The 55,058-nt window shown below is 71.2% G+C and carries 58 protein-coding genes and 1 tRNA gene (2 of these 59 running past the window's edge); 33 read left to right on the top strand and 26 right to left on the bottom strand.

What is annotated here, in order from left to right; translation table 11 throughout:
- Together ACWIFB_RS06440 and ACWIFB_RS06435 are read right to left on the bottom strand one after the other, a co-directional pair.
- Positions 1-747, bottom strand: the start of a protein-coding gene (locus ACWIFB_RS06440) for a helix-turn-helix domain-containing protein (RefSeq protein ID WP_454057681.1). It extends 879 nt beyond the left edge of the window; 747 of the gene's 1,626 nt are visible here — the first part of the coding sequence; it begins with the start codon at positions 745-747; its stop codon lies beyond the left edge, outside the window.
- An 81-nt stretch (positions 748-828) separates the two neighbouring features.
- Positions 829-1,776: a helix-turn-helix domain-containing protein gene (locus ACWIFB_RS06435; protein WP_454057680.1), complete on the bottom strand. Its 948-nt coding sequence runs from the start codon at positions 1,774-1,776 to the stop codon at positions 829-831.
- A gap of 167 nt (positions 1,777-1,943) precedes the next feature.
- Between ACWIFB_RS06435 and cysD the strand changes: the two genes are divergently transcribed.
- The 4 genes from cysD (at position 1,944) to ACWIFB_RS06415 (ending at position 7,043) form a co-directional block, all read left to right on the top strand.
- A complete protein-coding gene (cysD, locus tag ACWIFB_RS06430; protein WP_454057679.1) occupies positions 1,944-2,861 on the top strand; it encodes a sulfate adenylyltransferase subunit CysD in 918 nt (305 codons plus the stop codon).
- The gene (gene cysC, locus ACWIFB_RS06425; protein WP_454057678.1) at positions 2,861-4,789 is read left to right on the top strand and encodes an adenylyl-sulfate kinase; all 1,929 of its coding nucleotides are present in this window, start codon (positions 2,861-2,863) and stop codon (positions 4,787-4,789) included. Before cysD ends, cysC begins: the two co-directional genes overlap by 1 nt.
- Before the next feature lie 4 nt (positions 4,790-4,793).
- Entirely contained in the window at positions 4,794-5,705 is a 912-nt protein-coding gene (locus ACWIFB_RS06420; RefSeq protein ID WP_452098481.1) for a sulfite exporter TauE/SafE family protein, read from the top strand.
- Positions 5,706-5,774: 69 nt separating this feature from the next.
- A complete protein-coding gene (locus ACWIFB_RS06415; protein ID WP_454057677.1) occupies positions 5,775-7,043 on the top strand; it encodes a cation:proton antiporter in 1,269 nt (422 codons plus the stop codon).
- Between the two features lie 15 nt (positions 7,044-7,058).
- Here ACWIFB_RS06415 and ACWIFB_RS06410 read toward each other — a convergent pair whose 3' ends face one another.
- Positions 7,059-7,541 carry an RrF2 family transcriptional regulator gene (locus ACWIFB_RS06410; protein WP_230928370.1) on the bottom strand — a complete coding sequence of 161 codons (483 nt, stop codon included), beginning with the start codon at positions 7,539-7,541 and terminating at the stop codon, positions 7,059-7,061.
- Between the two features lie 72 nt (positions 7,542-7,613).
- Positions 7,614-8,591: a sulfite exporter TauE/SafE family protein gene (locus ACWIFB_RS06405; RefSeq protein WP_454057676.1), complete on the bottom strand. Its 978-nt coding sequence runs from the start codon at positions 8,589-8,591 to the stop codon at positions 7,614-7,616.
- 130 nt (positions 8,592-8,721) lie between these two features.
- Here ACWIFB_RS06405 and ACWIFB_RS06400 point away from each other — a divergent pair, with 130 nt between their 5' ends.
- Both ACWIFB_RS06400 and ACWIFB_RS06395 read left to right on the top strand, forming a co-directional pair.
- Positions 8,722-9,537, top strand: a complete 816-nt coding sequence (locus tag ACWIFB_RS06400) for a 3'(2'),5'-bisphosphate nucleotidase CysQ (protein WP_454057675.1) — start codon at positions 8,722-8,724, stop codon at positions 9,535-9,537.
- Positions 9,538-9,851: 314 nt separating this feature from the next.
- Complete coding sequence (locus tag ACWIFB_RS06395; protein ID WP_454057674.1) at positions 9,852-10,712, top strand: hypothetical protein; 861 nt, start codon at positions 9,852-9,854, stop codon at positions 10,710-10,712.
- An 88-nt stretch (positions 10,713-10,800) separates the two neighbouring features.
- Here ACWIFB_RS06395 and ACWIFB_RS06390 read toward each other — a convergent pair whose 3' ends face one another.
- Entirely contained in the window at positions 10,801-11,196 is a 396-nt protein-coding gene (locus ACWIFB_RS06390) for a hypothetical protein (RefSeq protein ID WP_230928366.1), read from the bottom strand.
- A 179-nt stretch (positions 11,197-11,375) separates the two neighbouring features.
- Here ACWIFB_RS06390 and ACWIFB_RS06385 point away from each other — a divergent pair, with 179 nt between their 5' ends.
- The 5 genes from ACWIFB_RS06385 (at position 11,376) to rfbD (ending at position 16,619) form a co-directional block, all read left to right on the top strand.
- Positions 11,376-12,452 carry a YihY/virulence factor BrkB family protein gene (locus ACWIFB_RS06385; protein WP_454057673.1) on the top strand — a complete coding sequence of 359 codons (1,077 nt, stop codon included), beginning with the start codon at positions 11,376-11,378 and terminating at the stop codon, positions 12,450-12,452.
- Between the two features lie 187 nt (positions 12,453-12,639).
- Entirely contained in the window at positions 12,640-13,686 is a 1,047-nt protein-coding gene (locus ACWIFB_RS06380; protein WP_452098488.1) for a YihY/virulence factor BrkB family protein, read from the top strand.
- A gap of 10 nt (positions 13,687-13,696) precedes the next feature.
- Positions 13,697-14,743, top strand: a complete 1,047-nt coding sequence (gene rfbB / locus ACWIFB_RS06375; protein WP_452098489.1) for a dTDP-glucose 4,6-dehydratase — start codon at positions 13,697-13,699, stop codon at positions 14,741-14,743.
- Entirely contained in the window at positions 14,740-15,621 is an 882-nt protein-coding gene (rfbA, locus tag ACWIFB_RS06370) for a glucose-1-phosphate thymidylyltransferase RfbA (RefSeq protein WP_452098490.1), read from the top strand. The genes rfbB and rfbA overlap by 4 nt, the downstream gene beginning before the upstream one ends.
- Before the next feature lie 77 nt (positions 15,622-15,698).
- A complete protein-coding gene (gene rfbD, locus ACWIFB_RS06365) occupies positions 15,699-16,619 on the top strand; it encodes a dTDP-4-dehydrorhamnose reductase (RefSeq protein ID WP_454057704.1) in 921 nt (306 codons plus the stop codon).
- A 102-nt stretch (positions 16,620-16,721) separates the two neighbouring features.
- Here rfbD and ACWIFB_RS06360 read toward each other — a convergent pair whose 3' ends face one another.
- Positions 16,722-17,540 (bottom strand): oxygenase MpaB family protein, encoded by an 819-nt coding sequence (locus ACWIFB_RS06360; protein ID WP_454057672.1) that lies wholly within the window; start codon positions 17,538-17,540, stop codon positions 16,722-16,724.
- A gap of 255 nt (positions 17,541-17,795) precedes the next feature.
- Between ACWIFB_RS06360 and ACWIFB_RS06355 the strand changes: the two genes are divergently transcribed.
- The 5 genes from ACWIFB_RS06355 (at position 17,796) to ACWIFB_RS06335 (ending at position 21,027) form a co-directional block, all read left to right on the top strand.
- Complete coding sequence (locus ACWIFB_RS06355) at positions 17,796-18,602, top strand: SDR family oxidoreductase (protein ID WP_454057671.1); 807 nt, start codon at positions 17,796-17,798, stop codon at positions 18,600-18,602.
- A 1-nt stretch (position 18,603) separates the two neighbouring features.
- The gene (locus ACWIFB_RS06350; RefSeq protein ID WP_454057670.1) at positions 18,604-19,155 is read left to right on the top strand and encodes an LpqN/LpqT family lipoprotein; all 552 of its coding nucleotides are present in this window, start codon (positions 18,604-18,606) and stop codon (positions 19,153-19,155) included.
- A gap of 56 nt (positions 19,156-19,211) precedes the next feature.
- Positions 19,212-19,868, top strand: a complete 657-nt coding sequence (locus ACWIFB_RS06345) for a dTDP-4-dehydrorhamnose 3,5-epimerase family protein (protein ID WP_454057669.1) — start codon at positions 19,212-19,214, stop codon at positions 19,866-19,868.
- A 162-nt stretch (positions 19,869-20,030) separates the two neighbouring features.
- A complete protein-coding gene (locus ACWIFB_RS06340; RefSeq protein WP_230928357.1) occupies positions 20,031-20,168 on the top strand; it encodes a hypothetical protein in 138 nt (45 codons plus the stop codon).
- An 82-nt stretch (positions 20,169-20,250) separates the two neighbouring features.
- The gene (locus tag ACWIFB_RS06335; RefSeq protein WP_454057668.1) at positions 20,251-21,027 is read left to right on the top strand and encodes an enoyl-CoA hydratase; all 777 of its coding nucleotides are present in this window, start codon (positions 20,251-20,253) and stop codon (positions 21,025-21,027) included.
- A gap of 77 nt (positions 21,028-21,104) precedes the next feature.
- Here the strand turns inward: ACWIFB_RS06335 and ACWIFB_RS06330 are convergent, their stop codons facing one another.
- Positions 21,105-21,266 carry a hypothetical protein gene (locus tag ACWIFB_RS06330; protein ID WP_230928355.1) on the bottom strand — a complete coding sequence of 54 codons (162 nt, stop codon included), beginning with the start codon at positions 21,264-21,266 and terminating at the stop codon, positions 21,105-21,107.
- A gap of 39 nt (positions 21,267-21,305) precedes the next feature.
- Between ACWIFB_RS06330 and ACWIFB_RS06325 the strand changes: the two genes are divergently transcribed.
- On the top strand, positions 21,306-21,668 hold the full coding sequence (locus ACWIFB_RS06325) for a DUF4229 domain-containing protein (RefSeq protein ID WP_452098496.1): 363 nt from the start codon (positions 21,306-21,308) through the stop codon (positions 21,666-21,668).
- A 179-nt stretch (positions 21,669-21,847) separates the two neighbouring features.
- Here ACWIFB_RS06325 and ACWIFB_RS06320 read toward each other — a convergent pair whose 3' ends face one another.
- Complete coding sequence (locus tag ACWIFB_RS06320; RefSeq protein ID WP_454057667.1) at positions 21,848-22,654, bottom strand: hypothetical protein; 807 nt, start codon at positions 22,652-22,654, stop codon at positions 21,848-21,850.
- Between the two features lie 324 nt (positions 22,655-22,978).
- Between ACWIFB_RS06320 and ACWIFB_RS06315 the strand changes: the two genes are divergently transcribed.
- The 4 genes from ACWIFB_RS06315 to ACWIFB_RS06300 all read left to right on the top strand — a co-directional run bounded on the left by ACWIFB_RS06315 (position 22,979) and on the right by ACWIFB_RS06300 (position 26,771).
- Positions 22,979-24,085, top strand: coding sequence for a hypothetical protein (locus ACWIFB_RS06315; protein WP_454057666.1), 1,107 nt, complete (start codon positions 22,979-22,981; stop codon positions 24,083-24,085).
- Between the two features lie 164 nt (positions 24,086-24,249).
- The gene (locus ACWIFB_RS06310; RefSeq protein WP_454057665.1) at positions 24,250-25,026 is read left to right on the top strand and encodes a hypothetical protein; all 777 of its coding nucleotides are present in this window, start codon (positions 24,250-24,252) and stop codon (positions 25,024-25,026) included.
- Positions 25,027-25,358: 332 nt separating this feature from the next.
- Positions 25,359-26,423, top strand: a complete 1,065-nt coding sequence (locus ACWIFB_RS06305; RefSeq protein ID WP_454057664.1) for a hypothetical protein — start codon at positions 25,359-25,361, stop codon at positions 26,421-26,423.
- 153 nt (positions 26,424-26,576) lie between these two features.
- Positions 26,577-26,771, top strand: coding sequence for a hypothetical protein (locus tag ACWIFB_RS06300; protein ID WP_454057663.1), 195 nt, complete (start codon positions 26,577-26,579; stop codon positions 26,769-26,771).
- Positions 26,772-26,856: 85 nt separating this feature from the next.
- Here ACWIFB_RS06300 and ACWIFB_RS06295 read toward each other — a convergent pair whose 3' ends face one another.
- From ACWIFB_RS06295 to ACWIFB_RS06285, 3 genes are read right to left on the bottom strand one after another with little or no spacing between them, the layout of a single operon-like run.
- The gene (locus ACWIFB_RS06295; protein WP_454057662.1) at positions 26,857-27,783 is read right to left on the bottom strand and encodes a 1,4-dihydroxy-2-naphthoate polyprenyltransferase; all 927 of its coding nucleotides are present in this window, start codon (positions 27,781-27,783) and stop codon (positions 26,857-26,859) included.
- A complete protein-coding gene (gene menE, locus ACWIFB_RS06290; RefSeq protein WP_454057661.1) occupies positions 27,780-28,976 on the bottom strand; it encodes an o-succinylbenzoate--CoA ligase in 1,197 nt (398 codons plus the stop codon). The genes ACWIFB_RS06295 and menE overlap by 4 nt, the downstream gene beginning before the upstream one ends.
- Before the next feature lie 29 nt (positions 28,977-29,005).
- The gene (locus tag ACWIFB_RS06285; protein WP_454057660.1) at positions 29,006-30,016 is read right to left on the bottom strand and encodes a 1,4-dihydroxy-2-naphthoyl-CoA synthase; all 1,011 of its coding nucleotides are present in this window, start codon (positions 30,014-30,016) and stop codon (positions 29,006-29,008) included.
- A 23-nt stretch (positions 30,017-30,039) separates the two neighbouring features.
- Between ACWIFB_RS06285 and ACWIFB_RS06280 the strand changes: the two genes are divergently transcribed.
- Entirely contained in the window at positions 30,040-31,110 is a 1,071-nt protein-coding gene (locus tag ACWIFB_RS06280; RefSeq protein WP_454057659.1) for an o-succinylbenzoate synthase, read from the top strand.
- A gap of 59 nt (positions 31,111-31,169) precedes the next feature.
- Positions 31,170-31,970 (top strand): hypothetical protein, encoded by an 801-nt coding sequence (locus ACWIFB_RS06275; protein ID WP_454057658.1) that lies wholly within the window; start codon positions 31,170-31,172, stop codon positions 31,968-31,970.
- Positions 31,971-32,064: 94 nt separating this feature from the next.
- On the opposite strand, the gene ACWIFB_RS06270 is transcribed toward ACWIFB_RS06275, so the two are convergent.
- The 9 genes from ACWIFB_RS06270 to ACWIFB_RS06230 form a co-directional block, all read right to left on the bottom strand.
- The gene (locus ACWIFB_RS06270; RefSeq protein ID WP_454057657.1) at positions 32,065-33,678 is read right to left on the bottom strand and encodes an ABC transporter substrate-binding protein; all 1,614 of its coding nucleotides are present in this window, start codon (positions 33,676-33,678) and stop codon (positions 32,065-32,067) included.
- 131 nt (positions 33,679-33,809) lie between these two features.
- The gene (locus ACWIFB_RS06265) at positions 33,810-34,634 is read right to left on the bottom strand and encodes an SDR family oxidoreductase (protein ID WP_454057656.1); all 825 of its coding nucleotides are present in this window, start codon (positions 34,632-34,634) and stop codon (positions 33,810-33,812) included.
- A 53-nt stretch (positions 34,635-34,687) separates the two neighbouring features.
- Positions 34,688-35,845, bottom strand: a complete 1,158-nt coding sequence (locus tag ACWIFB_RS06260; RefSeq protein ID WP_454057655.1) for a sulfotransferase family protein — start codon at positions 35,843-35,845, stop codon at positions 34,688-34,690.
- 20 nt (positions 35,846-35,865) lie between these two features.
- Entirely contained in the window at positions 35,866-37,020 is a 1,155-nt protein-coding gene (locus ACWIFB_RS06255; protein ID WP_454057654.1) for a hypothetical protein, read from the bottom strand.
- A complete protein-coding gene (locus ACWIFB_RS06250; protein WP_454057703.1) occupies positions 37,017-37,826 on the bottom strand; it encodes a 3'(2'),5'-bisphosphate nucleotidase CysQ in 810 nt (269 codons plus the stop codon). The genes ACWIFB_RS06255 and ACWIFB_RS06250 overlap by 4 nt, the downstream gene beginning before the upstream one ends.
- A 165-nt stretch (positions 37,827-37,991) precedes the next feature.
- Positions 37,992-38,546, bottom strand: coding sequence for a TetR/AcrR family transcriptional regulator (locus ACWIFB_RS06245; protein ID WP_454057653.1), 555 nt, complete (start codon positions 38,544-38,546; stop codon positions 37,992-37,994).
- A gap of 34 nt (positions 38,547-38,580) precedes the next feature.
- On the bottom strand, positions 38,581-39,171 hold the full coding sequence (locus ACWIFB_RS06240; protein ID WP_454057652.1) for a flavin reductase family protein: 591 nt from the start codon (positions 39,169-39,171) through the stop codon (positions 38,581-38,583).
- 126 nt (positions 39,172-39,297) lie between these two features.
- The gene (locus ACWIFB_RS06235) at positions 39,298-39,915 is read right to left on the bottom strand and encodes a mycothiol transferase (protein ID WP_454057651.1); all 618 of its coding nucleotides are present in this window, start codon (positions 39,913-39,915) and stop codon (positions 39,298-39,300) included.
- A 36-nt stretch (positions 39,916-39,951) separates the two neighbouring features.
- The gene (locus tag ACWIFB_RS06230; RefSeq protein ID WP_454057650.1) at positions 39,952-40,563 is read right to left on the bottom strand and encodes a DinB family protein; all 612 of its coding nucleotides are present in this window, start codon (positions 40,561-40,563) and stop codon (positions 39,952-39,954) included.
- A 104-nt stretch (positions 40,564-40,667) separates the two neighbouring features.
- Here ACWIFB_RS06230 and ACWIFB_RS06225 point away from each other — a divergent pair, with 104 nt between their 5' ends.
- From ACWIFB_RS06225 to ACWIFB_RS06205, 5 genes are all read left to right on the top strand, one after another.
- On the top strand, positions 40,668-41,684 hold the full coding sequence (locus tag ACWIFB_RS06225; protein WP_454057649.1) for a helix-turn-helix transcriptional regulator: 1,017 nt from the start codon (positions 40,668-40,670) through the stop codon (positions 41,682-41,684).
- Positions 41,685-41,694: 10 nt separating this feature from the next.
- On the top strand, positions 41,695-43,476 hold the full coding sequence (gene menD, locus ACWIFB_RS06220; protein ID WP_454057648.1) for a 2-succinyl-5-enolpyruvyl-6-hydroxy-3-cyclohexene-1-carboxylic-acid synthase: 1,782 nt from the start codon (positions 41,695-41,697) through the stop codon (positions 43,474-43,476).
- 13 nt (positions 43,477-43,489) lie between these two features.
- On the top strand, positions 43,490-43,978 hold the full coding sequence (locus ACWIFB_RS06215) for a hypothetical protein (RefSeq protein ID WP_452098519.1): 489 nt from the start codon (positions 43,490-43,492) through the stop codon (positions 43,976-43,978).
- Between the two features lie 61 nt (positions 43,979-44,039).
- On the top strand, positions 44,040-45,290 hold the full coding sequence (locus tag ACWIFB_RS06210) for a glycosyltransferase family 4 protein (protein WP_454057647.1): 1,251 nt from the start codon (positions 44,040-44,042) through the stop codon (positions 45,288-45,290).
- A gap of 24 nt (positions 45,291-45,314) precedes the next feature.
- On the top strand, positions 45,315-46,004 hold the full coding sequence (locus tag ACWIFB_RS06205) for a demethylmenaquinone methyltransferase (RefSeq protein ID WP_452098521.1): 690 nt from the start codon (positions 45,315-45,317) through the stop codon (positions 46,002-46,004).
- Between the two features lie 58 nt (positions 46,005-46,062).
- On the opposite strand, the gene ACWIFB_RS06200 is transcribed toward ACWIFB_RS06205, so the two are convergent.
- Positions 46,063-47,370, bottom strand: coding sequence for a geranylgeranyl reductase family protein (locus ACWIFB_RS06200; RefSeq protein ID WP_452098734.1), 1,308 nt, complete (start codon positions 47,368-47,370; stop codon positions 46,063-46,065).
- Between the two features lie 136 nt (positions 47,371-47,506).
- Between ACWIFB_RS06200 and ACWIFB_RS06195 the strand changes: the two genes are divergently transcribed.
- Positions 47,507-48,556, top strand: coding sequence for a polyprenyl synthetase family protein (locus ACWIFB_RS06195; RefSeq protein ID WP_452098522.1), 1,050 nt, complete (start codon positions 47,507-47,509; stop codon positions 48,554-48,556).
- Between the two features lie 68 nt (positions 48,557-48,624).
- Here the strand turns inward: ACWIFB_RS06195 and ACWIFB_RS06190 are convergent, their stop codons facing one another.
- The 5 genes from ACWIFB_RS06190 to ACWIFB_RS06170 all read right to left on the bottom strand — a co-directional run bounded on the left by ACWIFB_RS06190 (position 48,625) and on the right by ACWIFB_RS06170 (position 52,361).
- The gene (locus ACWIFB_RS06190; RefSeq protein WP_454057646.1) at positions 48,625-49,797 is read right to left on the bottom strand and encodes a sulfate/molybdate ABC transporter ATP-binding protein; all 1,173 of its coding nucleotides are present in this window, start codon (positions 49,795-49,797) and stop codon (positions 48,625-48,627) included.
- Positions 49,790-50,575 (bottom strand): ABC transporter permease, encoded by a 786-nt coding sequence (locus ACWIFB_RS06185; RefSeq protein WP_454057702.1) that lies wholly within the window; start codon positions 50,573-50,575, stop codon positions 49,790-49,792. Before ACWIFB_RS06185 ends, ACWIFB_RS06190 begins: the two co-directional genes overlap by 8 nt.
- 35 nt (positions 50,576-50,610) lie before the next feature.
- On the bottom strand, positions 50,611-51,378 hold the full coding sequence (gene modA / locus ACWIFB_RS06180; RefSeq protein ID WP_454057645.1) for a molybdate ABC transporter substrate-binding protein: 768 nt from the start codon (positions 51,376-51,378) through the stop codon (positions 50,611-50,613).
- Positions 51,375-51,785 carry a TOBE domain-containing protein gene (locus ACWIFB_RS06175; RefSeq protein WP_452098525.1) on the bottom strand — a complete coding sequence of 137 codons (411 nt, stop codon included), beginning with the start codon at positions 51,783-51,785 and terminating at the stop codon, positions 51,375-51,377. The genes modA and ACWIFB_RS06175 overlap by 4 nt, the downstream gene beginning before the upstream one ends.
- A gap of 81 nt (positions 51,786-51,866) precedes the next feature.
- The gene (locus ACWIFB_RS06170; RefSeq protein ID WP_230928324.1) at positions 51,867-52,361 is read right to left on the bottom strand and encodes a YajQ family cyclic di-GMP-binding protein; all 495 of its coding nucleotides are present in this window, start codon (positions 52,359-52,361) and stop codon (positions 51,867-51,869) included.
- Between the two features lie 134 nt (positions 52,362-52,495).
- Between ACWIFB_RS06170 and ACWIFB_RS06165 the strand changes: the two genes are divergently transcribed.
- The 4 genes from ACWIFB_RS06165 to crtI form a co-directional block, all read left to right on the top strand.
- A tRNA-Tyr gene (locus ACWIFB_RS06165) sits at positions 52,496-52,577 on the top strand.
- Positions 52,578-52,775: 198 nt separating this feature from the next.
- Positions 52,776-53,789, top strand: coding sequence for a polyprenyl synthetase family protein (locus tag ACWIFB_RS06160; protein ID WP_454057644.1), 1,014 nt, complete (start codon positions 52,776-52,778; stop codon positions 53,787-53,789).
- A complete protein-coding gene (locus tag ACWIFB_RS06155) occupies positions 53,786-54,661 on the top strand; it encodes a phytoene/squalene synthase family protein (protein ID WP_452098527.1) in 876 nt (291 codons plus the stop codon). Before ACWIFB_RS06160 ends, ACWIFB_RS06155 begins: the two co-directional genes overlap by 4 nt.
- Positions 54,658-55,058: the beginning of a phytoene desaturase family protein gene (gene crtI / locus ACWIFB_RS06150; RefSeq protein ID WP_452098528.1), read on the top strand. 1,255 nt of this gene lie beyond the right edge of the window; the window shows 401 of its 1,656 coding nt (coding positions 1-401); its start codon is at positions 54,658-54,660; its stop codon lies beyond the right edge, outside the window. The genes ACWIFB_RS06155 and crtI overlap by 4 nt, the downstream gene beginning before the upstream one ends.

Raw genomic sequence — 55,058 nt, 5'->3', positions numbered from 1 at the left:
CGCCGTCTCGCCCCGCTCCACCATCCGCCGCAGCGCCGCGATGTCCTGGGCGGCCAACCGCTCGAGGCTGGAGTTGGAGGCCAGGACCACCTCGTCGCCGAAGGCGCACGTCGGAGAGTCGGAGGAGCGCGTGCGTTCGACGAAGCGTCGCCACAGCTCGCGGTCGTCGCCCCGCGCGGTATCCACGTAACGGGCCTCGATATCGGCGACGATCTTGCGCACGAACGGCGCGAACAGGCGCGAGGCGTCGGCGTTCATGCCGGACAGGTTCACCGCGCCGACCATCCGGCTGGTGAGCGGGTCGATGATGGGGTGACCGTAGCAACTGAAGTCGCGCAGGACCTCCGCGAAGTGCTGCTCGCCGTGGATGAACACGCCGCGGCGCGTCTCGAGGGCGGTGCCGATCCCGTTGTTGCCCACCGCGTCCTCGGTGAGGATCGCACCGTCGTCGACCCCGCGCTGGAGCAGCATCCTGGAGATCCGTGCGGCGTCCCGGACCGTGCGGATGACCTGGCCCCCACGATCGGCCAACAGGAGAGTGGCACCGGTGTCCCGGAGGGCGGAGTCCAGATCGTCCAGGATCGGGCCGGCGGCCTCGGCGAGACGGTTGGCGCGCGTGGCGTGCGGGTCGGGGCTACCCGGGCGCGCACTCTGCGGGGTGAGGCCGCACAGCTCGGACCGGCGCCAGGCCAGGGTGTGCTGGTCAGGGCCGGGGGCAGGCGAGAGCGGATCGGCGAGGGGGGTCAAAGGTCACCTCCGGTGAGCGCGCGGGTGTGATCCGCACCATACCGCCGAAACCGCGTGCAGGACGACGGCGCTGGTGATCTCTCAGGTTGGGGACGGGTGGCGCGCGGCGTGCGCCGGGTGGAGCAGATGGTCCGGCGGTCCGGCCGCCCGCGTCGGCCCGGGCCGGGCTGCGAGGCGGGCCGAGACCGCGTCCGCGCACTCGGTGACGGCCTCCACGGCGCGGAACACGGCGCGGCCGGTCATCCGACGGCCGGGAGCCACCGCCACGGACCCCACCGCGCGGCCGTCCGCCCGCAGTACGGGCGCGGCCACAGAGGCCACGGCCAGGTCGGTGGCGGCCGTGAGTTCGGAGTCGGTCACGTCGATCTCGGACAGTTCCACGAACAGCTCCGACACACGGTCGCGCACGAGTGCCCCGATGCCCGACGCCTCCAGCGAGTCCGCCATCCGCAGCAGTTCGCGGCGCGCCGGGGTGAGCCGCTCGATGGACCAGCCGCGGCGGGCGATCTGCGGCAGCACCAACTCGAGGCGGTCTCTGGCGGCCGCGGTCAGTTCCCCCGACCCCGCCAACCAGCGTCGCTGCTCGGCCAGGAGGAACCGAGAGGCGAGCTCGCGGGCGAAGGGTGCGCGGATCGGGACCACGTGTCCGACGGGCATCACCTCGCGGGAGGCGGTACGCATGCCCGCGCCCACGGAGTCCACGACCTGGGCCATCCCGTCCCGGGACTCGAAGACCACGGCGGCGATCCCGGTCGCGTCGGCCAGGGCCTCGAGCGGCTGGCGGGCGGCGCGGACCAGGTCGGCCCCGGCGGCCAGCTGTGCCCCCACCTGGCGCAGGCGCGGTCCCGCACGCCACCCGCCGTCTGTCTTCTCGGCCCACTCGTCGGCCTGCATCCCGGTGAGCACGGCGTGCAGGGTCGAGCGGCTGGCGCCGACCTCGCGTGCGATCTCCGCCAGTGACAGGGGTGGGCCGTCGGTGGCGAGTGCCTCGACCACGGCCAGTACCCGATGCGTGGGTTCGTGTCGCATAGTCGACACCCTATGTCGATTAACGGATGAACGGCCACCAATTGTGTTCACGGAGGTGGAAATCCGGCCCGTGCGACGCACGATGGAGCAGATACCAGGGACAGACAGATCTGTCTGCCCGCTGTCCGGTCGGCCCTCCCGCCCGGGCCCACGACATTGGAGGTCGCATGACGACGAGGTCGGCGGTGACGCTCTCGCATCTCGACGCGCTCGAGGCGGAGTCCGTCCACATCTTCCGCGAGGTAGCCGCGCAGTTCGAACACCCGGGGATGCTGTTCTCCGGGGGCAAGGACTCCGTGGTGATGTTCCACCTGGCGCGAAAGGCCTTCTGGCCCGCGCCGATGCCGTTCCCGCTCATGCACGTCGACACGGGCCACAACTTCGACGAGGTCATCGACTACCGCGACCGCGTCGTCGACGAGACCGGGGTCCAGCTGCTCGTGTCCTACGTACAGGACGACATCGACGCCGGTCGCGTGGTCGAGGAGACCGGGCCCGGCACCAGCCGCAACCGCCTCCAGACCACCGCCCTGCTGCGTGGCATCCAGGAGAACCGCTTCGACGCGGTCTTCGGCGGGGCCCGCCGCGACGAGGAGAAGGCCCGCGCCAAGGAGCGCGTCTTCTCCTTCCGCGACTCCTTCGGCGCCTGGGACCCGCGCGCACAGCGCCCGGAGCTGTGGAAGCTCTACAACGGCAAGCACCGCAAGGGCGAGCACATTCGCGTCTTCCCGCTCTCCAACTGGACCGAGCTGGACATCTGGCAGTACATCGAGCGGGAGGACATCGACCTGCCGCCGATCTACTACGCGCACGAGCGCGAGGTGATCGAGCGCGACGGCATGCTCCTGGCCAACACCCGCTTCCTCGAGACCCTCCCCGGCGAGGAGGCCCGCACCGAGCTGGTCCGCTTCCGCACCGTCGGTGACGCCACCTGTACCGGCTGTGTGGAATCCGACGCCGTCGACAACGCCGCCGTGGTGGCCGAGGTCGCGGGAACCCGCGTCACCGAGCGTGGCGCCACCCGCGCCGACGACCGCATCTCCGAGGCCGGCATGGAAGACCGCAAGAAGGAGGGGTACTTCTGATGAGCACCGCGACCACCGAACCCACCACCGACTACACGACCGGGGACGCCGTGCTGCCCGAGGGGCACACCATGTCCGACCAGGCGCAGCTGCTCCGCATCGCCACCGCGGGATCCGTGGACGACGGCAAGTCCACCCTCATCGGTCGCCTGCTGTTCGACTCGAAGGGCATCTTCGAGGACCAGCTCGCCTCCATCGAGGCCACCTCCGCCAAGCGCGGCGACGAGTACACCGACCTCGCGTTGCTCACCGACGGGCTGCGGTCCGAGCGCGAGCAGGGCATCACCATCGACGTGGCCTACCGCTACTTCTCGACCCCGCGGCGCAAGTTCATCATCGCCGACACCCCGGGCCACGTGCAGTACACGCGCAACATGGTCACCGGCGCGTCCACAGCGGACGTGGCGATCATCCTCGTCGACGCCCGCAAGGGCGTGCTCGAGCAGACCCGGCGGCACGCCTTCCTGTCGGCACTGCTGGGCATCCCGCGCCTGGTCGTGGCCGTCAACAAGATGGACCTGGTCGACTACGACGAGGCCACCTACGAGGCCATCCGCACTGAGTTCACCGACTTCGCCGCCAAGCTCGAGGTCCACGACGTGACCTTCGTGCCGCTGTCGGCGCTCAAGGGCGACAACGTGGTCAACAGAGCGGTCGAGTCCGCTGACCCGATGCCGTGGTACACGGGCCCGGCGCTGCTCGATCACCTTGAGAACGTGCACATCGCCTCGGATCGCAACCTCACCGACGTCCGGTTCCCGGTCCAGTACGTGATCCGGCCCCAGCGCGCCGACGGACTGGATCACCGCTCGTTCGCGGGCACCATCGCCGGCGGGATCATCAAGGTCGACGACGACGTCGTTGTCATGCCGTCCGGTCGGCAGTCAACGGTCAAGGCGATCTGGGGTCCGGGCGGGGCCGAGCTGGATGAGGCCGCCGCACCCGCCGCCGTGACCATCGCGCTCAACGACGAGATCGACATCGTTCGCGGCGAGATGATCGCGCGGCCGGGCAACCGCCCGCACCAGGGCACCGAGCTCGAGGCCATGGTCTGCTGGTTCGCCGACGACGCGACGCTGACCACCGGCAAGCGGTACATCATCAAGCACACCACCCGCGACACCAAGGCGATGGTGACAGGCGTGGAGTACCGGCTCGACATCAACACCCTGCACCGCGACCCGGACGCCACCGAGCTCGAGCTCAACGAGATCGGCCGCATCGGCCTGCGCACGCAGAACCCGCTGATGTACGACCCGTACCGCCGCAACCGCGACACCGGGGCGTTCATCGTCGTGGACGAGCTCTCCGGCGACACGGTCGGCGCGGGCATGATCATCGGGCCCGCCACCAGCGGCTCGAACGTGGTCTGGCACGCCGGGACCGTGCAGCGAGGTGACCGCGGCCAGGGCCGCACCCTGTGGTTGACCGGCCTGTCGGGCTCGGGCAAGTCCACGATCGCCTCCGAGGTCGAGCGGCTGCTCATCGAATCCGGGCATCCCGCCTACATCCTGGACGGCGACAACCTGCGCCACGGCCTCAACGCCGACCTGGGCTTCTCCGCCGAGGACCGGGCCGAGAATATCCGCCGCACCGCGGAGGTGGCCGCACTCTTCGCGGACGCCGGCGTTGTCGTCATCTGCTCTCTCATCTCGCCCATGCGCGCCGACCGCGACGCGGCGCGCGCCGTCCACGCCAAGGCCGACCTGCCGTTCACCGAGGTGTTCGTCGACACGCCCCTGGCCGAGTGCGAGGCCCGCGACCCCAAGGGCCTCTACGCCAAGGCGCGCGCGGGCGAGATCGCCGAGTTCACCGGTGTCTCCGCGCCGTACGAGCCACCGCTGACCCCGGACCTGCACATCCGTCCCGAGGACGGCACCGCAGAAGAGGTCGCGCAGCGGATCGTCAGCACGCTCCTGGGAATCTGAGTCGGTGCCCGAGGCGCTCTGGACCTACGACTCACTGGGCCTCCTGGTCGTCAGCGCCGTGATCGGCGTGGTGATCGGTCTGACGGGGATGGGCGGCGGCGCGCTGATGACGCCCGCGCTCATCCTCTTCGGGATCCCGCCCACCGCCGCGGTCGCCAACGACCTGGTGGTCAACGCGGTCAACAAGGTCGTCGGCGCGGGCGTGCACTGGCGGCACGGCAAACCGAACCTCAAGATCGCCTTCTGGCTGATCATCGGCTCGGTCCCCACCGCGTACCTCGGCGCCTGGCTGGTGCACGCGGTGGGTGCCGAGGATGTGCAGGGGATGCTCAAGATGGCGATCGGGGCGACGCTCATCGTGGCCTCCACCGCCTACTTCCTCCGGGCGTTCTTCGAGATGTCGGGCAGGATACGAACGGGCGACGACGCGGACCCGCCGGTCAAGCCCGTACTCACCCTGCTGGTCGGTGTGGTCGGTGGCCTGATGGTCGGCATCACCTCGGTCGGATCGGGGACCGTCATCATGATGTGCATCATGCTGCTGTACCCCACGCTGGCGGCGCTGCGGCTGGTGGGAACCGACCTCGTGCAGGCCGTCCCGCTGGTGATCGCGGCCGCGATCGGGCACGTCATGGTGACCGGCGTCGACTGGACCCTGCTGCTGCCGCTGCTCGTGGGCGGCGCCGTGGGAACGTTCTTCGGCTCGAGGTTCGCCGGTCTCGTGCCGGGCGGGCTCATCCGCCGCGGGATCACGATCGTGCTGGCTGTGACCGCCTCGGCGATGCTCGGCGCCTCGCCGCTGCTGATCGGCGTGATCGCGCTGGTGTTGCTGACCGTCGGCCCGCTGGTGTGGAAGTTGCTGGTGCGTCGCTACTCAGTGCATCTGGGCCAGCCCGCAGAACCGGCGCGCGTCTGACGCCGGCCCGCGCGGTACGACCCGTGCGGTCCGGTGGCGCGTCACCCATCCGCGGGTGACACTCCTGCGGTGCCCAACACCGACCTCATGTACGCGGTCGTCGGAGCGGCGCTTCTCGTCGGTTCCATCCTGCCGCGACTGCTCCGGGAGCGGGTTCTGTCCGCGCCGATCGTCGTGGTTGGCGTCGGCATGCTCATCGGTTGGCTCATGCCGAGTGAGTCAACACTCGTCGATGTCATCGAGCACGCGGAGCTCGCCGAGCGGATGGCGGAGGTCACCGTCATCGTCGCGCTCTTTGGCGTCGGGCTGGCGCTCGACCGGCCACTGACCTTCCGCGGCTGGAGCACCACGTGGCGCCTGCTCGTCATCGGGATGCCGCTGTCGATCGCCGGCGTCGCGATGCTCGGGTGGTGGGCCCTTGGCCTGACCCCGGCGGTCGCGGTTCTTCTCGGGGCCGTACTCGCCCCTACCGACCCGGTGCTGGCCTCCGACGTGCAGGTGGAGGGGCCCGGGCACGGGGAGGGCGAGAAGGTCGACGACGAGCACGACGAGGCCCGCTTTGCTCTCACCTCGGAGGCGGGCCTCAATGACGCACTCGCGTTCCCGTTCGTCTACTTCGCGATCTTCCTGGCCACCAGAGGGCCGCTCTCGGAATGGGGGTGGTCGTGGGCGGCGTGGGACCTCGTCGGCAAGACGGTCATCGGGGCCGTGGCCGGGTGGATCATCGGCCGGCTGGTGGGCGCGGGCCTCTACCGTGTCCGCATCGGGGAACACCGCCTGGTGGGGTACGCCGAACCCGCGGCCGCGGTGGCCACTCTGCTCCTGGCCTATGGAATCGGCGAGTTGGTGGGCGGCTGGGGATTTCTGGCGGTGTTCTGCGCGGCTCTGGGAGTGCGCGCGGCCGAGCGACACGACGAGAAGCACGCCCGCGCCCACGAGTTCATCGAGTTCACCGAGCATCTGCTCACGCTGTTGGTCCTGCTGGTGATCGGGGCATCGTTCATTTCGGACGCGATCTTCCGGCTGGAGTGGTCGCACGCCGCGGTCGCTGCCGGAGTCCTGCTGGTGATCAGGCCGCTCACGGCCTGGGTCGCACTGCTGGGCGATCGCAGGCTGCGGCGCCCCGAGCGCCTCTTCGTCGCCGCCTTCGGGGTGCGGGGCGTCGGATCACTGTTCTATCTCTGCTACGCCATGGGCTACTTCTCGAAGGACGACGGCTGGTCACTCTGGCCCGCGGTGTCACTGGTGATCGTCGCGTCCATTGTCCTCCACGGTGCGGCGGCGTCCCCGGCCTTGAGAGCGCTCACGCACTACCGTCGGAGGAGCCGGACGACCTGAGGTCGGCCGCCGGCGTCAGCGAGGCTCCCACGCGTCGGTGTCGAGCGTCAGCTCGTGGACCTCGCCCGGCAGCTGCCCGTTCGCCAGATCGGCGATCGTGACTGCGTCCATCACCCGGCGCAAGGCCGCCCGCGAGGCGATCCACACGTGCTGCAGGACCGCGGCCCGTTCGTTGTAGACCACCGACTCCGGACGGACGTCGTAGACGCTGACGAGGGGGCCGTCGACGGCCCGCAGGACATCGGCGACGGTGATCCCCGAGGCCTCGCGGCCCAGGAACCACCCACCGGTCTTGCCGCGGCGGCTGGCCACGATGCCGGCCCTGCGCAGGTCGGACAGGATCGCCTGGAGAAAACCGTGCGGTATCTCCTGTCGCCGTCCCAACTCCTCCGCGCTCAGCGGGTTCTCGCGGGGATCGTCGTCGGGGCTGGCCAGCTGGGCCGCCGCGAGTTCGACGAGCGCGCGCAGCGCATAGTCCGATTTCGCGGTGACCCTCATGCGGAACAGTGTCCCAGAGCCGGGCCGGCGCCGGGCAGGGGAGTGGGGCGCCCCGGCCCGGGTCAGGCGGGGTCACGTGCGCGCGGGGTCCGTTTCCTCGTCCGCGGCGGGTCCGGCCGCGGTGGTTGTGGTCCCGTCGACGGCCTCGTCGTCGTCCCGACCCCGGGCCCCGCGCTCCACGGCGCCGTGGTCCCGGACGCGCCGCTCGGCGCGCACCGCCCACACGATCCCGGCGATCCACGCGGCGGCCAGGGCGACCAGGATCGGCGTCACGGCGGACGCGGGCGCGTCGGCCCAGAGCAGCAGGGTGCGGGAGTTGGTCACCACGATCAGGCCGCCGGCCGCGGTGCCGAGCACGCGCGCGGGCAGGTGCTTGACGAGCCAGGCCGCGAGCGGCGCCACGAGCACGCCGCCGATGAGCAGCGCGGCGGCGTAGCCCCAGTTGATGCCCGCCGCGCCCAGCCCCACGAGGAAGCCGAGCGAGCCACCCACGGCCACCACGAACTCGGAGGTGTCGATGGAGCCGACGACCTTGCGCGGCTCGACCCGGCCCGAGGACAGCAGGGACGTGGTGCCGACCGGGCCCCACCCGCCGCCGCCGAGCGAGTCGAGCGTGCCGCCGACCAGCCCGAGGGGTACGAGGAACCCGGTGCGGACGCGGCCGCGGAATTCGGGCCGACGCCCGCCCAGGGCGAGGAAGCGGTACAGCACGTACAGGCCCAGCGCGAGCAGGATTGCGCCGACGACTGGGGTGGCCGCGTCGGCGGGGAGGCTTGACAGGACGGTCGCCCCGGCGAAGGCGCCGATCGCGCCGGGGACAGCGAGGATGCGCACGATCCGCCAGTCCACGTTGCCGAGTTTGTGGTGGGAGATCCCGGAGGCGAGCGTGGTGCCGATCTCGGCGAAGTGCACGGAGGCCGAGGCTGCCGCCGGCGCGATTCCGGCGGCGACCAGCAGCGTCGTGGACGTGACGCCGTAGGCCATGCCCAGCGACCCGTCGATGAGTTGGGCGATGGCGCCGACGACGCCGAGCACGATGAGTGTCTTCACGGATGACCCTTCAGGGTAGTGACTTCATTAAGTTGACTAGAACAGTAGACATAAGCGACGGGCGCTGTCTAGACCGATCTGTCTACGCCGTTGGCGTCCGCTGTTTCGGCCCGCCTCCTAGGCTGGGGGCATGACCGCCACGCGTACCCCGGACCAGCAGCTCGCCGTCGATCTCGCAGCGGAGGCCGGACGCCTGCTCGTCGAGTTGCGAACCTCGGGCCCGACTGGCCGGGAACTGGGCGATCTCGGTGACCGCCGCGCCAACACGCTGCTGCTCGACCGGCTCGCCGCGGAGCGCCCCGGTGATGCGGTGCTGTCGGAGGAGTCGAAGGACGACCTCGCGCGCGTCGACGCCGATCGCGTCTGGATCATCGACCCGGTCGACGGCACTCGGGAGTACGGGCTCGGCGACCGGCCGGACTGGGCCGTGCACGTCGCGTTGTGGGAGCGAGCGGGAGACCCGGCACGGTCGCGTCTCACCGCCGCGGCGGTGTCGCTGCCGGCGCTCGGCGTGGTGTTGGGGGTCGACGACGACGAGAACTACGCCGACCCGGCCGGCAATCACGGGGTGGACGGCGGTGGCCTGCTGGACCCCCGCACGGATTCCCGGCCGCGCATCGTGCTCTCGGCATCGCGGCCTCCGGCCTTCGCGGACGCGGTCGCCCGCGCGGTGGGTGGCGAGCTCGTCCCGCTGGGGTCAGCCGGTGCCAAGGCCGCAGCGGTGGTGCGCGGGGAGGCCGACGCCTACATTCACGCCGGTGGCCAGTATCAGTGGGATTCGGCCGCTCCAGCCGGGGTCGCGCTGGCCCGCGGGTTCGTCGCGCTGAGGGTGAACGGTGACCCGCTCGAGTACAACGTGGCCGATACCTTCCTGCCGGACCTCGTGGTGTGCCGCGCCGACCTCGCGGACGCGATCCTCGAGGCGATCGGCTCCGTGGCCGGCTGAGTCGACGGCCACACTCGGCTCGGCTCGCGACGGATTCGGCGCGAGGGGGCTGGTGCCGGTCGGGCCCGCTGACCTGCGGTGCCGTGAACCGTCCTTTCAGGGCAGCCCAGGTCAAGGCCCTGCGGGGCCCTGCCGGGAGGCCGCCCACGACCGGCGCTCGCCGGCCCGGCGTTCTCGCCCGACGACTCGCAGCAGGAGAGGGCTCTGGGATCGGCCGGCGTGAACTCGGCTTTCAGTTCCTTGTTCAGCTTCATGGCTGCGAGCGGACTTCCGCCGTGCTGTGCCGCGCTTGAGTCCTTGGGTACGGTTCGACTGTGGCCGCGCACGGAGACGAGGAACCGACGGACCGGGGAGATACCGCCGGCACGGGTCCGGAGCCCGAGGTCTGGCGCCTGGTGCATCCGCGTCACGGCACGCTCGAGGTTGCGGTGGGCGGCCCGGCGCAGCTGCGCACGGTTGACCCGGGTTTTCCGCGCAAGAAGAGGGAAGGCGACGACACTGCCGTAGACGACAGCGCGCCCTCCAATCCCGGGTACGTCCTCCTGTGCGACGGGGATGTGGTGGCCCGTGCCCACCAGGTCGGCAATCACAAGGTCTCGATCACCGGTGATCCGCCCGACCGCGGGAAGTTCACCGGTAACCTCTCGGTTCTCTCGGGCCCGCGGGTACAGATGCGCAGCAGCGCGTTCGCGACGGCGGTCCGCCAGGTGACCTTCCGCGAGGGCAGCGAGGTCGTTTACTTTGATCCGCCGCCGGGGTCCGCGGCCGAAGCCCGCCTCGAAGCGATCGCCGCCTCCCCGTGGAAGCGGGTGGTCTATCCGGTTGCCGCGGGGGTGGGTAAATCCGGGTGGGCGATCGCGATGATCGTGTTGCTCCCGTTGATCGGCCGAGTGCTGAGCCCGATCCTGGACTGGATCGCTGGGCGGATACCCGACATCGATATCCCGTGGCCCGATATCTCGCTACCGAGCATTCCGTGGCCGGACATCTCTCTCCCGACGATCAACCTCCCCGAGGTGAACGTCCCGGGCTGGGTCGAATTCCTGCTCGAATACTCGAAGGTGTGGGTGCCGCTGTTGGTCGGCGTGGCGATCGCGGTGGTGGCGGTCCGGCATTCGCAGAAGTCCCGTCGCATCAAACGCGAATGGGAGTCAGCGGGAGAAGTTCAGGAGTGAGCCGGGAACAGAACCGGCCCGGCCGCGCGGGTGCGGGGCCGGACCGGGCGCTGCTGCCGGGTGGGCGACGCCGGGTGGCGTCAGGGGGTCACTTGTCGGTGACCAGCGCGCCGGCGATCGCCAGCATGAAGGCGTCCTTGGACAGGGACATGCCCTCCTGGCTCGGGCGGATCCCGTCGGACTCGGTCATGGCGGGGTTGCGGAAGTACATCGAGAGCAGGCCGGCGGAAAAGACACCGAGCGCCGCGCCGGCGACCCTCTTGGGCACGATCGGCGTCAACAGCGCCGCGCCGATGCCGATCTCGGAATAGGCGACGAACTTGCCGAAGGTATCGGGGTCCATCTCGGCCACCGCGGGGACGCCGGTGGCGGCGAAGCCCTGCAGGCCCGCAGCTGCCTCGGTGGGCATACCGCGCTTGCTCCAGCCGGAGTTGAGGACGAACGCGCCGGTGATTCCGCGGAGGATGGCATTGGACAGGCTCATGGGGGTGCTCCTTCGATCGGGGTCTGAATGTGTGATTGACGTGACCCTTAGGTGACGTGACACCAACTAGCCTAACGCAGACGACGCCGGATGTAATCCCCGCAGCATCCGTAGCTGATCGGCCCTGAGATTCAGCGTGGCGGATGCGCTCGGGGCTCGTCGGTGGAAAGGTCGCCGGTATGAGCACGATCAGAACCGACACCAACACCGACCGGCCCGACCCGGACACCGACCCCGACGAGGGCAAGCCCGACTCGCCGACGTCGCTCACCGGCTCGGCGTGGAAGATCGGCATCAAGAGGGCTGTCGGTGAGTTCTCACGTGACCAGTGCACCGACCAGGCAGCCGGCCTGACCTACTTCGCGGTCCTGTCCCTGTTCCCGGCATTATTGGCCGTGGTCTCACTCCTCGGTGTGTTCGGCCAGGGTCAGGCCACCGTCGATGCGGTGATGGAACTGCTCGAGGGCGCCGCGCCGGAAGAGACGCTTGCCGCTCTCCGTGGGCCCATCGACTCGCTGGTCACCACCCCGGCAGCCGGGTTCGCGCTGATCGCCGGTATCGCGGGGGCCCTGTGGTCGGCCTCGGGCTACGTCGGCGCGTTCGCCCGGGCCATGAACCGGGTCTACGAGGTCGAGGAGGGCCGCCCCTTCTGGAAGCTCAAGCCGTCCATGCTCCTGCTGACCGCCGTCATCCTGGTCCTGATCTGCATCGCCGGGCTCCTTCTGGTGATCAGCGGACCGATCGCGGCCTGGGTGGGCGACCTGATCGGACTGGGCGATACCGCGGTCACGGTGTGGAACATCGCCAAGTGGCCGGTGCTCCTGCTCGTCGTCGTCGTCATCCTGGCCGTCCTCTACGGATTCGCGCCCAACGTCCGGCAGCCCAAGTTCCGCTGGATCTCCATCGGCGCGATCGTCGCGCTGCTCGTGTGGGCCGTGGCCACCGGCGCCTTCGTGGTGTACGTGACCAACTTCGGCTCCTACAACGCCACCTACGGCTCGCTCGCCGGCGTCATCATGTTCCTGCTCTGGCTCTGGATCACCAACAACGCGTTCCTCTTCGGGGCCGAGGTCGACGCCGAGGTCGAGCGCGCCCGCGAACTGCAAGCCGGCATGCACGCCGAGGAGGTCATCCAGCTGCCGCCGCGGGACACCACGGCCAGCGACAAGGCCGAGGACAAGCGGCAGCAGACCATCGACGACGCGGCTGACGTGCGCCGCGAGGCCCAGGCCGAGCAGGCCCGCAACCGCACCTGACCGGCCGGCCTCGGACCCCCGGCCCGCCGGGAGCGCTGGAGGCTCGGACGGGCAGTCGCTGGAGCGGGTGCCGGCGGAGGACAGGGTCGTACACCGCTGCTGCTCTGCCCGGTGCGGCCGGTGGTGTTGGCTGTCGGGGTGGCGCGGCTGACCGGGGAAAGGCCCCGCAACGGCGACAATCGGGGGCATGACCCCAGGAAGCAACGGCACGGCGATACGCAGACGACTGCGCGTTGTCTGGCTGGTGCTCACGCGCTCGATCTCCGAGTTCCTGCGCGACCGCGGCCCCGATCTCGCCGGCTCCCTCACGTATTACGGCGTGCTCTCGCTGTTCCCCGCGATCCTCGTGGTGATCTCGCTGCTCGGCGTGTTCGGCCAGGGCTCGCGGACCGTCGACGCGGTAATGGACATGCTCTCCGACGTGGCGCCGGGGGCGATCCTGGACCCGATCCGCGCCCCGGTCGAATCGCTGGTCACGGCCCCCACCGCGGGGCTCGCGCTGATCGTCGGTACGACGGTCGCCCTGTGGTCGTCCTCGCGGTACGTCTGGGCGCTCGGCCGTGCGATGAACAGGGTGTTCGGCGTCGAGGAGGGGCGGCCGCTGTGGCGGGTGCTGCCGGCCGGGCTGGGGCTGACGGCGTTGCTCATCGTGCTGGTCGCCTTCGGCGGACTGGCGTTGGCGTTCACCGGGCCGGTCGCGGCGACCGTCGGCGGGTGGATCGGGATGGGGAGCGAGGCCGTGGCCGTGTGGGAGCTGGCCAAGTGGCCGGCCACCCTGATCACCGCGATCGTCGCACTGGCCGTGCTCTACCGGTTCGCGCCCAACGTCTCCGGCCGCCGGTTCCACTGGATCTCGCTCGGCGCGGCCGCGGCGTTGGTCATCATCGCTGCGGCGACCGCAGGATTCAGCTTCTTCGTCGTCAACTTCGGCAACTTCAACGAGGTCTACGGTTCGCTGGCCGGGGTGATCGTGTTCCTGCTGTGGCTGTGGCTGGTCAACATCGCCGTGGTTTACGGGGCGCGCCTCGACGCCGAGGTGCTCCGGGTCCGCCAGCTGCGGGCCGGTATCCCGGCGGCGGAGTCGATCCGGGTGACCCCGCGCGACACCCGCGCGCTCGTCGCGCGCGAACGCAGACGGGCCGCGATGATCGCCGAGTACCGGGCGATGCTGAGCGAACCAGACGGAGCGGGCCGCGACGCAGGTATGGCCGGAGCGGAGGCCGAGCAGCGGTAGGGTTGCACCCATGCGCCTCGTCGTCACCGGGGGAGCCGGGTTCATCGGCGCCAACTTCGTCCGCACCGTCGTCCGCGAGTACCCGTCGGCCCACGTCACGGTGCTCGACTCCCTGACCTACGCCGCCAACCGCGCGAGCCTTGCCGACCTGCTCGGGGAGGGCTCCGGCGGAACGGCCCGCGTCGATCTGGTGGAGGCGGACTGCGCGGACGCGGCCGTGACCGACCAGCTGGTCGCCGAGCTCGCCGGCCCGGGCGACGCCGTGGTGCACTTCGCGGCCGAGAGCCACAACGACAATTCGTTGGCCACGCCGTGGCCATTCGTGCACTCCAACATCGTCGGAACCTACACGGTTCTCGAGGCGTGCCGCCGTCACGACGTCCGTCTGCACCACGTCTCGACCGACGAGGTGTACGGGGACCTGGAGCTGGACGACCCGGCCAAGTTCACCCCGGCCACGGCCTACAACCCGTCGAGCCCGTACTCGGCCACCAAGGCCGGCGCCGACATGCTCGTCCGCGCCTGGGTGCGCAGTTTCGGGCTGCGGGCCACCATCAGCAACTGCTCCAACAACTACGGGCCGTACCAGCACGTGGAGAAGTTCATCCCGCGGCAGATCACCAACATCCTCGACGGTCGTCGCCCGCGCCTCTACGGGAGCGGGGCCAACGTGCGGGACTGGATCCACGTCGACGACCACAATTCGGCCGTGCTGCGGATCCTCGCCGATGGCGAGCTCGGCCGCACCTACCTCATCGGCGCCGACGGCGAGCAGTCGAACCTGCAGGTCATGCGGACGATCTGCAAACTGATGGGCGTTAGTGGAACGGACGGCGATCCCGGGTTCGACCACGTCACGGACCGACCCGGCCACGACCTGCGATACGCGATCGACGCGAGTGCCACCCGGGAGGAGCTGGGCTGGGCGCCCCGGCACACCGATCTGCGCGCGGGGCTGCAGCAGACCATCGACTGGTACACGGCCAATCGGGACTGGTGGGAGCCGGTCAAGGAACGCGTCGAGGCGAGGTACGCGAGCACGGAGAAGGTGCTGTGAAGGGAATCATCCTGGCCGGCGGCAGCGGCACCCGGCTGCGGCCGCTCACGTCGGCCACCAGCAAGCAGCTCATGCCGGTGTACGACAAGCCGATGATCTACTACCCGCTGTCCACGCTGATGTTGGCGGGGATCCGCGACATCCTGATCATCACCACGCCCGAGGACTCGCCCCGGTTCCGCCGCCTGCTGGGCGACGGTTCGCAGTTCGGGATCTCGCTGAGCTACGTCGAGCAGGCCGAACCCGACGGTCTGGCGCAGGCGTTCGTCCTGGGTGCGGACCACATCGGCGACGAGCCGGTGGCGCTCGTCCTGGGCGACAACATCTTCTACGGCCCCGGCATGGGTACCCGGCTGCGCCGTTTCTCGCAGGTCGACGGCGGCGCGGTGTTCGCCTACCAGGTGTCGAACCCGCAGGAGTACGGCGTGATCGACTTCGACGCCGAGGGGCGCGCCGTCAGCCTGGAGGAGAAGCCGGAGAACCCGGCCTCGGACTTCGCGGTCCCGGGCCTCTACTTCTATAGCGCCGACGTGGTGGAGGTGGCGCGCGCACTGGAGCCGTCGGCGCGCGGCGAGTACGAGATCACCGACATCAACCGCCATTACCTGCGGCAGGGTCGCCTGCAGGTGGAGGTGCTGCCCCGCGGCACCGCGTGGCTCGACACCGGCACGCACGACTCGCTCCTCGACGCGGGCAATTACGTGCGGACGATCGAGGACCGTCAGGGTCTCAAGATCGGCTGCCCGGAGGAGGTGGCGTGGCGGATGGGATATATCGACGACGACGAGCTCACCGAACGCGCCCGGGAGCTCATCAAATCCGGTTACGGTTCCTACCTCCTCCAGATCCTCCGTCGCGAGAAGGGCAGGCGGTCGTGACGTCGGCTGCGGGCGGGGACGGCTCCGAACCGGCCGACGCAGGCCCGAGCGGGCCCTGGGACTCGAGCCCGAGCGGTTTGCCGCGCATCCTCGTGCCGGGTGGCCGCGGCCAACTGGGGCGGGCTCTGGCGGGGCTCGCCCGGGGCAAGGCCGTGACCCCGGGGAGGGACGAACTCGACATCACCGACCCCCGCTCCATCGCGACTGCTCTCGACCGTCTCGCCCCGGAGGTGGTGGTCAACGCGGCCGCGTACACGGACGTGGACGGCGCGGAGTCCGATGAGGAGGGCGCGACCGCGCTCAACGTCGACGGCCCGCGGGCACTGGCGGCGGCGTGCCGCGAGCGGGGTATCCGCCTGGTCCACATCAGCACCGACTACGTGTTCTCCGGCGACGTGCCCGGCGGGGGCGACCCGGCGACCGCGCCCGCGCTCCAGCCCCACGACCCGACGGCTCCCGTCACGGTCTACGGCCGTACCAAGCTCGCCGGCGAGCGGGCCGTGTACGAGGAGTTGCCGGAGGCGACGGTGATCCGCACCGCCTGGCTCTACACCGGGGCGTGGCGGGTGATCGAGAACCAGCCGGGGAGCGACTTCGTGGCCACGATGATCCGCCTGGAGTCCGAGCGCGAGACGCTGAACGTGGTGAACGACCAGTGGGGCTCGCCCACCTACGTCTCGATCTTCGCCGATCAGGTGCTGATGTTGCTCGCCGCGGAAAAGGCCGGGGAGGCCAATGCCCACGGGCGCACGCACCACGTCACGGGCGGCGGCCGCGCAACCTGGTTCGATCTCGCCCGGACCGTATTCCAGTACCTCGGCGCCGACCCCGAGCGCGTGCGTCCGTGCTCGAGTGACGAGTTCCCCCGGCCTGCGGCCCGCCCGAAGTTTTCCGTGCTCGGGGACACCGCGTGGCGTGAGCTCGGACTGGCACCAACGCGGACCTGGAGAGAGGACCTCGTCCCGGGGATGTCCTATCTGACGTCACAGCGCGAATAGGTCGCTCTCGGCCAACGCGGCACCTCGTCGTCGTCGTTCTCACAACGCTCTCACCCGGCGGACAGCGACGGACCACGGTGAGCGGGTACTCCGTCACGCCTGTCAGGCGGGACGGACCCGCATGGCCGACGGCGCCGCGATCGGGGCGCGCGTGGTGAGCCGCGGCAGACTCAGTCCCTGGTGCGCCTTGGAGATCCGGCCGAACACCGCGCTGCGGTCCATGGGGCGATGCGGCAGGTCCAGCGCGCGGCGGACGTCCGACGGGACCAGGCTGGCGGCGGCATCCACCACGGTGGTGCAGGACCGGTGCGCGGTGACCGAGTTCTCGGCGACGCCGGGGCAGGCGTTGGCGTTCTCCCGTAGCTGGCGGGCCGCGCGCCGACCCGCGGTGGTGGCGCGGGCCCGGTCGCGGGAACTGCGCAGGAGCTGCTCGAGCTCGCGGGCCGAGGTGGGGAACGCGCCGGCGCCCTGCAGGTGCGCGATGCCGGCCCACTGGCGGACGTACTCGTCCGACTCGGCCGGAGTGAGGGGCTTGGCGGCGAAACGCTGGTACGCCGCCAGCAGCGACCAGGCGGTGGCGGCCTGCGCCCAGCACGCCAACTCCGGGTCGGCGCCGTAGTAGTAGTCGCCGTGCTCGGTGGTGCCGCTGAGCGAACTGCGGTCCCGGTGGGCGTGGTCGATGGTCACCATCGCGTCGTCGACCGTCCCGAACGTGGTGATCTCCACCAGGTCGTGCAGGTAGTCGTCCACGATCCACGGGTTCCTGGCCGCGCTGCCGGACCCGACGATCGCGGCAAACGCCGGGTTCGCGAGCAACATGAGCAGGGCCGTGGTGACGCCGAGCGGGGTGGCCGCGTCGCCGTGCACGCGCCAGATCGGATCGCCCGGGCGGAACCACCGTGGGCCCGGGACGTCCAGCACAGAGCACACCGGTGAGTCCGACGCGTCGCGTGGAGCGAGTGGAGACACAGGCACCCCCCTGGGTTTCGTGAGCCGCCCGAGGGGCGGCCGGCTGGGACCTGGTGGCGACTTTAGCGCGGCAGGGCCCGGACGGCGGGACGCACGGGCACATTCCGTGCGGCGTGTTCCGTCGCGAACCGCGCGATCACGACCGCGCGCTGCCCTCTAGGCTGGGCGTGAACCGCCACCAGACACTGACGTCGCAAGGAGTCGGCCGTGACAAACCCCCCTCTTCCCTCCCCCCGTACGGGTCCGGTAGTTCCTGATCGGTTCGCCGGTCGGACCGCGATCGTCACCGGCGCCAGCCGCGGCATCGGCCTGGGGATCGCCCGCAGGCTCCTGGCGGAGGGAGCCTCGGTGGTCATCACCGCACGCGGGCAGGAGGGACTGGACGCCGCCCTCGCCGAGCTCGACGCGCCGGGGCGGGTGGTCGCCGTGGCCGGGAAGAGCGACGACGAGGACCATCAGCGCGAGACCGTCGACCGGGCGGAGTCCGAGTTCGGGCCGGTCGACTTCCTGGTCAACAACACCGGTATCAACCCGGTGTTCGGGCGGACCGTGGACCTCGACATGTCGGCGGCCCGCAAGATCGCCGAGGTCAACACGCTGGGCACCCTGGCGTGGACCCAGAAGGTGTACCACTCGGGGCTGGGCGAGCGTGGTGGCGCGGTGGTCAACATCGCCTCGATCGCCGGGCTGGCGCCGTCGCCGGGGATCGGCTGGTACGGCTCGACCAAGGCCCTGGTGATGCGGCTGACGCAGGAACTGGCCGTGGAGGTCGGCCCGGCGGTGCGTGTCAACGCGATCGCGCCGGGTGTGGTCAAGACCCGCTTCGCCGAGGCGCTGTACGACGGCCGCGAGGAGGCCATGTCCGCGGTGCTGCCGGCCGGGCGGCTGGGGGTGCCCGACGACATCGCCGGCCCCACGGCGTTCCTGCTCTCGGACGATTCGCACTGGATCACCGGCCAGACCCTGGTCGTGGACGGAGGCGCCCATATGGTCGGCGCGGGATTGCAGGGCTGAGATGACGTCTATTCAGGAGTTCTGTGCCTCCACCGGGCGCAGCCTCGAGGCGAGCCCGCCGATGGCGGTGGCCGCGCAGCCGCTGACGTGGGTGGACAGCCCGCCGTGGCAGCGCATCGAGTCCCCGGAGCCGTCCGCGGTGATCTACGTGGACCCGGGCGCGCACCGCGAGGGGTTCTCGCCGAACGCGGTGGCGACCTGCGCGCGGGTGTCCCCGCCGATGCCGACCGAGCAGGCTGTCGAGATGATCGTCTCGACCGCCGACGCGCTGACCGGCTGGGCCCTTCTCGAGCAGGTCGCCGGCGAGGGCGACGAGACCGCCGGCGCCGTCCGCAGTGTCTACCGCTACCTGCGCGGCACCTACACCGCCGAGCCGGGGGAGATGGCCACCTCGAGCCTGATCGTGGGGTGGAGCGATTCCGAGGCCACCTACGTCTTCCAGTTCGTCGTCACCGGGTGGCGCGAGGACACCGCGCTGCACGACGACGCCATGGGTTGCCTCCTGCTGGGCGAGTGGACGGCTGCGCAGATCGTCGACGCGATGCGGGGTTAGGGTGGTCGGCGTCCCCGCACGGGGGCGTCCTCGATCTCGGGAAGGCGGGACCGTCAGTGCAGCTTCGGGAACTCAGTGTGACGGGGGCGTGGGAGATCACCCCTCGCCAGATCGCGGACGACCGTGGCGCGTTCCACGAGGCGTTCACCGATCCCGCGTTCCGGCGCATGACCGGCCACCGCCTCGACCTCGCACAGGTCAACGTGTCCGTGTCCGCCGAGGGGGTGCTGCGGGGCCTGCACTTTGCGGAGGTCCCCCCGGGGCAGGCCAAGTACGTGCTGTGCCCTGCGGGGACGGTCTTCGACGTCATGGTGGATGTCCGGGTCGGCTCACCTACGTTCGGTGAGTGGGCGGGCGTCATCCTCGATTCGACCGAGCAGCGGGCGGTCTACGTCCCCGAGGGCGTAGCGCACGGCTTCCTCTCGCTCGAGCCGCAGTCCACGGTGATGTACCTGTGTTCGGAGGGGTGGCGGCCCGGTGCCGAGCACGTGATCGACCCATTCGACCCCAAGATCGCGATCGACTGGCCCTCGATGGCCCTGGACGGCACGCCCATTGACCACGTCATGAGCGAGCGCGATCGCGGCGCCCCCGGCCTGCTGGACGTGGCGGCGGCGGGTCGGCTGCCGAAGTGGGACGACTGCGTGGCGTACACCGACCGTCTGCGTGAGGCCACGCCGCGTGTGGACGAGGAGTGGCGCCCGGCCCACTGAGCGCGATCGGCCACGCGGTGTGGCGCGTATCCCAGGGGCGGCAGGTGGCGTGGGCGCCCTCCTGCGCATACCCGATGGGGTATGTGGTCCGATGGTTCGGTCGGCGCGATACGGTGTCGGGTAGGCCATGGGAGAAGTCGACACGATCACAAGGAGATCACCATGTGTTACCCCGTCACCTGCACCGTCTGCGGCAAGACCACCTGGGACGGCTGCGGCCAGCACATCGACGACGTCAAGGTCGGAGTCCCCGCCGAGCAGTGGTGCGACGGGCAGCACGCCACCGCGACGGGGGCGTAGTCCGCCCCTTTCGCCACGTCAGGCCGTGGCCGAGGGGTAGAACCGAGGAAACGACTCCTCGTCCCCTTACCGGAGGCCCACGGTGAACACCCCCTACGTCCGTGTCGAGCGCAGCGGTCCGATCGCGCGCGTCATCCTCGACCGCCCCGAGCGGCGCAATCCGCTCTCCCTGCAGATGATGCGGGACGCGACCGCCGCGATCCGTGATCTCGGCGGGGACCCCTCGTGCGGCGTCGTCGTGGTGACCGGGTCAGGCCCGGCACTGTCGGCGGGGCATGAGATCAGTGAGATGGTCGACCGCACCCTGGAGCAGGAGCGGGAGGTCTTCACCACCTGCGTCGAACTGATGGAGAGCGTTCAGGCGATCCGCCAGCCGGTGATCGCGGAGGTCCAGGGTCATGCGGTGGCCGCCGGTTGCCAGCTCGTGGCGACCTGCGATCTCGCGGTTGCCGTGGATTCGGCCCGGTTCGGGACCCCGGGGGTGAAGATCGGGCTGTTCTGCTCGACCCCGATGGTGGCGGTCTCCCGGAACATCGGGCGGAAACGCGCCATGCAGATGCTGCTCACCGGCGAGACGATCGACGCGGCGACCGCCGTCGACTGGGGCCTGATCAACGAGGCCGTCCCGGCGGACCGGCTCCGCGCCCGTGTCGATGAACTCGCCGCCCGTATCGCTGACGCGAGCCCACTCACCCTGGAGATCGGCAAGCAGGCTTTCTACCGACAGATCGACCTGCCCCAGGACGATGCCTACCGTGCGATGGCCGAGACCATGGCCACCAACGCCGTCACCTGTGACGCGCAGGAGGGCATGTCCGCGTTCCTGGAGAAGCGCACGCCGGAGTGGCGCGGCAAGTGAGCGGACGGGCGTGCAGTCCGCGGTTGCGGAGTGCACGCCCGACTTCGTTATGTGCTCTGCCCGATATCCCGACGTGGTCAGGGATCGAGCGGCTTGCGACGATCAAGGTCCCGGAGGAAGTCAGGGTCGTCGTCAGGCGCGATCACGCGCGGGGGAGCGGGCCGTGAGCCCGGGCCGAAGGCCCGCCACAGCAGAATCGCCACGGTGATCACTCCGATGAGTGCGAACAGCCAGATCACTCGAACCTCCTTCACACCACGATACGTATCCTGGGAGACATGAGCGAGCGAGATGAGTCAGTAAACCCGGCGGAGACCTCCGAGGGTGGGTCGGCTGCCGAATGGGAGACGCCCAAGCTGGACTCTCCCGGTGCTCGTCTGGCGCGGAACATGATCTTCTACACGATAGTCCGGCTGCTGCTGGTGCTCGTGCTGGCGCTGCTGGTCATCGGCATCGGCTACCTGGCGGGTGCCCAGGTGCCGGTTCTGGTCGCCGCGATCATCGCGGTCGTGATCGCACTGCCGCTGTCGATGGTGATCTTCAGCAAGCTGCGTTCCCAGATCAACTCGGACATCGCGGCTGTCGACGAGGGGCGCCGGATCAAGCGCGAGGACCTGCGCCGGCGCATGAACGAGGCATGAGTTCGCGCGGCGTAGTGGACGGGCAGTAGCCCGCAGACCTCAGGTGACCGGGTCGGTCCCCACTAGGGGACGGCCCGGTCCTGTCATTTCGGCACGGTCAGATCCGCACCAGACGATCCACACACCGCGGCTCGCGATGGGCGAGGAGCGACGGTGGGTTCTCGGGGCCGGGCCGCGGACTAGCGTGGGACCGGAGCGTGCGAGCCGTGCAAACCGAGCGAACCGAACGGCCCGGTCGGGCCGGCCGATTCAACCGAGGTCGGGGGAGCCGCGGGTCGACTCTGCTGGGCCCCGGTGGTGGTGGGGACCTCGGTCGGCCGACCCGGCTCTGACGACCCAGGCGTGGTGGGCGAGGTCTCGGTCTCGCCCGGGTTGCCGGTGCCGGGCGTGGTCTCGCCGGGCTCGGTGGGCTCGGTGGGCTCCGTCGGGTCGGTCGGCCCGGGCGAGGTCGAGGGCGGCGTGGTGGGCGACGTCTCGCCGGGGGACGTCGTCGTGGACTCGGAGTCCGGATCGTCCGTCTCGGAGGTCGTCTCCTCGCCCTCGAGCTGGTCGCGGTCCTCGTCGGTGGTTCCCTCGGGGCCGGCGTCGGTACGCGGCTGAGCGGGCGTCCACTGATAGGAGTCGGTCGTCTCCGACACGGGGGTCTCGCGGGTCGGCGCGAGGCTGCCCGCGTCGGCGTCCGGCACGTACAGCGCGCCCGGGGCGGGCTGTACGCCGATGTAGTAGCGGCTGAGGCAGTGGTCTGTGACGTTCTGCGATCCGTCGGTGAAGAACGTCATTCCGGGAGTGCCGCCGTCGGCCTCGGTGGCGCAACGCGCGATGAAACGGCCCGGCTGGGCCTCCTCCTCAGTGGTCTGGCTGGGAGAGGTCAGTTCGGCCGCGGAGGCGGACCGGGGCGCCTCGGAGAGGACCTGCGGTTCCGGCTGCGCGCACGACGCCGCCAGCAGCGCAATTGCGCCGGCGGACAGGAGCACCCGATTTCGCATAACGATAGTGTCTCAGTTCTGTCAAAGGATGGCTACCACTGAAGCGTTAAAGACTTCGGATAGTCCGGAAGGTCACGTTCTCTTCGCCGGGCACGGCACGCCGCTCGCACCCGTCATCGCCTCTCCTGTCCTGATCGACGGCGGATCGCGGAATGTTACCGCCGGTCTCTTGGCGGCCGAGCGCCCGGAGGTTGTCGGGCAGAGGCGTCAGCGGACGACCCGCCGCGAACCCTGTGGCTCGTGTGACTCATGTGACGTATGGTGCCTGTGTGATTGGGTGTCCCCGGTCGCGTCACGTCCACTCCTCGACGACAAGGTGGCCTCATGTTCCAGCGACGCCCTGACCGCACCGTCCCCCGCTCTCGTTCCCTCGTGCTCGGGGGTGCGCTCGCCGCACTCGCCGTGGTCGGCGGCAGCACGGTGGCCGCCGTCAACTCGCCGGCGGAGGTCGAGGCCGAGGGGATCCAGCTCACGCAGAACGCCGCCGCGCAGGGTGGTGCAACACAGGAAATGCCCCTCGGGACCGAGGTGAACCTGGATCTGGAGCCCGTAGTGGCGCAGGCCGCGGGCGGGACGATCCCTGCCGGGACCACCGTCACGGTCACGGGCCTGCCCGACGGTCTCACCCAGGACGGGTGGGTCATCTCCGGCACCCCGACGCGCGCGGGTGAGTACGACGTGCTGGTCACGGTCTCCAACGCGGACGTCTCACGCTCGCAGCGGGTCACGATCACCGTCACCGAGGGAGCAGAGGGGGCCACGGACCCGACCGTCACCTCCGATCCGTCCGGGACGACGGACCCGTCGGCCGACACCGGGCCTGCCACGCAGGTCGAGCCGACGCTCTCGGCCGTCCCCGGTGAGCGCGCGCGTGGCGGCGCCGAGGGCGCCGCCGAGGAGCCCGGCTCAGGCGATGGTGTCGGCGGCGACGGATCGGGTGTCGACAACGACGACAACGACGACGACAACGGCGACGGCGCCGGTGGCAACACCGGGACCGGAGGCGACGGCGAGGGCGGCACCGGAGGCGACGGGACCGGCACCACTCCCGAACTGTGTTCGGTTCTCGGTGGCGGCCAGACCGATGCGTCGTCCCTGGCGCAGTTGCTGCCGACTATGGGCGACGAGGACACCGCCTCCACCGGCCTGGTGATGGTGCTGGTCAATGCGGTCGTGGGCCTGCTGCCGTCGGTGCTCGGTGAGGACGGCCCGTTCGGCGACCTCGGCTCGGCGGGGGAGATGCTGTGCACTCTGGCGCCGGGGCTGCTCGGTGGTCAGGGCGGGGCGACCGCCGCGGACGGCCCGGGAGCGGCCGCGACGACCGGGGTGCCGGCGGACGCTCAGCTCCAGGGGGCGGCCGCCGCGCTGCCCATCGCGCCGACCGCGCTCCTGGGTCTGCTCACCACGGGCGCCGGCAGCCTGGGCGGGTGAAGTCGGCCGGCGGAGCGGCCGACTTCGCGGGACCGTAGTGCGCTTGAGGCAGGTTGTCGGACCGGCGCGATAGGCTTCTCCTGTCGTCACCGGCCCTCGGGCTTCCCGGGCTCGACATGAGTCGTCGCCCCATCGCTGCACTGCCATAAAGGAGTCCGCCAGCCATGTTCGCCCGCAAGGTCGTCACCGCCTCCGCTGCCGCGCTCGCCCTGGCGGCACTCGCTGTCCCCGTCGTGAGCGCGCAGGGTGGCGGCTCCGATTCCGGTTCGCTTCCGGTTGAGGGGTTGCTTGGTGGGAGTCTCGCGGGTGGGTCGCTCGCCGTGGATTCGGCCGGCGAACCGGATCCGGATACGGAGGACGGACCCGGCCAGTCGGACGGTGACCCGGCCCTCGGTGGCGGTAGCGGCTCCGCGGGATCGGGGGGCGGCGACAGCAGTCTTCCCGACCTGGCGCCTGAGGACGGCGCGGTGTGCGATCTGCCGGACCTGGGTGGCTCGGTCGCCAAGTTCTATCCGCTGTTCGGAATCGACGGGATCCCTGCCGGGGTGTTCGACATCGTCACCTCCGCCCTGGACACGTTCCCGAACCTGCTCGACATCGTGGCGGGCGAGGGGAGCGGCACTGAAATCCTCGGTCGGACCGGCTCGCTGGACGAGGGTCTGTGTAAGACGATCTTCGGCGGCCAGATGGTGATGCCGCCTGTCACCGTGATCGTCGACGGTGACGGTCAGCCCGTCACCACGGTCACGGGCACCGTCGCTCGCGCGCCTCAGGGGATCGGTGCCGCTTCGTCGCCCGCCACCGTCACCTCCGTCACCTCTGTTCCGGTTTCAGGGGCTGCGGAGTCCGGTACCGGCGATTCGACTCGCGTGTCCGCGCCCGCTGACGTCGATACAGGGGGCGCGCGTTCCGCGCTTCCGACCACCGTTCCGGTGTCCTGACACCGCGCAGCTGGCGCAGGCCAAGCCAGCGTCACGCCGCGAACTGCCCGGCCCCGCGTGGGGCCGGGCAGTTGCCATTTGTCGCCATCGGCGGCGCATACCGCGCGGTGCGCGTCGGGGCCCCCCGGGGAGGGCGGTTGCCGGGAGATAAGTCCCTGCCCACATCGAACGCCATACCCTAGGGGGTGTGTTACTAGTGTGACCGATGAGACATAAGTGGTTAATGAGTTAGAAGTAGACAGTTGGTGTGCGAGTGGTTAGAGTGACTCTTGTAATGGTCTGCGCTCTCATTTGGGAGTGAGCGATCGAACCCCTCCGGAAGGAATCAGCCGATGCGTGATCGCCTCGCCCGTCCTCGTCGTATCGTCCGGGGCCGCCTCGTCGCCCCCATCGCAGCCGCCGCCGCTGTCGCGCTGGTGGGTGGCGTCGTCGTCGCCACTCCCGATGCGCCGACCGTCCGTCAAGATGTCCAGACCGTCGCGGTGACCATCCCCGGATTCAAGGCAGGGGCCGAGTTCTCGTACGACGTCGGCCAGATCATGTGGACCGGCAGCATGGCCGGCCTCGAGGTCACCGATGTGAAGGGCCTTCCCGATGGCCTGACCTTCGCTGACGGCGTTATCAGCGGTACTCCGAAGGCTGGCGGTGTCTTCGAGGTGATCGTCCACGGCACGATGAACGGCGAGGCCGTCATCCTGCCCGTGCAGCTGGTCATCAACAACGCCGACGGCACGGCCCCGGCCGGCTTCGACGCCGGCTCGTCGGGCGCCGTGCAGGGCAGCCTCGGCGGCGAGGCGGAGGCCGGCGGCCAGATCGTCACCGGGTCTGAGGGTGCGGACTCGCTGCTCGACGCAGTCGCCAGCATCGTCGTCGCCCTCGGCGGTAACTCGGACTCCGTCGGCGAGCTCGCGACCGGGTCGGCGGGCGGCACCGACACCCCGGGCGGCCCGCTCGGCTCGCTGACGGACACCGAGGGCGGGCCGGCCGGCTCGACCACCGAGGGCGAGGCCGCCGGCGGCGCCGAGCTGACCACCGAGGGCGAGATCACCGTCCCGGGCTCGTCGGTCCCCGGCTCCACCACCACGGGTACCACCGGCTCGCTCGGCAACGTCGCGCCGGGTCTCGCCCTGACCGGTGCCGCCCTGCTGGGCCTGGCCGGTCTGAGCATCGTGCTGAACGGCGGGTCGTCGACGCCGGGTGCCTCCTCGAGCGTGCCGGCGCTGCTCGGCTCCAGCACCGGTGGGACGACCACCGGCGGTTCGACCGGATCGGGCCCGAACGGCTCGTCGACCAACAGCCCGGGTGGTTCGGCGGGCTCGGTCGCCCCGACCGTCGCAGCCGGCTCCCCGAAGAAGCCCCAGGCTCCCGGCCCCACGGTCGCCAATGGCCGCGGCTGACCGCTAGAGACTCCCGGCGGCCGGGCAGGTCGTCGGTGACCCCGTCAACCCCGGTAGGCATCTCCTCACCCGAGATGACTACCGGGGTGGCGTGTATTTCGGGCTACGGTGGTCGGGTCGCGGTGTCGCGGCAACAACGTGCGAAAGGCTGTAGTGCGCATCTCCCGACCTGTCATCGCCTCCGTCGTCGCCCTCGGTGCCATGTCCGCGGCCGGGTTCGCGGCCGGCGCGGTCGAGGATCCGGAGGTCGCACCACCGGTTGTCGAGACTGCTGAGCTCCCACATTCGACCATCAATCCGGACGCCGAACAGTCGGACACGGAGCAGCCGGACGCCTCGCGGCCTTAGCCGGACCGGCCACGGCCGATGCCGGCGTCAGCGTCAGCACCCGAGCGGCGCCGACATGCCAGCGCCGACTTGCCGCCGCCTGCGGCTACAGCGTGGCGATCAGGAAGCCACAGCTGACGAGCACGCTCCAGGCGAGCATCGCGACCCCGGCCATCCCGAGCGCCGGAATCAGGTCGGCGCCGGAGGCCCGCGCCCGGACCGGTCCGTTGGCCTTCCACGCAATCGGCATCGCGATCAGTCCGAGCAGCGCCCATGGGGTGGCCGGAATCAGCGCGAGGGTGGCCAGAAGCGGTACGAGCAGTTCGAGCACAGCGTGCAGGCCGCGCGTGTTGGAGTCGCCGAGGCGCACGGCGAGGGTGACCTTGCCGGCCTCGGTGTCCGAGGGGATGTCACGCAGGTTGTTGGTGAGGTTGACCGCGCACGAGAAGCTGCCCACCGCCACGGCCGCGACCACCGCGTACCAGGTAATCGACCCGAGCTGGGTGAACTGCGTGCCGAGCACGGCCACCAGTCCGAAGAACACGAACACCGCGACCTCGCCGAGCCCGCGGTAGCCGTAGGGGGTCTTGCCTCCGGTGTAGAACCAGGCGGCGAAGATGCAGGCCAGCCCCACGAGGATGAGCCACGGCGCCGACGTCGCGCTGAGTACGAGACCGGCCGCGCCGCCGAGGCCGAGGAACGCGAACGCCGCCCGCTTCACCGTCGCCGGCTTGGCGAGCCCGGAGCCGACCAAACGCAGCGGCCCCACGCGCTCGTCGTCGGTGCCACGGATCCCGTCGGAGTAGTCGTTGGCGTAGTTGACGCCCACGATGAACGACCAGGCCACGACCAGCGCCAGCAGCGCCTGCCACCAGACGAACCCGCCGGCCAGCCCGGCCGCCGCAGAGCCGACGAGCACCGGCGCGAACGCGTTGGGCCACGTCCGCGGGCGGGCGCCTTCCAACCAGTGGGCCAGGGTGGCGCCGCCGGACTCGGCGGGGATGTCGGGGGACTGGAAGGTCTCGCGGGTCATTCTGTGATTGTCCCATCGATGACGCCCCGGGCGACGGCGCGTCGGTCCACTTTGCCGCCCGGCAGCGTGGGGAGCTCGGACAGGACCGCCAGCGTGGCCGGGGCCGAGTGCGCGCCGAGGATGGAGGTCACGTGAGCGCGCAACTCGTCCGGCGCGGCGGGGGCGCGGAGGGTCACCGCCGCGACCGGCCGTGCGCCGAGTCTGGTGTCGGGGATCCCCACGACGACGACGTCGACCACCGCCGCGTGCTGCCGCAGCGCATCCTCCACGGTCTGCGGCAAGAGCGTCAGGCCGCCGACACTGATCGCGTCGTCGAGTCTGCCGAGGATGCGGAGCCGGCCATCCGGTCCGAGCCGGCCGGCATCGTCGGTCCGGAACCAACCCCTGCGGGCGAACGCAGGATGTCCTGGTGCATTGCGATATCCCAGCGCGACCTGCGGCCCCGCCAGCCAGACGCGGCCCGAGGCGGTGTCGTCGTCGTCCTCGATGTGGACCTCCACCCCCTCCAGCGGGACACCGTCGTACACACACCCGCCCGCGGTCTCGCTCATCCCGTACGTGCGCACCACGCGGATCCCGGCGTCAGCGGCGCGGGCGAGCAGCTCGGGAGCCGCCGCGGCGCCACCGAGCAGGATGGCGTCGAGTCGGGCGAGGGCGGCGAGGGCCTCGGGAGATCCCTCGTCGAGCACCTTCGCGAGCTGACCCGGGATGAGCGAGGTGTAACCGCGGGCCCCGCCGGCCACGCAGGCCTGCACGGCCGAGGGCAGGCCCGCCGGGTCGAACCCGCCGGACAGGTCCATCACCACCGGGTCGAACCCGGCCCGCAGCGACCGCAGGATCACCTGCAGTCCGGCGATGTGGTGGGCCGGAAGCGCGAGCAGCCACCGGCCCGGACCGCCGAGGAACACATCGGTCGCCGCGGCGGAGGACCCCAGCGCGGCGGCGGACAGCATCGCGCCCTTGGGCGTCCCCGTCGAGCCGGAGGTGCTCACCACCATGGCGGCGCGAGCGTCGATAGGCTCGCCCGGCCGCTGGCTGTCGACGAGCAGACGCGTGCGCGCAGGGTCCTCCGCGGGCACCGGCAACAGGGCGGGCCCACGGCCCGAGAGCATGTCCACCAGCGGGGGGAACACCTCGGCCACCGCCGGTCCTGCCGGCACGGGAAGAATGCGCAGGTCGCGGGTGTCGGTCACGGCTTCTCTGGTGCCTCGGGCCTGGTGAGTCAGTAGTAGTACGGGTAGTCGTCCCAGTTGGGCTCGCGCTTCTCCAGGAACGCGTCGCGCCCCTCGACGGCCTCGTCCGTCATGTAGGCCAGCCGCGTGGCCTCGCCGGCGAACACCTGCTGGCCCATCAGGCCGTCGTCGGTGAGGTTGAACGCGAACTTGAGCATGCGCTGCGCGGTGGGCGACTTGCCGTTGATCTGCCGCGCCCATTCGATCGCCGTCTTCTCCAGCTCCGCGTGGTCGACCACGCGGTTGACCGCGCCCATGGCGAACATCTCCTCGGCGGTGTAGGCCTGCCCGAGGAAGAAGATCTCGCGGGCGAACTTCTGGCCGACCTGCTTGGCCAGGTACGCGCTGCCGTAGCCGGCATCGAAGGAGCCCACGTCCGCGTCGGTCTGCTTGAACCGGGCGTGCTCGCGGGAGGCCAGGGTCAGGTCGGAGACGACGTGCAGAGAGTGCCCGCCCCCGGCCGCCCAGCCGTTGACCAGGCAGATCACGACCTTGGGCATGGTGCGGATGAGCCGCTGCACCTCGAGGATGTGCAGACGCCCGCCCTCGGCCTTCACCCGCGCCTGGTCGACCTTGTCCGCGGTTGCCCCGGCCACGTCCGAGTCGTGCTCGGTCGAGTACTGGTAGCCGGAACGACCACGGATCCGCTGGTCGCCGCCGGAACAGAACGCCCAGCCGCCGTCCTTGGAGCTGGGCCCGTTGCCGGTGAACAGGATGGTGCCCACGTCGGGGGAGCGGCGGGCATGGTCGAACACCCGGTACAGCTCGTCCACCGTGTGCGGCCGGAACGCGTTGCGCACGTCGGGCCGGTCGAAGGCGATGCGCACGATGCCGTTGGCCCGGCCCTCGCCCACGTGCCGGTGGTAGGTGAGGTCCGTCAGGTCCACGCCGGCCGCGAAGCCCTCGATCTCCCGCCACTGCGACGGGTCGAAGGGGTTGTCGGCGCTGTCCCGGGGCGTGCCCTGTGGCGTGTCCTGCCCGGTGCTGCTCTGCTCAGTCATGGCCTCGACGTTAGCGTGGAGCTATGACATCCGTACCGGGCCCCGAGTCGATCGACGATCTGCTCGACCGCGTGCACGTGGTGGCCCTGCCCATGCGGGTGCGGTTCCGCGGCATCACCGAGCGCGAGGTGGTACTGGTCGAGGGCCCGTCCGGCTGGGGTGAGTTCGGGGCCTTCCCGGAGTATGACGACGACGAGGCGGCCAACTGGTTGGCCTCCGCGATCGAGATGGCGTGGCAGGGTCCGCCGCCGGCGCTGAGGACGCGGGTCGCGGTCAACGCCACGATCCCGGCGATCGCGGCGGGCGAGGTGCCCGCGATCCTGGACCGGTTCCCCGGCTGCACGACGGTCAAGATCAAGGTCGCCGAGTCCGGACAGGAACTCGTGGACGACGTGGCCCGCGTCGCCGCCGTTCTACAGGCGCGCCCCGGCGTGCGGGTCCGGGTGGACGCCAACGGGGGGTGGGGCGTCAACGAGGCCGCGGCTGCCGTGCGGGTCCTCGACCAGGCCGTCCGCGCCGCCGACCCCTCGCGCGCGCCGGGAACCGGACCGGTGTCGCTCGACGGGCCGGGCCTCGAGTACGTGGAGCAGCCCTGCGCGACGGTCGACGAGTTGGTCGAGCTACGCGGGCGCCTGGCCGCGGACGGGGTGCGGGTCGATGTCGCGGCGGACGAGTCCATCCGCCGCGCCGAGGACCCGCTTCGTGTGGTGCGCGCCGGCGGCGCCGACCGTGCGGTGGTCAAGGTCGCGCCTCTGGGCGGCCCCCGGCGGCTGCTCGCGGTGGCCGCGGAGCTGGGCGTCCCCGTCACCGTGTCCTCGGCGTTGGACTCGGCGGTGGGAGTGTCCGCCGGTGTCGCGGCGGCCGCTGCGCTACCCGGATGTGGGGACGACGACGCCGTCCCCGCCGCGGGCCTGGGCACCGGAGGGTTCTTCGTCGACGATGTCGTCGAACCGGGCGCGTTCGCCCTGGAGAACGGCAGCCTCCCGGCTCGCCTGGTGGCCCCGGGCCCGGCACGGCTGGAGGGGCTGCGGGCGGGCGGCGCGCGCCGGGACTGGTGGATGGGCCGGATCCGCCGCTGCCACGGCCTCCTGTGACCCGGCGGCGGCCGCGGATCCGCCCGTGAACCGGGGTCGCCCCCGATAGAGTTCTCGCCATGGACACTCTCATCGCGGTGGTCTGGTCCGACGCCGAGGACGAAAGCCCCGGCGCGGGCCCTGCCACCGAGACCGCTACTGCCACTGGTGCCGCCACCCCCACGTCGGATGCGGCGCGGGTCCGCGCGGAGATCGCCGAGGCCGTCGCGGAGCCGTTGGCGGACCTGGGCGTGTCGCGCTACGTCGTCAACGTCCGTGACGCCGAGGTCGAAGGCGCACTGATCGACGTCCGCGTGACCCCACGCCGGCTGGTGGCAGCCGTTCGCGCTCGCGTGCCGGTGGCGTCCGCGGCCGGGTGCGCGGACCTACTGCACGCGCTGCGGCAGCTGGGCCCGGTCTCGGCGTGGTCCGTCACCGCCTCGGAAGTCCTGCCGGTGATCGAGACGACCAGCGTCGCCGAGCCACTTCCGCCGGAGGGCGTCAGGTGCGAGGGCATGGCGAATATCGCGTTCCTGCGCCGTCCCGAGCGCATCCCCAGGCAGGAGTGGCTGCGCACCTGGTTGGACCACCACACCACGGTGGCGGTCGACACCCAGTCCACCACCGGCTACACACAGCACGTGGTGGTTCGTGCGTTGACGGACGACGCGCCGGAGATCGACGGCATCGTGGAGGAGATCTTCCCCATCGCGGCGGTTTCCGATCTCGGTGTGTTCTTCGACGCGCCCGGAGACGAGGCGCGGATGGCCGAGAACATGAGGACCATGACCGCCTCGACGTCTCGGTTCCTCGACGAGGGGACGGTCGACGCCGTCCCCACCGGCCGATACGAGATGGAAGTTCGGCGACCGGGCATCTGACAACCCGGCGGCGAGCACGAACGATGAAGCGGCCTCCCCCATCTGTCGTGGGGGAGGCCGCTTCACTCTGCCAGGTGAGAACACCACCTACATATCAGTCCTCGACATAGGCGTCGTCGAACATGACGACGTTCAGCATGGTGGCCTTGAGGCCGTGGACGGAGTCGTCGACGATCGCGTACTCGTCTCCGTTGGCGATCACCGTGAACGGCAGGACCTCGTTGTGGACCTCCTGCAGTGCGGTGAACGCGGCCTTTTGGGATTCGAGGTCGGAGGCCGCCTTGAGTTCGGTGATCGCCGCGGTGAGCCGGGGGTCGTCCACGCCGGTGAGGTTGGTGGCGCCGGTCGGTGTGAGGGCGCTGGCGAACGCGGAGGCGGGGTCGGCGTCGGAGACGGCGATGCCGCTGAGGACGATCTCGTAATCGCCGGTGAACTGACGGGCGGTCACCTGGGAGACCGGGGCGTTCTCGATGGTCACGTTGAATCCGGCGGCGTCGAGCAGCGCCTTGTTGACCACCCCGGCCTCGATGTTCTCCGGGCCATCGGCGATGAGGATCGTCACCGCGCCGTCCCAGCCGGTGTCAGCCTTGACCTCCGCCACGAGTTCGGCCGCCCGCTCCTGGTTGTACGCAGGCCCCTCCTGGCCGTCGTAGAAGCGTGAGCTCTCCGCGAGCAGTGCGGACGTGGGCTCACCGTTCCCGCCGGTCAGGCGCTGGTCCATCAGCTCACGGTCCAGTGCGTAGGCGACGGCCTGGCGCGCACGCTGGTCCGTGAGGACGCCGTCGTAGCCGGCCGCGCCCGAGTTCATGTTGACGACCGATCCGGAACTGATGATGTCGTGGAAACCCTGGACACCCGCGTCCTGCGCCTCGGCGACGAACTTGGCGCCCCGGAGGTAACCCACCTGCAGTTCACCGTTCTGGAACGCTTCGAAGGTGCCCTGCGATCCGGGGATCCGGATGAACTCGAGAGTCGGGCAGACCGGCCCGCCGTAGTAGTCGGGGTTCGGGGTGAGGACGGTCTTCTGGCCCGGGACGAACTCCTCGAGCATGAAGGCGCCGGCGCCGATGGGGGCGGTTTCCCACGCGGCCGGACTGCTGGCCTCGTACGCCTGCTGCGGGATGACCTCGCCGACGGTGCCCGAGAGCAGGACCGGGAAGCCGGCCCACGGTTCATCGAGGGTGAACCTGACGGTCAGCGGGTCCACCGCCTCGGCATCGGAGACCTGGAGAGCATCGGTCATCGCGGTCGACCGCGTGGCGGGGTCCTGGTGGAGACCGAGGGTGAACGCGACGTCCTCGGCGGTCAACGGGTCGCCGTTGGAGAAGGTCACGCCCTCGCGCAGGGTGAGCGTCCACACCGTGTTGTCCTCGTTGGACTCGAGCCCCTCCGCGAGCTGCGGGACGAACTCCCCCGCCTGGGAGTCCCAGCGCATGAGGCGGTCGTACACGGCCGCCGACTGGGCGCCTCCGCGGGTCCCGTACTGGCCCTGACCCGGTGCGAACGAGGGCAGCATGACGTACTCGCCCATGGTGATCGTGCCGCCCGCCGTGTCCTCCGTGCACTCCTCGCCCATGGCCGGGCGGAGCGAGTCGGCGTCAGTCCCGGCTGCCGTCTCCGTGCCGCCGTTCTCGCCGCCGCCGCACGCGGTGAGGGCCAGGGCGGCGGCTGCGAGGACCACGACTGAGGTGGGTGCGGTGCGTTTCATGATTCTCCTTGAGGGGCTGCGGGTCCGGGACGCATGATGCACTGACTTAAAGCGTCTGGTGTGATGAATGTCACGTTGAGTGGGGGGTCGGTGAAGAAACGTGAAGACGCGACGCGAACACGTCGTGATCGCTAGTGGTGGCTCTGCCCACAGTTGACGTCCAGGCATTGACCGGTGATGCCGCTGGCGAAGTCGGATGCGAGGAAGATGGCGGCATCGGCGATCTCGTCGGGGGTCGGCAGACGTCGTGAATCCGTCTGCTGGGCCTTCTCGTCGTACTTCGCCGCGACCGTGGCTCCGCCCTTCGCTTCTCGCCGCTCGTAGAAGCCGCGGAGCTTCTCGCCCCAGATGTAACCCGGGGCGACCGAGTTGACGCGGACCCCCTCGGGCGCCAACTCGACGGACAGGCTGCGAGCCGCGGCCAGGAGGGCTGCCTTGTCCATGCGGTAGCTGCCGAACCCTGGTAGGCGATTGCGAAGGACGAGGGAGTTGACGAGGACGACGGATCCGCGCCGAGCGCGGAGCGTGGAGGCGAGCTCCTGAACGAGCCCGACCGAGGCCAGGACGTTCAGGTCCGCCTGCTGCCGCATCTCGTCGAGGTCGGCGTCGAGGAGTTTGATGAACGGCGGGTGGACGAACGCCGCGTTCATCAGGACGTCCACGTGCCCGAACGCATCCGAGGCGGCTCGGACGAGTTCGCGGCGTGCGGCCGCGTCGGTGACGTCCGTCGGCACGGCGAGGGCTTCTCGGCCCAGCGCCCGCACCTCCTGCCCGATCGCGTCGAGGCGCGTCCCATCTCGTGCGGCGAGCACCACGTCGGCGCCGGCCTGCGCGGATCGCACGGCGAGAGAGCGGCCCAGGTCCGGGCCGACCCCGCTCACCAGCACCACCTTGCCCGCCAGAATGGAGGGCGCCGGGGCCCGTGGCGTGGGGGCGGGTTCAACGATGTCGTTCATTGTCACTCCTTAAGATGTGAGATCTGCGGCGACCGGAATCCACATCGCCGGCGTCAGCGGTCGAAGGCGTCCAGGACCTGCTTGTCGGTGAGCCCGTAGTCGGCGAGCGTGTAGCTGTGTCTGGGCGCGGCGGCGCCACTCCTGGCCTCGCGGTCACTCTCGACGACCGACGCTTCGACCTCCGGCGTCCAGTCCAGGTCGAAGGCCTCGTACACCTGGCGCACGGTGGCGACCTGGTCGGACACGAGGTCGCCGAACGCGATGTCGACGAACTGCGCCCGGTCGTACCTGGCACGCGCGTCGTGGAACGCGTGATACGAGTTCGACCAGAGGTCTAGTTGGGTGCGGCCGATGGTCTCGCCCACGAAGGTCTCCGAGTGGCCCGCAGTGGCGCTGGCGGCGAGTGAGCAGGCGGAGGCGATGCAGGTGACCGGTTCACGGTGGGTGTAGACGATCAGCGCATCTGGGTAGACCGCCATGAGGGCGTCCAGTGCGGTCATATGCGACGGGTTCTTCAACACCCAGCGTTTGTCGGGGTCGTTGAGACCGACGAGCTGCAGGTTGCGCCGGTGCCGCGCGTAGGCGTCCGTCCAGTCCTGGCCGGCCAGCCACTCGGTGTAGCGCGGCAGGTACGCGGTGGTCTGATAGGAGTTCGACTTGCCGGTCTGGCGCAGCATCCGCCAACACTCCTCGACCACCGCGGCGTCCATGTAATGGATGCCCATGAACTCCGGGTCCGCGGCGTGATGGGCGGCGAACGCCCGCTGCATCGCGGCATACTGCGGGTTCGACTCCCAGGTGTCGTACGGTGGCCGGGGCTGCGGGAACTGGGTCAGCCACATCTCGAGCCCCTGGGCTCCCGGGTCGGCGTGCAACAGCCGGTGCAGGATCGTGGTCCCGGTTCGGGGCAGCCCCATCAGGAAGATCGGACGTTCGACCCGCACATCGCGGTGGCCGGGGTGGGCCGCGAACGCCGCCTCGGTGAGCAGCACCCCGGTAAGGGCGCTCTTGACCTCCGAGCGCTGGAACGCGCGGCCCCGGGGGGTGAGCCCGGCCTCGGCCGAGTTGAGGTCCTCGATGATCACCCGCAGACCTGCTTCGTGGGCGCCGGTGCCGAGGTCCGACAGTCCTGTGGAGCGCATGGCGGCGGCCACGATCTCCTCGTACGAGCCGACCTCGGCCCGCTCCCTGGTCATGACGTTGTCACTCATGTGGTGGTCCTTATCCGGGGTCACGAGATCATCCGCTGCGCGATGCCGACCTGACGGTCGGCGATCCTCGCGGCGTACTGCTCGGCGGTGACGAGGTTGTCGTCGTAATAGGGCAGGCTCCGGGCGAGGTCGTCGAGGGCGACGAGCTCCACGGACGGTCCGTCGGCTGGCCCGAGCTGACGTTCGGTGTGTTGCCAACGCAGCATGATCACCCCGGACGCGTGGTTCGTGGTGTCGAGCCAGTTCGCGATGCCGGGATTGCGGGTCGAGATCACGTAACGGAACATCCCGTCCGGGTCGGCTTGGGACTGTGCGGCGGTCAACGACGACTGGTAGTGCTCGTAATCGGTCGACACGTACCACTTGGAGCCCAGCTGGATGGCCTGGTACGCGGCGTCGTCGCACACGGGGACGGTGACGACCAGGGCCTGATCGTCCCGCAGGTCGTAGTGGCCCAGCGCCGAGTACTGGCTGGCCAGCCCGCCCGGTGTCCGCTTGGGCGAGGTCAGGGTGTTGACCGGTTCGGAGTAGGTGAACCACTTCGGGAACTCGAACCACGTGCGGATCCGGGTGGTCAAGGCCTTGGCGGCGACGTCGTAGCGCTTCTGGACCCCCTCGCGGGTCAGCGGCGGCCGCGGCACGCCGGCCGTGTCGAGTCTCTGGATGCGGATCGAGCCACGGCGCTCGGCGATCCAGTTGTTGTAGACCTCTCGGACGATCAGGTTGGAGCCCTTGGACAGCCCGAGTTCGGGGCCGAATCTCCACGTGAAGGTGCCGTCGTCGGCGATGTCCAGCTCGCGATCGTCGAAGGCCGCCAGCGTCGTCGGTGCGCCCGCGGCCGTGTAGCCGCCGTCCATGAGCTGAAAGGACAGGTCCGCCGTGGTGCCCCGCACGCCCGAGACCTCGTAGGTCCCGCCCTCGGTGAGGTAGGCGTTGAAGTAGATCGCGTCCGGGTTGTCGAGTCCCTGACGCGCGTACTGATGAGTGCCGTTCATCAGCACGGGGTGGACGAGGTCGTAATCGAAGGCCGCCTGCACCGACGAGCGGATACTGCCCGCGAGGTAGTCGTAGCCCTCGGCGCGCTCCTGTTCGGTGATGGTGAACGGCGGGTCGGCGATGAGAGCCTCGGCCTCGGCGACCGCGTCCCGCAGGCTCCGGGTCCAGTCCTCGGTCATGAGTCCTCCTCCTGGTGGTTGATCGGGTGGGCCGCGAGATGGTCGAGGATCGGCGCGGCGAGCTCGGGGTGGCACACCAGCAGATCCGGGAGAAGCACGTCGGGTTGGTTGTAGACCAGTGGTGTGCCGTCGATCCGGCTGGTGAACAGGCCGGCGCGGCGGGCCACCGCGACCGGGGCAGCGGAGTCCCATTCGTACTGGCCGCCGGCGTGCACGTAGGCGTCGGTGATGCCCCGGACCACCGAGATGACCTTGACGCCGGCCGAACCCATCGGCGCCAGGTCGGCGCCGAGCTCGGCCGCGAGCTCCTCCACGAACGCAGGTGGCCGGGTCCGGGAGACCGCTATGCGCGGTCGCGCGGCTGCGGGCCCCCGCGCCGCCGGGGCGCACCCCGTGTGGAAAGTCCGGCCGAGCGCGGGCTGGGACACGGCACCGGCGGTGAGCTCGCCGTCCTGCCACAACGCCACGTGGACCGCCCAGTCGTCGCGTGGTGGCTCGGAGTACTCCCGGGTTCCGTCGACCGGGTCGATGATCCAGACCCGCCGCGCGGTGTGCCGGTCGTGGCGGCCGGTGGTGCCGCGGTGCTCCTCCTCGGAGAGCACCGCGTCCCCGGGCGCATATCTCGCGAAGAGGTCCATCAGCACCTCGTGCGAGCAGAGATCACCGGCGTCCTTCAGCTCCTCGCCCGCGAGCCCCGAGCCGCGCAGGTCGAGCAACACCCTGCCCGCGGCCTCCGCCGCCCAGGCCGCGAATCGGTGGTCGTCCCGCAGCGCCTCGGGCGGAGGTGACGGGGCCCCTCGTCGCATCTGCTTCTGCACAGCCGTCACGATGCCCACACTCCTCGGTTCGTATTTCGTGTCAGAACTATGACACTAAAAGCGAACCGGGCACAACCCCTTCGGGCCTGCGGGCCACGCGAGGTCAGGTGTGCGACAGGTCGGGCCCGCACCAGGCCCCTAGCGTGGCCGGGCTCAGACGCGCCCTTCCGGCGGCAGCAGGCGATCGATCGCCCAGGTGACCGCATCGACGGCGTCGTCGGTCGGCATCCGCCAGATCGACGTCAGCCGCTCATAGGTGTCGTTGCTCCACAGCACATCCAGGAGTGCCGCGAGACGACGGTCGCCTCCACAGGCGTCGAGCAATGCCTGCATCCGATCGCGGTTCATGGCGATAGCCGCTTCCGAGGGCGAGGGCTGCGTGTGCAGAGCCCGGTCAAAGGTGCTGAGCGAGGTGAACAGGCGCCCGACCAGCTCCGACACGTCGTCGACGGACAGGTCGTCGTAGGAGATGCCGGCATCCTGATTGATCCGGAGCAACAGTGCTTCGTGGAGGTCCGACTGGGTGGGGAAGTGGCGGTAGACGGTCCGCTCGCTCACCCCGGCGGCGTCGGCCACCGTCTTGAACGTGATGTCCACCCAGTTCCACCCGCCGCTGGCGCGGGCCAGGTCGAGGGCCGCCTCCAGGATGCGCTCGCGCCCCTGCTGCTGTCGGCGGGAACTGTCGTACTTACGAGCACCGGTGGCCATGCCGGAACCCTATCGCCGCCCGCCCGGTCAGCCGCTACTTCATCGGCCGGGGGAGCTCCCGCGTCCGCGGGGCGTAGCCCCACTGGTGCCGGCCCAGGCGGGAGGGCGGCAGCAGCGAGTTGAAATCGGGCAGCCCGTCCGCGGCCAGCACGTCGTCCGCGATGGTCACGCTCACGACCCGACCGAGCAGCATCGCACTGGTACCGAGGTCGATCACGTCGTGGCGGACGCACTCGAACGCCATCGGTGCCTCGGCCACCCGCGGCGCGGCGACTCTGTCGGACGCCACCGCGGTCAGGCCGGTCGCCTCGAACTCGTCGACTTCTGGGCCGAACGGGGCGGACGTGGCGTTCATGACCTCCATGAGCGACTCTGTGCCGATGTTCACCACGAACTCGCCGGTGTCCACAAGGTTCCGGTGGGTGTTCTTGTGGCCGATCGAGGTGACCGACAGGATCGCCGGGTCCGTGCAGGCAACGGTGAAGAACGAGTACGGCGCGAGGTTCGGCACCCCGTCGGCGGACACCGTCGACACCCAGGCGATCGGCCGGGGCGCGACCGAAGCGGTGAGCAGCGGGTACAGGCCCCTGGCGGGGGGATCATCGGGCGTGTAGACGGTGCGCATGAGCCCATTCTGCCGCCGTGGCCGCGTATCGTCCTGCCGGGCGGCGGGGGTCACTCTGCCCGTTGCGGGCCGGCGCCCCGCGCCCCGCGCCCCACGCCCGCGCCCCGCGCCGCCGCGGACTCACTCTCACCAGGCCGGCGCGGGCACCTCCGGGTGCTCTGCGAACCACCGGCCGATGTAGGACATGTCGATGCCCTGGTCGCGCGCGATGAGGTCGTACATCGTGCCGCCGTCGATGGCCTCGCGCAGGATGTCGGCGTGTCCGCTGTGCCGTTCGATCTCGGCGAGCGCGTGCAGTGCCGCCCAGCGCCCGTTGAACGCGGGCAGGTCCGCGGGGAACCAGGGCATCTCGGTGGGCACCGGAACGGTCGCGTCGAGGTCGGCGGTGCGGAGGTGGTCGAGTGCGGTGGCGTGCCGGCGGTCGAACTCGACCAGGACGTCCTCGGCGGTCGCGTCGGGCGCCACCTGGTTGACGGTCTCCGCGTGTTCGAAGGACTCGAGCAGGGTGCGGCCGGTGTCGAGGGCCCGGGGCGCGGCGGCGGCGCGACCGAGCCAGCTCTCCGCGACCTCACCGATGTGCAGGGTGAGCCAGCCGAGTGTGAGCTCGCTGGACGGGATCGGGCGGGCACGGAGCTGATCTGCGGTCAGTCCGGCGACGATCGATCGCGCGTTGGTGAGCGCGACGTCGATCCACTCGAGCAGGTTCTCGCGCTCGGTGCCGGAGGTGGCGGGGAAGAAGGGCATGACGACTCCTCGTGATCTGGCGGTCTGGTGGTTCGGTCAGCGGGTGGTGGCGTACAGGTCGCGGAGCAGGCACATCTCGGCCCCGTGGTGGATGACCTCGCGGCTGATGTGCAGGACGAGCGTGGCCATGGGCGCGTCGGCCCAGTGCCCCTCGGCGGGGCCGACGGGGGTCGCGAGGGCCCGCGCGTCGAGCCCGCGGACGCCGTCGATCCACCCGGCATAGGTGCGGTCCAACTGGGCGAGGCCGCCGGCGGCGTCCCCGGCGAACTCGTGGGTCATGTAGTCGTGCGGCGGTCCGCCGAAGTGGGAATGCCACCGGGCGCCCAGCACGCCGACGACGACGTGGCCGATCCGCCACGCGATGGTCGTCAGCGGCGCCGGCTGGGGCTCGGGGTAGGCGAAGTCGATCGTGAACTCCCCGGTCCCGCCCTGCATCTCCGTCGCGCCGGTGCCCCGCGGGCGCACGCCCCAGGTCAGCTCGTCGGGAGCAGGGGAGAAGTGGTACTCCTCGTCGGTCAGGCCCTCCAGTCGCGGGCGTAGGTGACCGTGCCAGTGGAAATCCAGTTGGTCGACCAGCTGACCGGTCCAGTCGAGGGGGCTGTCGGTGGCCTGTGGGCGGTCTACGGGCGGGGGACTGTCGGCGGTCATGTCGGGCTCCTGGGGGATCGGTTCCACGGCCTGCGGTCGCGGTGAAAGCAGCATCGCAGCCCATCAGGACAGGATCCGTCCTCTGCGGGTGGGAGACTTCTCGCATGACCGCGGACAGGACGCCCACCACCCAGCGCGTGCTCAGCCTGCTGGACCTGCTCCAGCGCCGGTCCGTGTGGACGGGCGCCGAGTTGGCCGGCGAGCTCGGGGTGACGGTCCGGTCCGTGCGCCGGGACGTCGACCGGCTGCGCGACCTGGGGTACCCCGTCGAGTCGGAGCGCGGAGCGGGCGGCGGTTACCGACTGGGCTCGGGCCGGAGACTGCCGCCCCTCCTGCTCGATGACCGCGAGGCGGTCGCCGTCGCCATCGCCCTGCGCCTCGCCGCCGGCGGTGCGGTCGCGGGCGTCGGCGAGCACGCGTTGGGAGCGCTGACCAAGCTCGACCAGGTGATGCCGGGCCGACTGCGGGAGCGGGTCGCCGCCGTCACCGAGTCGATGGTGGCGGTCCCGGGCACGGACACCCCGGTCGAGCCGGCGCTGCTCATCGAACTCGGGCACGCGGTCCGCGCCTCGGAGCAGGTGCGGATGGACTACCGGGACCGCGCGGGCCGGGACACCGAGCGCCGGGTCGAGCCGTACCGGATCGTGGTGTTGGGCCGGCGGTGGTACCTCCTGTCGTTCGACCTCGACCGGGCCGACTGGCGCACCTTCCGTCTGGACCGCATCCGGTCGGTGCACCGCACGCGCTGGCGGTTCACGCCCCGCGCGGACGTGCCCGATCCGGCCACGCATGTGCAGCAGTCCGTCGCCACGGCGCCGTACGAGTACCGGGCCAGCGTGGTGGTGGAGGCGCCGGCGGAGAAGGTGCTGGAGTGTTTCCCGCCGCCGTTCGGCGCGGTGACGGCCCTGCGCGGCCACGACCACCCCGACGGCCCGGCCTGCCGCCTGGAGGCCGGCGCCACCGACCTGGACGATCTGGCCTGGTACCTGGCCCGCCTGCCCGCGCCGTTCACGGTCGAGTCGCCGGACGGGTTGCGGGGGCGGTTCGCCGCGCTGGCCGAGCGGGTGACCCACGCCGCCCGCCCGTCGCGGGGACCCGACGCCGCGACCGCCCCCGACTAGGCTGGTGGCGATGACTCCCAGCCACCCCACCCAGAGCAATCCCAGCACCGCGCAGGCCCGCGTGCTGGTCGACGAGATGCTCCGCCACGGCATCACCGACGCGGTCCTGTGCCCGGGTTCACGCAGCGCGCCGCTGGCCCTGGCGCTGGCCGCGGCCGAGCGGGCCGGCCGGCTCCGGCTGCATGTCCGGATCGACGAGCGCGGGGCCGGGTTCACCGCACTGGGACTGGCGCTCGGCTCGAAGCGGCCGGTCCCCGTCGTGGTCACCTCCGGCACCGCGGTGGCCAACCTCCACCCGGCGATGGTCGAGGCCGCGCACTCCGGGGTGCCGATCCTCGCCCTGACCGCCAACCGCCCGCCCGAGCTGCGGGGGACCGGCGCCAACCAGACCATCGACCAGGTGGGACTGTTCGGGCCGCACGCGCGAACGGTGGTCGAACTGGGAGCGGCCGGAGACCCCGAGCTCGAGCACCGCCATTGGCGTGCCGCGATCGGCCGCGCGATCCTCACCGCCACGGCCCTGTCGGATCCGGGTCCGGTGCAGGTCGACATCGCCTTCCGCGAGCCGCTCGTCCCGGCGGAGGGGGACGAGGAGTACCGCCTCACCGCCGCCGACGGCACCGCCCTGGGCGGGGATGATGACGACGACGACGCCGCGACCGCGCGCGCTGTCACCGCTGCGCCGGTCGATCTCCCGGAGGGCCGCCCCGGCGGTCGTCCGTGGGTGCAGCGGGCCATGGCGGGGCTGGACTCCGCGCCGGGCGCCTCGGCCGTGGCGGTGGACCTGACCCGGCGGACGCTGGTCGTCTCCGGAGCCGGCGCGCAGCCCGTGTCCGGGCTGGTGGGCGTGCCGACGGTCGCCGAGCCCGGGGCGCCGGTCCCGCTGCACCCGGTGCACCCACTCGCGATCCCCGGACTGTCTCCGGAGCAGGTCGTGGTGACCGGGCGGCCGACCCTGCACAGGTCGGTCACCGGGTTGCTGGCCGATCCCGGGGTCGACCTGGTGATCCTCGACGCGGGCCCGCACTCGCCCAACCCGACCGGCAGCGCCGCCGAACTCGCGGACTCGGTCCTCACCGGGTGGGACGTGGACCCGGCGTGGGTCGCCGAGGCGGCCAAGGTGAACACGCACGCCCATGAGGCGGTCGACCGCCTCCTCGACCGGCACCTCAACTCGGCCGGACCCACCGGGTTGCACGTGGCACGGGCGGTGGCCCGCGGGATGCGGGACGGCGGGAACCTCGTCGTGGGCGCCTCCAACGCCATCCGCGACCTGTCCCTGGTGGGCCCTCTGGACCCCGACGTGTCGGTGTACGCCAACCGCGGGGCGGCCGGCATCGACGGCACCGTGTCCACGGCCATCGGGGTGGCCCTCACGGCGCCGGGCCGCACGGTGGCGCTGATGGGTGACCTGACCTTCCTCCACGACCTGTCGGGACTGGTACTGGGCCCCCGCGAACTGCACCCCGAGGATCTGACGATCGTCGTCGCGGACGACGACGGAGGCGGCATCTTCTCACTCCTCGAGCAGGGCGATCCCCGGCTGGCCACCGATTTCGAGCGGGTCTTCGGCACCCCGCACGGCGCCGACCTGCGCGCGCTCTGTGTCGGCGCGGGCATCCCGTTCACCGACACCGACCCGGCCGGCCTCGAGGAGATGCTCACCGGGCCGTCGATCTCCGCCCGGCACCGCGACATCGTCCCCGAGGGCATGCGCGTCGTGCGGGTCTCCACCAGCCGCCAGGGCCTGCGCGACCTCCACGCCGCCCTACGGGCAGAGGCGCTCGGATGAGCGGGGCCCCCGGGTGACCACCACGGGATCCGCACGCCCGCTCCGGCCGGCTCGCCGGCGCTCGGCCCGTCAGGTGCGGCGAGCGGCGCTCACCAGACGTGCGGTGCGGATCGTCGCCGTCGTCGTCGCCCTGTTCTCCCTCGTCGTCGCGCTGCTCATCCTCCTGGCGTGCTTCATCAACGACCAGCGCATCGACCAGGACATGGGCAGCGCCACCGCCACCGTCACCGAGGTCACCGACCGGCGCGCAGCGGTCGAGTTCGACGCCGGCGGCGGGCAGAACGTGCGTCCGGTGACCGGCGTCTTCTATCCGACCGGCCTCGTCGAGGGCCAACGCGTGCAGGTCGAGTTCCGGCGCGCGAACCCCGACCTCGTCCGCGTGTCGGGCCGCAGCTGGACCGTCGCGGTGGTGCCCGCGTTGAGCGTCCCGGCGGTCGTGGTCCCGCTCGCGGCGCTCGTGTATGCCGCCACGTCGCCGAGGGTTCACCGGCCGTCATCGTGAATTCCCCGGGTCGTCCCCGGGAGATCACCGGCGTGTGGCCGGCGCGGGCGACAGTGATGAGGTGCGCGTAGCAATCGTCACCGAATCGTTCCTGCCGAACGTCAACGGCGTCACCAACTCCGTCCTCCGCGTGCTGGAATACGCGCGCAGGCACGGGCACGACTGCCTGGTCGTGGCGCCGTCGGGCAACGTCGGCCTGTGGCAGGGTGCGGCGGACGCGGTGCGCGCGCATCCGCTGGTCAGCGGGTTCGTCCCCCTCTTCGGCGGGCCCGAGTCGATGATGTCCGAGCGCGACCACCACCTGGGCTTCCCCGTCCACCGGGTCACGTCCGTTCGTGTGCCGGTCGTCTCCTCGCTGCCCGTGGGCGCCCCCAGCCCGAGCGTCTACAACGCGCTCCGCGACTTCGCGCCCGACGTGGTGCACCTGGCCTCGCCGTTCGTGCTCGGCGCCGCGGGTGCCGCCGCCGCGCGCGCCCTCGACGTGCCCACCGTCGCCGTCTACCAGACCGACGTCGCCGGGTTCGCGGACTCCTACGGCGTCGGCGTCATGGCCGACGCGGCCTGGGCCTGGACCCGGGCCATCCACGTCAGCTGCGACCGCACCCTCGCGCCGTCCACCGCGGCCATGGCCGACCTGTCCGGCCACGGCATCCCGCGCCTCTACCGGTGGGGCCGCGGTGTGGACTCCGTCCGGTTCAACCCCGCCCGGCGCAGCGAGGCCCTGCACAGGCTGTGGTCGCCAGAGGGGCGGCCCGTCGTGGGGTTCGTCGGCCGGCTCGCCCCGGAGAAGCACGTCGAGAGATTGCAGGCGATCGCCGACCGGTCGGGCCCCGCCGGCGATCTGCAACTCGTCGTCGTCGGCGACGGCCCGGACCGTCCCGCGCTCCAGGACGCGATGCCGCACGCGATCTTCACCGGTGAACTCCACGGAGAGCAGCTCGGCCAGGCCTACGCCACCTTCGACGTGTTCTGCCACGCCGGCGAGTTCGAGACGTTCTGCCAGTCCATCCAGGAGGCGCAGGCTTCGGGCGTGCCCGTCCTGGGCCCCGACCGGGGCGGCCCGCGCGACCTGGTCCGGGCCGGCGTGAACGGCTATCTGCTCGACCCCCGTACCTACGCCGCCGAGGTCTCCGACACGGTGGACCGCGTGCTCGCCGACCACGACGCGCTCGCCGCCGGCGCCCTGTCGACCGTCTCGGGCCGCACCTGGGACGCGATCTGCGGTCAACTCTTCGACCACTACGCGGCCGCGGGGGCCCGGACCACCGCCCGACGGCACGGCGTGGCCCGGCCGTCGCGTGTGGTGGCCTGACCACCAGCGGGTAGCGTCGTGGGCGTGTCCCGCGCCGATCTCGACAAGCAGCCCCGCGACGTAGCGTCGATGTTCGACGGAGTCGCCGACCGCTACGACGTGACCAACACCGTCCTCTCCGGGGGCATGGACCACCTGTGGCGTCGTCGTGCACGCTCGCTGCTCGCGCCGCGGCCCGGCGAGAGTGTCCTCGACCTGGCGGCCGGCACCGCGGTGTCGACGGTCGAGCTGGCGAAGTCCGGCGCATGGTGCGTGGCGGCCGACTTCTCGCTCGGCATGCTCCGCGCCGGTGCCCGCCGCGACGTGCCCAAGGTCGCCGGTGACGCCATGAGGCTGCCGTTCGCCGACGACTCCTTCGACGCCGCGACCATCAGCTTCGGGTTGCGCAATGTGCAGGACACCGCCGCCGGGCTGCGGGAGATGGCACGCGTGGTGCGGCCCGGCGGCCGGCTGGCCGTGGTGGAGTTCTCCACCCCGGTGTTCCCGCCGTTCCGTGCGATCTACATGAACTACCTGATGAGGGCGCTGCCGAAGATCGCCACCAGCGTGTCCTCGAACCCGGACGCCTACGTCTACCTGGCCGAGTCGATCCGCGACTGGCCCGACCAGGCGGCACTGATGCGGATCATCGAGTCGAGCGGCTGGGAGCGCTGCAGCGTCACCAACCTCACCGGCGGGATCGCGGCGATCCACATGGCCCGCAAGCCCGCCTGACCTCACCCCGCCCGTCCCATCCGGCAACGGATGCCGGGGCGCAGAGCGGCGCGCAGGGTCAGTCGGTGAAGAGCGGGCGGCGGTCCAGGCGGCGGGCGATCGAGCCTGCGGCCCGCCAGCTCCGGGCGACGATGTCGCGGTCGGAATCGGCCACCGTATTGGACATGCAGCGCACCGCGGCCGTCATCAGCGCCTGCGAGCGCATCCCGATCGGCCCGGCCAGTGGCAGGAACTTCGGGAACGTCAGCAGATGGGCCGCGTCGCGGGCGATCGCGAACGACTCACCGTAGGTCGCGCGCAGCAGCTCCGGCCAGGCGCGGGAGAGGTCGACGGTGACGGGGCGCGTGCCGGACCCCGAAGCGCTCGAGCCGGCGCCGGCGGGCCCGGGGCCCGAGCAGATGAGCTCGGCCAGCAGACGACCTCCCTCGAGTGCGTAGTCGATGCCCTCGCCGTTGAGCGGGTTCACGCACGCCGCGGCATCGCCCACGGCAGCCCAGTTGCGACCGGCCACCCCGGACACCGCGCCCCCCATCGGCAGCAGCGCCGACGTCACCGCCCGCGGCTCGCCGGTCAACTCCCAGTCGTCGCGCACGAGACGCGCGTAGTGCTGCAGCAGTTCCTTGACCGCGACGTTCGCCGGGCGGGCCGCCGTCGCGAGTGCACCCACGCCCAGGTTGATCTCGCCGTCGCCGAGCGGGAACACCCAGCCGTAGCCGGGTTGGATGGCGCCCGCTTCGTCGCGCAGTTCGAGATCAGAACCGATCCACGGATGGTCGTGCCTGCCCGACCGGATGTAGGAGCGCGCCGCCACGGCGTACACGGTGTCGCGATGCCAGGTCCGACCGAGCATCCTGCCCACCGGCGAGCGGACGCCGTCCGCGACCACGAGGGTCCGGCACGCGATTCGCTGCTCCCCGGCCCGGACGGCGACGACCGCGTCGTCGTCGCCCCTCTCCACGCCCGTCACCCGCACGCCCTCATGGACCACGGCGCCGGCCTCGACGGCGGTCTGACGCAGGCGGTTGTCGAACACCGTGCGGCGCACGGCCGAACCGGTCCCGCCGTGATCGCCCGCCGGCCACGGAACCCGGCGCTGATGGCCGAAGCCGCGCAGATCCAGCCCCCTGATGGTGATGCGATCCCGCGCCCACGTGCCCAGACCCAGCCGATCGACCTCGGCCATCGCCCGTGGCGTGAGCCCGTCACCGCAGGTCTTGTCCCTGGGGAAGATCGCTGCGTCCAGCACCGTCACCTCGCGCCCGGCCCGCGCCAGCCACGTCGCCGTGGCCGACCCGGCGGGCCCGCAGCCCACCACGAGGACATCGGTCGAAGCGGGAAGTGGCGGCCGTGACTCCATGTGCTCCATGGTGGCAGGTCGCACGGCCGGACGGTCGCCGGGACCTCGGACGGGGTGGGGTGCCGCAGCCCTGAGTGCGGGACCGTAGTCTGTCCTCAGGGCCGGTCGACGCCGGTTCCGCTACAGGCGACGAGGACGAGTGGGGATGTCGAGCGATTCAGTGACGACCGGCACCGCGGCAACGACGCCCGACCACACGGTGGCGGGTGTGGACCTCGGTGACGCAGCCCTCGCGGCCGACTTGCGGAGCACGCTCGACGAGGTCGAGAAGTTGCTCGTCAGTCGACTGGCCAGCGGGGAGGACTTCCTCTCCGAGGTCGCCCTGCACCTCGTCACCGCCGGCGGCAAGCGATTCCGCCCGCTCATGACGCTCCTGACCGGGCAGCTCGGCCCGGAGCCCGACCGCGAGCGACTGGTCAAGGCCGCCGTCGTGTGCGAGATGATCCACCTCGCCACCCTGTACCACGACGATGTGATGGACGAGGCGGCCATGCGTCGCGGTGTCGAGTCCGCGAACAGTCGCTGGGATAACTCGACCGCCATCCTCGCCGGCGACTTCCTGTTCGCCCACGCGTCCATGTTGCTGGCCGACCTCGGCCCGGCGGCGGTGCAACTCATCGCCCAGACCTTCGCCGAGCTGGTCACCGGTCAGATGCGTGAGACCGTCGGACCCGGAACCGGTGAGCAGGCCACCGACGCCGCCGAGCACTACCTGCGCGTGATCTGGGAGAAGACCGGCTCGCTGATCGCCGCCGCCGCCCAGTTCGGTGGCGAGTACTCCGGAGCGGACGCCGAGCAGATCGAGCGCCTGCGCCGCCTCGGCGACGCGGTGGGGATCGCGTTCCAGATCGCCGACGACATCATCGACATCGCCTCGCCCGCAGACGACTCGGGCAAGACGCCCGGCACGGATCTGCGCGAGGGCGTCCACACGCTGCCCATGATCTACGCCATGGAGGACGGTTCAGCGGACAGCGCCCGGCTGCGGGAACTGCTCGCGCAGCCGTTGACCGACGACGCCGAGGTCGCCGAGGCCCTCGACCTGCTCCGTGCCTCGGAGGGCATGCGCCGCGCGCGGGTCGCGCTGGAGCAGTACGTCGACGACGCCATGGCCGAACTCGACGCGCTGCCGGCCGGCCCCGCCAACGAAGCGCTGCGACGGCTCGTGCGCTTCACCGTCGACCGCGTCGGCTGACACCTCCGCCCGGGAGTCGCCGGGTAGTCGCCGCGCGCCCCAGAGGCGATCGACGAGGCGGGCGGGCGTCAGGGACGCGGATAGAGCGCGACCTGGGCGGCTTTGACCACCAGCATCACGTCCGACCCCGGCGCGAGCGACAGCTCGGCGGCCGAGCGGCTGGTCACCTCGGCATCCACCCGCTGCCCGTCCCGTAGCTCTGCCGTCAGCCGGGTCAGCGCGCCCGCCGGGGCCACCGCCACCACGCGCGCGGGCCACGAATTCCGCGGGCTCGAGGCGGGGCCGGCCGGGCTGTGGGCGAGGTCGACCGGGCTCCCCGCGAGCGCGCCCGGACCCGCCGGCGCGCCGACCGCACGGATCGCCACCGATCGCGGATCCACCGTCGCGATCGCCCGCCCGCCGTTGCGCCACCCGTCCGCGGGCTCGGCACGGACCCCGGTGACCGCGTCGCCGGCGGGGGTGTGGACCTCGTCGTCGTCGACGATCGTCCCCTCCACCAGCGACACCCCCGCCAGTCGCGCGCCGAAGTCGGACGCGGGGCGGGCGAGGACCTGCTCGACCGTGCCGGTCTGCGCGGCGCGACCGGACAGGACGACGACGACATCGTCCGCCAGCGCCCACAGGTCCAGCGGATCGTGGGTCACCAGCGCGACGGCCCGGCCGGTGAGGCGGTCGGCGAGGAGGCGCCGGATCGCGGGTGCGACCTCTACGTCCAGGGCGACCAGGGGCTCGTCGAGCAGGACGAGCTCCGGATCCACCGCCAGCGCGCGGGCCAGGGCGACGCGTTGCGCCTGCCCGCCGGACAGCTGGTGGGGGCGGCGGTCGGCGAGGTCTGCGCAGCCGACGGCATCGAGTTCGGCGCGGGCGCGGGCGAGCGCGTCCCGGCGACGGACACCGCGGGCGCGGGGGCCGTACGCGACGTTGTCGAGGGAGGACAGGTGGGGGAACAGGCCGGGGCGCTGCTCGAGCGTCACCACGCGGCGGCGATGGGCCGGCAGGTGGGCGCGAGGAGAGCTGACCACGCGGCCGTCGATCCGGACCTCACCGGAGTCGGGTCGCAGGTGCCCGGCGAGCAGCGCCAGAGCCGTGGACTTGCCGGCGCCGTTGGGGCCGACGATCGCGACGCGGCGCCCGGCCGGGACGGTGAGGCCCAAGTCGACGTCGCGGTCCGTGACGCTGCAGTCGAGCTCGGCGGCGGGCACGGCGGCGGACGCGACGGCCCGGGCGGGGGCGTCAGCCACGGCCCGTCACCGCCCTGCGCGCGACGACGGCCGAGCCGGCCATGAGGACCGCCGCCACGACGATGAGCAGCAGGGCCAGGGTGAGCGCGGTCCCGGTGTCCGACTCGCGGCTGAGATAGATCTCCAGCGGCAGCGTGCGCGTGGTTCCCTGCAGCGAGCCGGCGAAGGTGAGCGTCGCGCCGAACTCGCCGAGGGCGCGGGCGAAGGACATCGTGGCCCCGGCCACCAGGGCGGGCAGCACGAGCGGCAGCGTCACCGTGGTGAGGACGCGGGTGGGGGAGGCGCCGAGGGAGGACGCGGTCTGCTCGAGGCGAGCGTCGACCGAACGGAGCGCGCCCTCGACCGCCACGACGAGGAACGGCATGGCCACGAAGGTCTGTGCGATCACCACGGCGGCGGTCGTGAAGCCGATCTCGATGCCCAGCACCGACAGGTGCCGGCCCACCACGCCGGTGCGGCCGAACGTGATGAGCAGCGCCAGGCCCGCCACCACCGGGGGCAGGACCATGGGCAGCGCGGTGACCGTCCGGGCGAGCGCCGCGAACGGGCCGTGACTGCGCGAGAGCAGCACCGCCAGCGGGGTACCCAGGAGCACGCACAACACGGTCGAGATCGCGCACGTGCGCAGGCTGAGCAGCGCCGCGTCCCGCGCGGCCTCGGACCCGACGAGCGTGGGGACATCCGCCCACGGGATCCGCACCGCCAGGCCGAGTAGCGGCAGCGCCATCAGCAGGACGGTGCCCGTCGCCGCGACGAGAAGCCACCGCGGGAGCGGCATCGCCACAACGCCGGGGCTGCGGACACGCCGACCGGTCACGGCGGGCCGAACCCGTACCCGGCCAACACGGCCAGACCGGCGGGGCTGGTGACGGAATCGATGAAGCGCTGGCCGAGGTCGGGGGCAGGGGAGTTCTCCAGCATCGCGATCGGGTAGCGGTTGGGATGGGCGCTCGCGCCGCTGATCCCGACCTTCTCGACCGCGTCCCCCGCAGTCGCGGCGTCGGTGACGTAGACGATCCCGGCGTCGGCCTCGCCGGAGGAGACCTTGCCGCGCACATCGGTGACCTTGGTCTCCTCGCTCACCGGCCGCAACTCGACCCCGGCGGATTCCGCGAGCGCCAGGGTGGCGTTGCCACACGGCACGCCCTCGGCGCACACGACGAGCCGGGTGCCGTCCAGGGAGCCGTCGAGCCCGGTGATCCCGGCCGGATTGCCGGGCGGGGTGATGAGCGTGAGGTCGTTGGTCGCGATCACCGCCGGCGTGCCGGCCACCAGCCCCTCGGAGATCGCGCGGTCCATGTTCGTCTCGTCCGCCGAGACGAACACGTCGGCCGGGGCGCCACTCGCGATCTGGTCGACCAGACCGGAGGAGCCGTCGAAGGAGAGCCGGACCTCGACACCGGGATTGGCCGCCTCGAAGTCCTCGGCCAACTCCGAGAACGCCTCGGTGAGCGAGGCGGCGGCGAACACCGTCAGCGTCTGCGACGCCGCGGTGTCGTCGTCGCCCCCGGAGGCGCAGCCCGCCAACGCGGACAGCCCAACGACGGCGCCGAGCGCGGCGGCGGCGAATCGGCGCGTCATTGCGGGGCGCCTTCGATCACGACGCTCGTCGCCTTGACCCGCGCCGTGGCCAGAGAGCCGGCCTCCAGGCCCATCTCGCGCACGGCCTCCGTGGAGATCAGCGAGACCACGCGGTAGGGCCCACACTGGATGTCGACCTGGGACATGACCGGGTCGGACTTCACCGACGTGACCAGGCCGCGGAAGCTGTTGCGCGCGCTGACCGCGGCGTCGCCGGAACCGTCCACTCCTGCGCCCCGCCCGGCGGCCCGTTCCTGGGCCAGCCGGGCGAGATCGGCGCCGGCGACGGTCTTGCGACCGGAATCGTCCGGGGACGCGGTGAGCTCGCCGCGTTCGATCCACCGGCGCACCGTGTCGTCGCTGACCCCCATCAGGGAGGCCGCCTCGCTGATTCGCAACTGCGTCATGAAGCTCACTCTAGACCCGCAGGTGCGCAATGGTGGGGGAGTCGGGCTCGCTTCCGCGGAACCGCGCGCCAGGTTGGCGGGTCAGCGGTAGTTGGTGAACTGCAGTGCCACCTCGAAGTCCGCTCCCTTGAGCAGCGAGATGCAGGTCTGCAGGTCGTCGCGCTTCTTGGACGACACGCGGATCTCCTCGCCCTGGATCTGCGCCTTGACGCCCTTGGGTCCCTCGTCGCGCAGGAGCTTGGTGATCTTCTTGGCGTTCTCCTTGTCGATGCCCTGCTTGAGCGAGCCGACCAGGCGGAAACTCTTGCCCGACGGCATCGGCTCGCCCACCTCGAGCGCCTTCATGCTGAGCCCGCGGCGGACCAGCTTCTCGATGAACACGTCCTTGGCGGCCATGACGCGGTCCTCGGTGTTAGCGGTGATCTCCACCGCGTCCTCGCCCTTCCACTCGATGCCGGCGTCGGTGCCGCGGAAGTCGTAGCGCGTGCCCAGCTCCTTGGCGGCCTGGTTCAGTGCGTTGTCCACCTCCTGGCGGTCGAACTCCGAGACGATGTCGAACGAGGACTCCGAGGCCATGGACGCTCTCTCCTTCACTGGTGGCGGGGCTTGCTGCGGTCGATCCAGGCCAGGTTACCCGCCCCCGGAGACCCCCGATTTGGTACCCGGGGGGCGGGGCGTTGTACTGTGTCTCTGCGCCCTGCGGGGTGCACGCCAGATTGCCCGAGCGGCCAAAGGGAGCGGATTGTAAATCCGTCGGCTTAGCCTTCGTTGGTTCGAATCCATCATCTGGCACTCGGAGACCCCTGCCACAAGCGGGGGTCTTCGTGCATTTCAGGGACACCCCCTCAGCGCTGGCGGTCGCCGCGGCGCGCCGCGATAGGCTGGCGGCGTGCATACGTGGGTGGCGACAGGCTCGGACTCGACTGGGCGCGGTCAGGACCCATCCGCGTTCGCCTCCGCTCCGAATAACAGGGTATGACCTTGTGTTCTGTGCCCGCAGTCCCTCGGATGGCCGTGCGTGACGTGCCAGCGGGGCTCGGCTCCGCCGTCGACGACTGGGTTGCGGATCTCGACGCCACGACGCGCGCCGGCAAGGGGATACGGTCCGCTTTGCTCGAGGCCGTGTACGTCGCCGCCGGTGGCGAGGAGCCTGCAGTGCGGGTCGCGGTGGGCGAGGCGCTCGAACTGCTCCACGAGGCATTTCTCATCCACGACGACGTCGTTGACGGCGACGACCACCGCCGTGGTCAGTCCAACCTCCAGGGCCGGACGAGGGATCGGGTGGCGGCTCGGGGCGCCGCCCCGGCGGTCGCGGAGGGCGTCGGCAGGGCCGCCGGTCTGCTGGGAGGCGACATGCTCCTTGTCGCGGCGATGAGCGGCTTCGCACGCCTGCCGGTGCCCGCACCGACGGTGCACCGGGTCCTCGACGAGGTCGAGCGGGCGGTCGCGGCCTCCGTGGCCGGCGAGTACGCCGACATCCACTATTCCGCTGACGCCCGTCCGCCGAGCCGGGAGCGTGCCCTGGCGATCGGCCAGGCCAAGACCGCCGCCTACTCGGTCTCCCTGCCGCTCGTGCTGGGCGCGATTCTCGCAGGTGCCGGGGACCAGACCGTCGAGTCGTTGCGTGAAGCGGGCGCTCACCTGGGCACGGCCTATCAGGTGGTCGACGACCTGCTGGGAGTGTTCGGCGACCCGGGCGAGACGGGCAAGTCCAACGAGGGCGATCTCCTGCGCGGTGCGCCCACCGTCCTACTGGCGTTCGCCGCCACCACCGACGCGTGGCCCCGCATCGACGCCGCGCTCGGGGGCCACGGCCACGGAGACCCCGACCCGGATACCGCGCGTGATCTCCTGTACGAGTGCGGGGCCCGGGACCACGCGCAGCGGGTCGCCGAGGATCTGGTCGCCGCGGCCCGCACCGCGCTGGACCGTCCGACCATCCCGGCCGCGATCCGGGCCGCCCTCGCACCCCACCTGGCCGCCGCCCTGGAGAGGACCCGATGACCCCGACGAACCCGCACGCGGAGTTCACCGAGGCCGCGCGGGCGTGCGCGCAGGTGCTGCTGCGCCGCTACTCCACGTCCTTCGCCCTGGCCTGCCGACTGTTGTCGCCGGCCACCCGGCCGCATGTCGCCGCGATCTACGCGTGGGCGAGGGTCGCCGACGAGGTCGTCGACGGCGCGATGGACGACCCGGCCGCCGCGCGCGAGCTCATCGCCGAGGCACGCCGCCGCACCCACCGCGCGATCGAGCAGGGGCTGGACCCGGACCCCGTCACCCACGCCTTCGCCGACACCGCACGCCGGTTCGGGATCGGCGCGCGCCTGGTGGACCCGTTCTACGACTCGATGGAGGCGGACCTGGACGTCACCGTGCACAGCGACGAGTCGCTGCGCCGGTACATCCACGGGTCGGCGGAGGTGATCGGGGAGATGTGCCTGCGGACGTTCGCGGGTGGCGGATCGGGCGACGACGACGAGCTCGCAGCCGGTGCACGAGCACTGGGATCGGCGTTCCAGAAGGTCAATTTCCTCCGGGACGTCCGTGAGGATTCCGGAGAGCTCGGCCGCAACTATCTGCCCGGTCGGGATCCGCTCGCACTGACCGACCGCGATGTCCGGGAGTTGGCGGACGACGTGGACGTCGACCTGCGGCTGGCCCGCATCGCGATCGACCGGATCCCCGGCCGGGACCGCCTCGCGGTGTTGGCCGCGCACGATCTGTTCGCGGAGCTCAACGAGCGGCTGCGCGCCGCGGGCGCCGCCGGAGTGAGCTCCGGACGGGTCCGCGTGCCCGACGCGGTGAAGCTGAAGATCATCGCCCGCGCCGCGGCCACCGGTCGCCGGGTCTCCCAACGGTCGGGGGAGTCCCGATGAGTGGTGAGTTCGAGCGGCTGCGACTGCGGCTGCGTCGGGGTCGACCCGTCGCCCCCGACGGTCCTGTCGTGGTGGTGGGCGGCGGTATCGCCGGGCTGGCCACTGCCGCGCTACTCGCCCGGGAGGGCCGTGACGTCACGCTCGTCGAGGCCACCGAGGAGGTCGGCGGCCGGGCGGGTAGCTGGTCGTCCGGAGGGTTCCGCTTCGACACGGGCCCGTCGTGGTTCCTCATGCCGGAGGTGTTCGACCACTTCTTCCGACTCTGCGGCACCTCGTCCGCCGAGCAGCTCGACCTGGTCCGCCTGGACCCCGGCTACCGCGTGTACTTCGAGAACCAGTCCGAGCCGGTCGACGTCCGCTCGGACCGGGCCGCCTCCACCGCGCTGTTCGAGTCTCT

It is taken from the genome of Dietzia sp. NPDC055340, assembly GCF_053645335.1.
The sequence above is the reverse complement of the archived record's forward strand: the minus strand, read 5'-3'. Positions and strand labels throughout refer to the sequence as shown.

What these genes read in the sequence shown, in the direction of transcription:
- ACWIFB_RS06435 (WP_454057680.1), bottom strand. Translation starts at nt 1,776, where the DNA reads ATGCGACACGAACCCACGCATCGGGTACTGGCCGTGGTCGAGGCACTC.
- cysD (WP_454057679.1), top strand. Translation starts at nt 1,944, where the DNA reads ATGACGACGAGGTCGGCGGTGACGCTCTCGCATCTCGACGCGCTCGAG.
- cysC (WP_454057678.1), top strand. Translation starts at nt 2,861, where the DNA reads ATGAGCACCGCGACCACCGAACCCACCACCGACTACACGACCGGGGAC.
- ACWIFB_RS06410 (WP_230928370.1), bottom strand. Translation starts at nt 7,541, where the DNA reads ATGAGGGTCACCGCGAAATCGGACTATGCGCTGCGCGCGCTCGTCGAA.
- ACWIFB_RS06400 (WP_454057675.1), top strand. Translation starts at nt 8,722, where the DNA reads ATGACCGCCACGCGTACCCCGGACCAGCAGCTCGCCGTCGATCTCGCA.
- ACWIFB_RS06390 (WP_230928366.1), bottom strand. Translation starts at nt 11,196, where the DNA reads ATGAGCCTGTCCAATGCCATCCTCCGCGGAATCACCGGCGCGTTCGTC.
- ACWIFB_RS06385 (WP_454057673.1), top strand. Translation starts at nt 11,376, where the DNA reads ATGAGCACGATCAGAACCGACACCAACACCGACCGGCCCGACCCGGAC.
- ACWIFB_RS06380 (WP_452098488.1), top strand. Translation starts at nt 12,640, where the DNA reads ATGACCCCAGGAAGCAACGGCACGGCGATACGCAGACGACTGCGCGTT.
- rfbB (WP_452098489.1), top strand. Translation starts at nt 13,697, where the DNA reads ATGCGCCTCGTCGTCACCGGGGGAGCCGGGTTCATCGGCGCCAACTTC.
- ACWIFB_RS06350 (WP_454057670.1), top strand. Translation starts at nt 18,604, where the DNA reads ATGACGTCTATTCAGGAGTTCTGTGCCTCCACCGGGCGCAGCCTCGAG.
- ACWIFB_RS06340 (WP_230928357.1), top strand. Translation starts at nt 20,031, where the DNA reads ATGTGTTACCCCGTCACCTGCACCGTCTGCGGCAAGACCACCTGGGAC.
- ACWIFB_RS06325 (WP_452098496.1), top strand. Translation starts at nt 21,306, where the DNA reads ATGAGCGAGCGAGATGAGTCAGTAAACCCGGCGGAGACCTCCGAGGGT.
- ACWIFB_RS06320 (WP_454057667.1), bottom strand. Translation starts at nt 22,654, where the DNA reads ATGCGAAATCGGGTGCTCCTGTCCGCCGGCGCAATTGCGCTGCTGGCG.
- ACWIFB_RS06315 (WP_454057666.1), top strand. Translation starts at nt 22,979, where the DNA reads ATGTTCCAGCGACGCCCTGACCGCACCGTCCCCCGCTCTCGTTCCCTC.
- ACWIFB_RS06310 (WP_454057665.1), top strand. Translation starts at nt 24,250, where the DNA reads ATGTTCGCCCGCAAGGTCGTCACCGCCTCCGCTGCCGCGCTCGCCCTG.
- ACWIFB_RS06305 (WP_454057664.1), top strand. Translation starts at nt 25,359, where the DNA reads ATGCGTGATCGCCTCGCCCGTCCTCGTCGTATCGTCCGGGGCCGCCTC.
- ACWIFB_RS06295 (WP_454057662.1), bottom strand. Translation starts at nt 27,783, where the DNA reads ATGACCCGCGAGACCTTCCAGTCCCCCGACATCCCCGCCGAGTCCGGC.
- ACWIFB_RS06285 (WP_454057660.1), bottom strand. Translation starts at nt 30,016, where the DNA reads ATGACTGAGCAGAGCAGCACCGGGCAGGACACGCCACAGGGCACGCCC.
- ACWIFB_RS06280 (WP_454057659.1), top strand. Translation starts at nt 30,040, where the DNA reads ATGACATCCGTACCGGGCCCCGAGTCGATCGACGATCTGCTCGACCGC.
- ACWIFB_RS06275 (WP_454057658.1), top strand. Translation starts at nt 31,170, where the DNA reads ATGGACACTCTCATCGCGGTGGTCTGGTCCGACGCCGAGGACGAAAGC.
- ACWIFB_RS06270 (WP_454057657.1), bottom strand. Translation starts at nt 33,678, where the DNA reads ATGAAACGCACCGCACCCACCTCAGTCGTGGTCCTCGCAGCCGCCGCC.
- ACWIFB_RS06265 (WP_454057656.1), bottom strand. Translation starts at nt 34,634, where the DNA reads ATGAACGACATCGTTGAACCCGCCCCCACGCCACGGGCCCCGGCGCCC.
- ACWIFB_RS06260 (WP_454057655.1), bottom strand. Translation starts at nt 35,845, where the DNA reads ATGAGTGACAACGTCATGACCAGGGAGCGGGCCGAGGTCGGCTCGTAC.
- ACWIFB_RS06255 (WP_454057654.1), bottom strand. Translation starts at nt 37,020, where the DNA reads ATGACCGAGGACTGGACCCGGAGCCTGCGGGACGCGGTCGCCGAGGCC.
- ACWIFB_RS06250 (WP_454057703.1), bottom strand. Translation starts at nt 37,826, where the DNA reads ATGCGACGAGGGGCCCCGTCACCTCCGCCCGAGGCGCTGCGGGACGAC.
- ACWIFB_RS06245 (WP_454057653.1), bottom strand. Translation starts at nt 38,546, where the DNA reads ATGGCCACCGGTGCTCGTAAGTACGACAGTTCCCGCCGACAGCAGCAG.
- ACWIFB_RS06240 (WP_454057652.1), bottom strand. Translation starts at nt 39,171, where the DNA reads ATGCGCACCGTCTACACGCCCGATGATCCCCCCGCCAGGGGCCTGTAC.
- ACWIFB_RS06235 (WP_454057651.1), bottom strand. Translation starts at nt 39,915, where the DNA reads ATGCCCTTCTTCCCCGCCACCTCCGGCACCGAGCGCGAGAACCTGCTC.
- ACWIFB_RS06230 (WP_454057650.1), bottom strand. Translation starts at nt 40,563, where the DNA reads ATGACCGCCGACAGTCCCCCGCCCGTAGACCGCCCACAGGCCACCGAC.
- ACWIFB_RS06225 (WP_454057649.1), top strand. Translation starts at nt 40,668, where the DNA reads ATGACCGCGGACAGGACGCCCACCACCCAGCGCGTGCTCAGCCTGCTG.
- menD (WP_454057648.1), top strand. Translation starts at nt 41,695, where the DNA reads ATGACTCCCAGCCACCCCACCCAGAGCAATCCCAGCACCGCGCAGGCC.
- ACWIFB_RS06200 (WP_452098734.1), bottom strand. Translation starts at nt 47,370, where the DNA reads ATGGAGCACATGGAGTCACGGCCGCCACTTCCCGCTTCGACCGATGTC.
- ACWIFB_RS06195 (WP_452098522.1), top strand. Translation starts at nt 47,507, where the DNA reads ATGTCGAGCGATTCAGTGACGACCGGCACCGCGGCAACGACGCCCGAC.
- ACWIFB_RS06185 (WP_454057702.1), bottom strand. Translation starts at nt 50,575, where the DNA reads ATGCCGCTCCCGCGGTGGCTTCTCGTCGCGGCGACGGGCACCGTCCTG.
- modA (WP_454057645.1), bottom strand. Translation starts at nt 51,378, where the DNA reads ATGACGCGCCGATTCGCCGCCGCCGCGCTCGGCGCCGTCGTTGGGCTG.
- ACWIFB_RS06175 (WP_452098525.1), bottom strand. Translation starts at nt 51,785, where the DNA reads ATGACGCAGTTGCGAATCAGCGAGGCGGCCTCCCTGATGGGGGTCAGC.
- ACWIFB_RS06170 (WP_230928324.1), bottom strand. Translation starts at nt 52,361, where the DNA reads ATGGCCTCGGAGTCCTCGTTCGACATCGTCTCGGAGTTCGACCGCCAG.
- ACWIFB_RS06155 (WP_452098527.1), top strand. Translation starts at nt 53,786, where the DNA reads ATGACCCCGACGAACCCGCACGCGGAGTTCACCGAGGCCGCGCGGGCG.